Below are 56388 nucleotides of genomic sequence, written 5' to 3' on the forward strand. Positions count from 1 at the left end.
CCTTCTCCACGAACTGCGCGAAGTCCCGCAGCCCGTGCTCGGTCCGAAGGACCAGGAAGACGGTGCTGTTGGCGCCCAGGGCGGTCTGGCCGCGCTTGACGTGGACGTAGCGCATCAGCACCACGGGCGGTCCGCCGGTGCCGTCGCGGTACGTGAGGGCGATGCCGGACCACGTGGCGCCGCGGCGCAGGAAGTCCGCGGACACCTCCCCGGTGTCCGCGTCCGAGCTGCGACGCCAGGCGCCGCGGACGTAGCTGAGGACGGATCGGTCCCCGCGGGCCGAGCCCGCGTCCTGGGCCGCCGCATTGAACCGGACCTTGCCGCCCGGGACCAGGACCGCGGAGACCGCGTCGATCAGCGATGACTTCCCGGACCCGGACTGGCCGGTGATCAGGAACCCGTCCCGGGCCACGTCCACCGCGTGTCGTCCCTGGAACGTGCCCCAGTTCACCACCTCGATCCGGGCGAGCCGCCACTGGCCCCGGCGGACCTGCGCGGGTGCCGAGCCCTCGTCCCCCGGTTCCGGCTGGTCCGCCGGTGCGGCGGCCTCCACGGAGGGCACCGAGAACAGGGCCTCGTCCGTCGTCGTCATGCCGGCTCCTCCGTTTCGTCCGCCTCGTCCAGCGCGTCGGCGCCGTCTGCCTCCGGCACCGCCAGGGCCTCGGCCGAGAGTCCCTGGGCGTGGGCGGCAGCGATCCGGTCGTACTCGGCCTGCACGGCCCGGACCTCCTCCGGCCCGAAGATCAGCCGCAGGATGGGGGAGATCTCGCGGCGCCCGGGCTCCCCGGCGCGCTGCAGCACGCCGTGCTGTGTGAGCTTCGTCCAGGATGCGCTGACCCGCTTGGTGAAACCGGCCCGATCCGTGTCCGTGGGGTCCCGGTAGACCTCCATGTGCTCCAGGACGTCGTCCTCGCCGACCATCACGCGCTCTCCCTGGGCGCTGGTGACCAGCCGGCGCAGGTGCAGCAGCATCGCGGTGTCCATGAAGGTCATCGGTTTGGTGCGGGTCAACCGGGGAACGTCCAGCTCCTCGACGCGCACGGTGCGGACGAACGCGAGCTCGTGGTCCGCGTCCAGGACCAGCTCGAGGAACAGGTCGGCCAGACGCGACCGGAACAGCTCCGGGGCCTCCGTCAGTACGGACCACAGCTGCCCGTGGCGCTGCCGGGACAAGTACGGGCCCTTGACCAGTTGCACGAACGTCCGGCGCGCGTCGGCCGAGAGGGTGCCGGTGTCGCCGTCCCACAGCTGGTCGGGGGCGCTCGGGCGGGCGGGCTCGGGACCGCCCGGAGCGCCGTCAGGGCGTGCAGCGGCGTCGGCGGTCATACGATCTCCCGGGTGAAGAGGTGGCGGGGGACGGTGGCCCGGCGGCCGGTCCCGTTCTCGCCGGTCCAGGCGACCGGCTCGGGGGCCCCCTCGAGGGGTGCGGCGTGGTCCTGGGCGAGGACCAGCAGGCCCACCACGCTGGCCAGACCCTGGGTGGCCGAGTGGTGCTCCAGGACCTCCGCGATCGTGGCGTGGCCCCGCTCGGCCAGCACCTCGTTGACCGCTGCGGTCAGTTCCTGGAAGTCGATCTCCGTGGCCCGGGCCATGGCCCGCAGCGCGGCCGGGTCGATGTCCGGCAGGGCGGCGTCGTCGTCGACCACGGGAGGAGTCAAGGAGTCCGCCGGATTGTGCAGGGACCAGGACGAGACCTGCACGAGTTCCGCGCTGGTGAGCGCCAGCCCCACGTCCAGCTTCCGGTACGGCGGTACGGTCCCCACCAGGTCCCGGGCCGTGCGCGAGGCCCGCTGCAGGGCGGCGTTGAGCTGCCGGGCCTGCTGGAACTGCTCCGACTGCACGAAGCGCCGCAGCCCGCGGGAGAGGGAGGCCATGACGTCACTGACGTCGTGACCGCGCTCCTGGAGCACCGTCATCAGTCGGCTCAGGGCGCGCTGCCGGTCGCGGGGAAGCTCCCGGAAGACGGGGCGGGAGAGGATCTGGGCGATGTTCTCGTCGAACTCCTCGGAGCGCTCCAGGTCCAGGACCAGGTCGAAGAACGCGGAGAACGTACGTCCGGCGTCCGAGGCCTCCAACCGGTCCACGCCTGCGAAGAGGTCGTCGAGGACGTCACCGCGGGAGCCGGACTGCTCCAGCAGCTCGTTCATCAGCTCGCGGTGCAGGTGCTCGAGCTCCCAGCGGACGCGGGTGAAGTCGTGGGGCAGCTCCCGGGCCAGGGCCAGCAGCTCGTGCAGGCGCTCGAGGGCGCGGTCCGGGTCCAGCGTGTCGTCCTGGCCCGCGTCGAGGCGGGTGATCTGCGCGTCGAGCCGGTCCCGCTCGGCGCGCAGGGCCGCCAGGCGCTGGGCGGCGTCCGGGTTGGTCTCCTGGGCCAGGGCCCGCACCTGCTGGGCGATCGTGGTCAGCCGGGACTCCGTGGTGGTGGTGCGGGGGTCCTGGCGGTCCTGCAGGAAGCGGATGGCGTCCAGGGCGCCGGGGGTCAGCTCGAAGGTCTCCTCGCGCGACTCGGCGGTGGGGCGGCGGTTGAGGTAGCCGTCGCGGGTCCACTCGGAGCAGTAGGCCTGAGGCTCCCGCGGGATCTCGAAACCGGCGGCCCGGAGGTCCTGGAAGTCCGCCTCCATCAGCTGATAGAGCGCGTGGGCGGGGCGGACGCGCTCGTTCCCGGTGAGGTGCTCCCCGAGGACCGCGACGGCGACGGGCGCCAGGTCCGCGCGCAGCAGCCGCCAGGCCACGTCCTGGGCCCGCGCGCGGTCGAGCTGCGTGGCGGTGCGGCGGGTGCTCATGGTGGTCCTGGGTGATCGGGGGCACGGTCGCGGAGAGCCGGACGACGGATCCGGTTCCAGGGTAGATCAGAGGCTCGGCCGAGCAGGAGCACCGGATCGGCCCACGCTCCTGTGCTCACGGTGCGACGCCCCCGGACCCCGGAGGAATTCCCCCGAGGAGGCACGAGAGCCCAACCCGGTCACCGGTGCCGGCTCCGAACTCCACCGGGACCCGGAGTTCGTGGCGCTCGACGAGATCGTGGACCGACGCAACGAGATCTTCGGCCAGGACCCCCCCGCGACGTCCGCGAGAACGTCGTGACCTCTCGGCTGAACTCCCTGCAGCAGGTCGGCCGGCCCGTGGCCCGGGCGCAGAACAGCTCCCAGGCCCAGTTCAGGGTCACCTCCGACCCGAAGAACTCCGTGCTCTCGACCGCCGTCCGCGATCAGCCCGACCAGGGCCGGATGGTCGACCTCCTCTGCAGCCACGAACGCGTCCAGCTGGAGGTCGTGAAGCTGCTGGGCCCGGTCCTGTTCCGGAGCGTGCAGAACCCGTCGTGACATTGCGCCGTTCCCGGGAGCGTCCGTGGCGTCGTCGCGCTGCCGGCCTGCAGCAGGGAGGCGGCGGACGCGTCCGATCCCGCCGTGTCGCACCGGCGCGGCTGACGGCGGCTGATTGACTGGGCACCACACCCGTCTCCGCGCCTCCGAGGACCTCATGACCCCGCGCCGCGCCGCGCTGTACATCGACTTCGACAACTTCTTCGGGGGTCTGCTCAGCAGCGACCCGAAGGCGGCCCTGGAGCTGGTCGAGCGCCCGTCGGTCTGGCTCCACCGCCTGACAGCCGGGGCCGACGACGACGACGGGCGGCGCTGGCTCGTGCTGCGCTGCTACATGAATCCGGCCGGCTACATCGCCCATCCGCTGGACCCGGAGGAGCGGCTGTACTTCTCCAAGTTCCGCCCCTTCTTCACGCAGGCCGGCGTGGAGGTCGTGGACTGTCCCTGCCTCACCCGACAGCACAAGAACGGCGCGGACATCCGGATCGTCGTGGACGTGATGTCCGCACTGCAGAGCCCCACGCACTACGACGAGTTCGTCCTCGCATCCGCCGACGCGGACTTCACCCCGCTGCTGCAGGTGCTCCGGGCGCACGACCGCCGCGCCACCGTCATCGCCACGAGCCTCACCGCGAAGGCCTACGAGGCACTCGCGGACCGGTACCTCGACGAGCAGGACCTCTTCGACCTCGTGCACCCGGCACCGGGCATCGAGGTGGCCGCCCCGGCACCGGCCGCCGCGGTGACCCGGACGGTCGCCCCCGGAGGCCGCGCCCCGACGGACGAGGAGGTGTGGAATCAGTTCTGCGCCGTCGTGCGCAGCGACTTCGAGACCTCGGACGGACCGGTGAACCTGGCGCGGCTCGCGAGCAGGATCCACGTCGACCTGGGCGAGGTCGTGACCCGGACCCGGTGGTTCGGCCACGACTCGTTCCGCCGAGCCGTGGAACGAGTCGGCCTGCCGGACGTCGAGTTCTCGCAGCTGCACTTCTGGGACGCCGTGCGGCACGAGGCGCCTGCTGCCCCCGCCACACCGCTCATCCTCCCACCGTCCCTGCCGCCGGCCGTGACCCGCTTCTGCGACCTGACCAAGATGCCGCGACTGACCCGGGAGCAGTGGCGGGCGGTGGTCCGGGCGCTGGTCGAGTACGCCCGGCGCGAGGAGTTCTCCCTGTCCGAGGCCTCGAGGTGGTCGCGGGACCGGGCCGTGGAGCTGGGGGAGCCGGTCTCCCGTCAGGCAGTGCTCTACGCGATCCGCGCCGCCCGGGACGGCGGGGCCGATCTGAGCGACGGGACGGCCCCGGACGCCTCCGACGTCGCCGGTGCCGTGCGCACCAGCGTGCTGCGGCAGGCGGCCGTCGCGGGCTTCGACGCCTCGGCGGACGAGCAGCGGCAACTGGCCGAGTGGCTGTGCGACGAGGACAGCTCCGCCGAGCCGAGCGCCTGACCGCTCAGGTCCCGCTCAAGTGCTCACCCTCTCCTCGTCCTCGTCCTCGTCCGTCGACTCCCCACGGTCCTCGCAGTTCCCCAGAAAGGGGCGTGGGGAACTGCGACGACCGTGGGGGCTCGGTCCCGATGGGTGCGCGGGCGTGGGGGTTCGGCGCGGACTAGGCTGTTCCCGGAAGAACCGTTGCCGACGAGAGGACCCGGACGATGGACAACCTGGACAACCTGCCCAGCGCCTCGGTGGAGGAGATCCCCGAGGGCGCGCGCGTCCTGGACGTGCGCGAGGACGAAGAGTGGGAGGCGGGGCACATCGAGGGCGCCCAGCACATCCCGCTCCGGCAGCTCCCGGAGCGCTACGGCGAGGTGCCGGTGGACGAGGACGTGTACGTGATCTGCCGCTCCGGCGGCCGGTCCCTCAAGGCGACGGCGTACCTCCAGCAGTACGGCTTCGACCCCGTCAACGTCCTGGGCGGCATGGGGGCGTGGATGGACGCCGAGAAGCCCATGGTGTCCGAGACGGGCGAGCCCCCGAACGTCCGTTGAGGTACGCCTATCTGGGCCCTCCGGGCACCTTCACCGAGGCCGCGCTGCTGAGCGTGGAGGGCGCCCGGGAGGCGGAGCGCCGTCCCGTGTCCTCCGTGCCCGTGGCGCTCGCGGCCGTCCGTGCCGGCGAGGTCGACGCCGCCATGGTGCCCATCGAGAACTCCGTGGAGGGCGGGGTGACCGCGACGCTCGACGCCGTGGCCACCGGCAGCGAGCTGCGCATCGTCCGCGAGGCGCTGGTGCCCATCAGTTTCGTCCTCGTGGCCCCGCCGGGCACGACGCTCGCCGACGTCCGCACGGTCTCCACGCACTCCCACGCATGGGCCCAGGTGCGGGGCTGGATGGACGACCGGCTGCCGGGCGTGGACTACGTCCCGGCGTCCTCCACGGCGGCCGCGGCGCTCGCGCTGCTCCCCGGCGGGGCTGGGCACGAGGAGCCGGCGTCCCGCACCGGCTTCGACGCGGCGGTCTGCTCGCCCGTGGTCGTCGAACAGCACCCCGAGCTCGCGGTGCTCGCGGAGGACATCGGGGACAACAGGGCCGCCGTCACCCGGTTCGTGCTCGTGGCCCGGCCCGAGGCGCCCCTGCCGCCACGCACGGGCGCCGACCGGACCACGCTCGTCGTTCCGCTGTGGGAGGACCGGGCGGGGGCCCTCATGGAGATCCTCGAGCAGTTCGCGACCCGCGGGGTCAACCTCTCGCGGATCGAGTCCCGGCCCACGGGCAACTTCCTCGGGGAGTACTTCTTCAGCGTGGACGTGGACGGGCACATCCTCGACGCCCGGGTGGCCGACGCCCTCGAGGGGCTGCGCCGCGTCTGTCCCAGCACACGCTTCCTCGGCTCCTATCCGCGGGCGGACCACAAGGTGGCGACCGTCGCCCGACACCACTCCGACGGCGCCTTCCGCGAGGCGGAGGCCTGGGTCGCGGCACTGCAGGGCCGCGACCGCCGGGACCCGGAGTTCCTGCCCGCACCGGGCGCACCGGGTCCCGCGTAACGCGAGGACGCGCACCGCACCCCGCTTGTTAACAATCGCGAATACATGCAACATGGGAGTGCGGGCGCGTCCGTGCCCGCGATCTTCAGCCGGTGTCGATCGACCCCCCGGGTCGGGACCGAGCCCGACCGGAGGTGCCACCATGCCTGCTCCCGCCGTCCGCCGCCTCGCCCTCGCCGTTGCACCGGCCCTCCTGGCCTGCGCGCTCGCCGCTCCACCGGCTGCGGCCGCCGCGCCGCCCGAGCCCGCCCAGGCGGTCCGCGTCGAGATCGGCCCGAGCCCCGTCGTCGGCGACCCGCGGACCGCCGACGCGCTCGACCTCGTGCCGGCCTCCCGCGTCGTCCCGGAGCCGGGCGCCCCGCTCACGGACCGTGGACAGGGCCCTCTCGCCGCCGTGGGACTGGCCGTGCTCGCCCTCGTGGGCGCGTTCGTGGCGGGCCTGAGCCGCCGGCCCGACCCCGCCGACTGAGCCGCGGCGCCCGGGGCGCCCGTGCGGGTCAGTCCCCCTGGGAGGGCGGCACCCGCACGGAGAGCGCGCCCGGGAGGATCTCGGACTCGAACCCGTTGATCAGCCCGGTGCCGTCCCCGTCCATCTGGGACTCGATGGGCTCGTGGAACTCCACGCGCACCTTCTTCGCGGCGAAGAACTCGATCACGGGCAGGTCGCGCCGCTGCCGGAACACGACCTTGGCGGCCATCATCGCCCACTCCAGCGTGCTGCGCGGGGACATCACCACGAGGTCCAGCACACCGTCGTTGATCTTCGCCTGCGGCACCAGGATCATGCCCGCGGTCAGGATCCCGCAGTTGGCGGCCATCACGGAGCGGACGCGGCGGCTCTGCCACTCGCCGTCGTCGATCCGGAAGCGGGCCCACCGCGGGGGTGCGAACAGGTGCCGGACCCCGGCCTCCCCGTAGGCCGCCCAGCCGACGAGCCTCTTCAGCTCGTCCCGGGTGTCCGTCATGATCTGGGCGTCGAAGCCGGCCCCGCCCATGACGCAGAACGCGTGGTCCTGCACCGTCCCGTCCTCGAGCTCCACGCGGAACGTGGCCATGTCGATGGCGCGCTCCGCGCCGAAGAGCGCGATGTCCACGTTGCGGTGCGGATCGCCCAGGTCGGCGCCCAGGTTGCGGGCCAGGAGGTTGCCGGTGCCCAGCGGGATGAGACCCAGCGGGGTGTCGTGGCCCATCAGCGCCTCCGCCACGGCCCGGACGGTGCCGTCGCCGCCGGCGGCGACGATCAGGTCGACGTCCTGATCGAGCGCCTGCCGGGTCATGGCGGCGCCCGGGTCGTCCTCCGCGGTCTCGATGAACAAGGGGTCCGGGAACCCTCCCTTGCGGCACCCGATGATGATCGCGTCGCGGGCGACGTCCGCGTCGGCCTTGATGGGGTTGATGACGACGGCGACCCGTTTGGGGGCCACTGGAGTGGCGGTCACGGAAGGACTCCTCGGTTCTGCGGCGCCGGGGACCGGTGGCACCGTGGGGTGGGGCGGTGGCCCGCGGCACGACGCCGCGGGCCCGGGGCGCCGGGCGGATCGCGATGGGCCTCCACCCTAACCCGGTCGCCTCCTGCGGACTTGGGTACCCTGTCAGGGTGATCGACATCAACCAGCTCCGTGAGAACCCCGACGTCTTCCGCACCTCCCAGCGTGCCCGCGGGGCGGACGACTCCCTGATCGACCGGATCCTGGAGGCGGACGTCGAGCGCCGTCAGCTGATCACCGAGTACGAATCCCTGCGGGCCGAGCAGAACGCCTTCGGCAAGCAGGTGGCCCGGGCCCAGGGCGAGCAGAAGCAGGCGCTGCTCGCGGAGGTCAGGGAACTCGCCGCGCGGGTCAAGGAGGCGCAGGCGGCGTCGGAGGCCGCCCGGGCCCGCCAGGACGAGTTCGTCGCGGTCGTGGACAACCTCGTCCTCGACGGCGTCCCCGCGGGTGGCGAGGACGACTACGTCCTGCTCAGGACCGTCGGGGAGCCCCGCGACTTCGCCGCCGAGGGCGTCGAGCCGAAGGACCACCTCGAGATCGGCGAGCTCGTGGACGGCATCGACATGGAGCGGGGGTCCAAGGTCTCCGGCGCGCGGTTCTACTTCCTCAAGCGGGACGTCGCCCGGCTCGAGACCGCCCTGCTGCTCATGGGCCAGGACCAGGCCGTGGACAACGGGTTCGTCCCCATGACCACCCCGAACCTCGTGCGCCCCGAGATCATGAGCGGCACGGGCTTCGACGTCGCGCACTCCGACGAGATCTACCACGTGGGCAAGGACGAGCTCTACCTCGTGGGCACCTCGGAGGTGCCCCTCGCCGGGTACCACGCCGACGAGATCCTCGACCTCTCCGACGGGCCCCTGCGATACGCCGGCTGGTCCTCCTGCTACCGCCGCGAGGCCGGGTCCGGGGGCAAGGACACCCGGGGCATCATTCGCGTGCACCAGTTCAACAAGCTCGAGATGTTCGTCTACTGCTCCCCGGAGGACGCGGAGGCGGAGCACGCGCGGATGCTCGCGTGGGAGGAGGAGATGCTCGCCAAGTGCGAGCTCGCCTACCGGGTGATCGACACCGCCGCCGGGGACCTCGGCACCTCCGCGGCCCGCAAGTACGACTGCGAGGCGTGGGTGCCCACCCAAGGCAGGTACCGGGAGCTGACCTCGACGTCGAACTGCACCACCTACCAGGCGCGGCGCCTCAACATCCGGGAGCGGCTGCCCGGGACCACGGACGCCGCCGGCAAGGTCCGCAAGGGCGGCACCCGCACGGTGGCCACCCTCAACGGGACGCTGGCGACCACCCGCTGGCTGGCCGCCATCCTCGAGACCCACCAGCAGGCCGACGGGTCGGTGCGCGTCCCCGAGGCGCTGCGGCCCTATCTGCGCGGCCAGGAGGTCATCCCCGTCCGTCGCTGAGCCGCCCGACGGCGTTCGACTCCTGTTCATCTCACATCGAAATCTCGGCCATCCTGTCGGTGTGATGTGGCACCATGTCCCGCATGACAAAAGAAAAGACCGCTGGCACCGAGGACCAGCACGAACTCGTCGGCATCAACTCCACCGTCCCGCTGAAGGTCGAGCACTCGGAGGACCTCAGCGACACGGCCGGTGGCACCACCGCGCCCGCGCGCTCCGCCGCGGACGTCCGGATCCCCCTCAAGGTCCAGCCTCCCCGCTCGAACGGGTGGAAGAAGGAGGCGGGCGTCCAGTACCTGGTGGCCCTCGACGTCGACGGAACGCTCGTCGACCACGACGGCCACATGTCTCGGCCGGTGCGCGAGACCGCCGCGGCCGTGCTCGAGGCCGGCCACCACGTGGTCATCTCCACCGGCCGCTCCAAGGGGGCGACCCTGCCCGTGGTCGAGCTCATCGGCCAGGAGCGCGGCTACGCCGTGTGCTCCAACGGAGGCATGACGCTCGAGCTGGACCCGGCGCTGCCGGAGTACCACCGGGTGCTCGAGTGCGTCTCCTTCGACCCGGGCCAGGCCCTCGAGGCCCTCGAGCAGCGCCTGCCCACCGCGAAGTTCGCCCTCGAGACCGAGGACGGGTCCTTCTACTCCACCGAGCGCTTCCAGGACGCGTCCTTCGGCATCGAGGCGATCGGCGTGGACCTGCACCAGTTGGCGCGGATGCAGGCCGTGCGCATGGTGGTCTACAGCACCGAGCACACCCCGGAGGAGTTCGCCCTGGCGATCGACGAGGCCGGGCTGCACGGCGTCACCTACTCAGTTGGCTGGAGCGCCTGGCTGGACATCGCCGCCAACGGCGTCTCGAAGGCCAGCGCCCTGGAGCAGATCCGCCGCCGGCTCGGCGTGGACCCGGCCCACACGGTCGCCGTCGGCGACGGCCGCAACGACATCGAGATGCTCGACTGGGCCGCCCGCGGCGTGGCCATGGGCCAGTCCCCGGACGAGGTCGTGGCCGCGTGCCACGAGGTGACGCACACGGTCTACGAGGACGGCGTCGCCCGGATCCTGCGCTCGCTGCTCTGAGGTCCGCGGGTCACAGCCCGTACTCCTCGAGCAGCCGCAGCCACACCTCGCTGACGGTGGGGAAGACGGGCACCGCGTGCCACAGCCGCTCCAGCGGCACCTCGCCGACCACGGCGACGGTCGCCGCGTGCAGCAGCTCCGTCACGTCCGGGCCGGCGAAGGTCGCGCCGACCAGGGTCCGGCGCCCTCGGTCCACGACCAGCTGCGCCCAGCCGCGGTAGCCGTCGCGGTGCAGGAGCGCCCCGGCCACGTCGATGGCGTGCTCCACGACGTCCACCTCCAGGCCGTCCTCGCGGACCTGCTCGGCGGAGCGGCCCACGGAGGCCACCGCGGGGTCGGTGAAGACGACCTGCGGCACGGCGCACTCGTCGGCCGTGGACACGAACGGGGACCACGGGGGCGCGGACGCCTTCAGCCGGCCGGCCGCACGGGCCACGACCGCGTCCGCGACGGCGCGCGCCTGGTACTTCCCCTGGTGGGTCAGCAACGGCCCGCCCGCCGCGTCCCCGGCGGCGTAGAGCCAGGCGCCGTCCGCGCCCGCCACCAGGCCCGAGCCGTCGACCCGCAGCGCGGCCGGGTCCAGGCCGAGATCCTCGAGTCCCAGGTCCGCCAGGGCGGGCTGCCGCCCCGTGCTCACCAGCAGCCGCTCCGCGGAGACGGTCCCGCCGCCCTCGAGAACGAGCTCGATGCCGCTGCCGCCGGACCGGATCCGCTCCGTGCCCCGTCCCTCGACGAGCGTGACGCCCTCGGCGTCCAGGGCCTCGCTGACGAGCCCGGCGGCGGTGGACGGGAAGGCGCTGAGCAGCCGGCTGCGGGCGACCACCGTGACCCGGGAGCCCAGGCGGGCGAAGGCCTGCGCGAGCTCCGTGCCGGCCACGCCCCCACCGAGCACCACCAGGGAGCCGGGGACCTCCTGTGCGGCGGTGGCGTCCCGCGTGCCCCAGAACGGCACGTCGTCGAGACCCGGGACCGGGGGGACGACCGGCCGCGAGCCCGTGGCCAGCACCACGGCGTGCCGGGCCTCCAGCACCCGGACGCCGGCGTCCTCGGCGGTCACCCGGACGCGCCGGGGCCCGGCCAGTGCGGCCCGGCCCCGGACCAGGTCCACGCCGACCCCGGCCAGCCACTCGACCTGGCCGGTGTCGTCCCAGTGCGCCGCGAACCCATCCCGGCGGCGCAGGACCGCCGCCGCGTCCAGCGGGCCGGTGACGGCCTCCGCCGCCCCGGCCACGGCGCGGGCGGCCTCGACGGCCGAGCCGGGGCGCAACAGCGCCTTCGACGGCGTGCACGCCCAGTAGGAACACTCCCCGCCCACGAGCTCCGCCTCGACGAGCACGGCGCTCAGCCCGCCCCGCACCACGCGGTGGGCCGCGTTCTCGCCGACGGGACCACCGCCGATCACCACGACGTCGTATGCGTCCCCGGGCTCCGCCATGCCTCGAGTCTGCCAACCGGCACGCCGCCGGACAACAGCTCCGGCAGCGTTCCGGCGGATGTGATCTGCGTCACGTCCATGCAAGTGGGGGTGATAGCATGACCGGCAGACCGGGTGACGACGTCATCGACGACGACCGAAAGGCGTGCCGTGATCGAGTACGTGTCCGACCGGTGGGAGCAGATCCTCTTCGCCAGCTGGCAGCACTTCTCCCTGGTGGTCCAGTGCCTGGTCCTGGCGACGGTCCTCGCTGTGGCGCTCGCGGCCCTGTGCTACCGCTCGAATCGGCTCACGACCGTGGCCAACAACGTCTCGGCCGTGGGGCTGACCATTCCGTCCTTCGCGCTCATCGGCCTGCTGATCGCCCCGCTGGGCTTCGGGGTGACCCCCGCGGTCGTGGTCGTCACCTTCTTCGCCGTCCTCCCCGTGCTGCGCAACGCGCTCGTCGGGCTCGCAGGGGTCCCGCAGGCCACCGTCGAGGCCGCACGCGGGCTCGGCATGAGCCGGGCGGCGACCTTTCTGCGCGTGGAGCTGCCGATGGCCTGGCCGGTCATCCAGGCCGGCATGCGGGTCTCGGCGCAGATGGTGATGGGCGTGGCCGCCATCGCCGCCTATGTGCTGGGCCCCGGCCTGGGCGGCTTCATCTTCTCCGGTCTGTCGCGGCTCGGGGGCGCCAACTCCTTCGCGTCGGTCGTCACCGGCGTGGTCGCCGTCATCGTCGTCGCACTCATCCTGGACGGGCTGCTCGTGCTGCTCGGCCGACTCACCACATCGCGAGGTATCCGTGTCTGACTCCGTGACCACCCCCCGCACCGACTCCTCCGTCACCGGGGCCCGGATCCTGCTGGAGAACGTCTCCAAGCACTACCCCGGGCAGGCCAGGGCCGCGGTCGACGGCCTGACGCTCGAGATCCCCGCCGGCAGCATTGTCATGCTCGTGGGCCCCTCCGGCTGCGGCAAGACCACCACGCTGAAGATGATCAACCGGCTCATCGAACCCACCGACGGGCGGATCGTCATCGACGGTCAGGATGTGACCTCGATGAACGGCGACGAGCTGCGCCGCGGCATCGGCTACGTCATCCAGGCGGGCGGCCTGTTCCCGCACATGAGCGTGGCCACCAACATCGGCATGGTGCCGAAGATGCTCGGCTGGGACAAGCAGCGCATCGCCGCGCGCGTGGACGAGCTGCTCGAGCTCGTCTCCCTCGACCCCGCCGTCTACCGCGACCGGTACCCCCGGGAGCTCTCCGGCGGACAGCAGCAGCGCGTCGGCGTGGCCCGGGCCCTGGCCGCTGACCCGCCCGTGCTGCTCATGGACGAGCCGTTCGGCGCGGTCGACCCCATCACGAGGCAGCGGCTCCAGGACGAGCTCATCAACATCCAGCACGAGCTGCAGAAGACCATCGTGTGCGTCACCCACGACTTCGACGAGGCGGTCAAGCTCGGCGACTGGATCGCGGTCTTCGACGAGGGCGCCCGGATCGTCCAGTACGACGCCCCGGAGCGCATCCTGGCCGAGCCGGCGGACGAGTTCGTGGAGGACTTCATCGGCTCGGGCGCGGGCCTCAAGCAGCTCACCCTCACCCGGGTCCGGGAGGTCGATCTCGTCCCCGCGGTGACCACCCGACCCGGCGAGGACGTCCGGGCGGTGCTCGGGCGGATCGACGAAGCGGGCACCCGGGACGTCGTCGTCGTCGACGATCGTGGCCGGCCGCTGTCCTGGCCCTCCCGCCGGCAGCTCGAGCGCTTCGGGACCGTCCCCGGGGAGCGCAACGACCGCCTGCCCCTGGTCGGCACGGGCGCCACGCTCAACGACGCGCTGGACACGATGCTCGTCTCCAGCACGGGGGCCGCGCTCGTGGTGGGAGCGCGTGACCGGTTCGAGGGCGTCATCTACGTCGAGACCGTCATGGCCGCGATCACCGAGGCCCGCCGGGCCGTGGCCGCGGAGGACGCGCCCCTCGGCCACAACACGGGCGAGATGCCCGCGGTGAGCGCGAGCTCGGGGGGCGGGGACCGATGAGCGCCCAGACCGAGCGCCCCGCCGCCGCGGAGCCGGACCCCGGTGACACCGGTGACGCCCCCCGGTCCCGCCCGTCCTCGGTCGACACGGACCAGCGCACCTGGAAGGGCCTGCTCCTGCAGCCCCTGGCGATCCTCGTGGCGCTGGGCCTGCTCGTGCTGTGGCTGTCCACGGCGGAACTGACGGAGACGGAGGCCGTGACCCTGAGCCCCGCGTCGCTGTGGAGCTACACCGTGGACCACCTGCAGCTGACGGTCGTGGCCACGGTGGTGGTCCTGCTGATCGCCATCCCGGCCGGCATTCTCCTGACCCGCAGGCCGCTGCGCTTCCTCACCGGCCCGGTGATCGCGCTGGCGAACATCGGCCAGGCCGCCCCTGCGGTCGGCCTCATCGTCCTGTTCGCCTTCTGGTTCGGCTTCGGCTTCCGGGCGGCCGTGGTCGCCCTGATCGTCTACGCGATCCTGCCCGTGCTGAAGAACACCATGGTCGGCCTCGACGGCGTGGACCGCAGCCTCGTCGAGGCCGGGCGCGGCATGGGGATGAGCGCTGCCTCGGTGCTGTTCCGCGTGGAGCTGCCTCTGGCCGTGCCGGTCATGCTGGCCGGCGTGCGCACCGCCCTGATCCTGGTGGTCGGCACGGCGACCCTGGCCACGTTCGTCAACGGCGGCGGGCTGGGGCTGCTGATCACCACCGGGGTCAACCTCAACCTCGTGCGGGTGCTGATCGCCGGCTCGATCCTCGTGGCGCTGCTCGCGCTCGCCATCGACTGGATCGGCCGTGTGGTGGAGCACGTCGCGCGCCCGAAGGGACTGCGATGAGAACCTCCCGCGCCGCCGGCGGTGCCCTGCTGCTCTCCAGCGCCGGCCTGCTCCTGACGGGCTGCGGGCTCGAGCCCTCCACGGCCTACGTGCCCGACGCCGAGCCCGGCTCCATCGAGCCGGTCGCGGGCGCCGAGGGCACGGAGGTGCGGGTGACGTCGAAGAACTTCACCGAGCAGCTCATCCTCGGCAAGGTCGCGGTGCTGGCCGTGCAGGCGGCAGGCTTCGAGACGGAGGACATCACCAACGTCCCCGGCTCCCAGCCCGTGCGGGAGCTCATGCTCACCGGGGACGCCGACCTCACGTTCGAGTACACGGGCACGGCGTGGCTGACGTACATGGGCGAGGAGACCGGAATCCCGGACCAGCAGGAGCAGTGGCAGGCCGTGCACGACGCCGACCTGGACAACGGCCTGACGTGGGGCGCCCCGGCGGCCCTCAACAACACCTACGCCATGGCCGTGCGCTCCGAGTACGCCCGGGCCAACGATCTGGAGACGGTCTCGGACATCGCGAACCTGCCGGTCGCGGAGCGGACGTTCTGTGTGGAGTCGGAGTTCAACTCCCGCAGCGACGGACTCACCCCTCTGCTCGCCCACTACGACCTGGACCGCGGCAGCGAGGTGCCCGAGGGCAACATCGGCATCTACGACACCGGCGCGATCTACTCGGCCACGGACGACGGCGAGTGCAACATCGGCGAGGTCTTCTCCACGGACGGCCGCATCCCGGCCCTCGATCTCACCGTCCTCGAGGACGACCGGCAGTTCTTCCCCGCCTACAACGCCGCCCCCGTGTTCAGCACCGAGCTGCTGGACGAGTTCCCCGCGCTCGAGCAGGTCCTGGAGCCGATCGCCGCGGCGCTCACCGACGACGTCATGCAGGAGCTCAACCGGCAGGTGGACGTCGAGGGGCGGGACCCGGCCGACGTCGCCTACGAGTGGATGCTCTCCGAGGGATTCATCGTCGAGCCCTGAGACCCGACGCGAGCCGGCCCGTCCGGGGCCGGCACGCACAGGCCCAGCAGCCGGGCCGCCGCGGGGCGGGCGTCCTGCTCCTCCTGCCACAGGGACCGCGCCACCGCCTTGGAGACCGCCTGCGGGGAGATGCCGAGCTCGGCGGCCACGACCTTCTGCTGGCCGCGGGCGCCGGGCACGAGCAGCTCGACCACACGCCACTCGGCGTCACTGCGCTCCGCCACGATCCGGCCCAGCAGGTGCAGCACGGCCTGCGCCTGCGCCGCAGCCGGCGCGTCGTCGGCGGCGACGTGCACCGGCACCCGCCCGGTGGCGGCCTCGGCGGCGCGGCGCGCGTGCGCCGTCCCGGGGCCGTCGGCGCGCAGGCCCGTCCGGCCCTCCGGGTCGGTCGCCGTCTCGAGCCGGACCGGTCCCACCCCGATCCCCACGCTCCAGGTCCCGCCGCGCAGCCCGGCGAGCGCGGCCGCGACCGCGGCGCCGGGATCGGCGGTGATGCCCTGGACCGCGTGCGCCCGGGCGCGCTGGAACGGCACCACGGTCTCGAGGTCCGCGAGGCGGCGCAGGAGGCCCGGCACGAGATCGCCCGCCTCGCGGTGGCGCTGGTCCAGGGTCACGACGTACACGGTCCCAGTATCGGGCACGGGGGCCGCGGGGGCGCGGGGGCGCGGCCGGGGCTCACTCCCAGAACCGCGGTTCGATGTCCACGCCCTGCACGATGAGCTCGTCCTCCAAGGGCTCCCGGCACACCACCGGCAGGCGCAGGCAGCCGATGCGGTCGTCGAGGCCGAAGTAGGCGGTGAGCCGGTCGAAGCCCTGCCGGAACGGTGCCAGCTCCTTGGCGGTGGCGGCGACCTCGGCCAGGTCGGCGTCGGAGCCGAGCACCCAGAAGGAGTCCGGGTCGGTCAGCTGGAGCAGTCCCACGGGCGCCCCGGCGTCGTTGTTCTCGGTCCCGGCCCAGCCGGGGGCGCGCAGCCACCCCCCCGGTGCCGCCGCGCCCAGGGCCGGCGCCAGGGGGTCGTACTCCCACGCCCTGGCACGTTGGAGCCACGCGGGCGGCTCCGGGAGGTAGAGCGGGCCGTCGAGGTCCACGGGCCACCGGGCGGCGGCGAACGCCCCGGCGTCCACGCGGTCCCAGAACTGTTCCGCCGTGAGGTCGGTGCCCACGCTGTTGAGCGCAGCCCCGGGATCGTCCTGCCGCATGCCGTGCCAGTAGGTGGGGCGGGTCGGGACGTCGGCGCGCCGCAGCAGGGCGTCCAGCTCCTCCAGGTGGGCCGGCTCGCCGAGCACCACCGTCCTGCTCTCGAAGTGCAGGACGTAGGGCACGCGCTCGGTGCTCACGGCAGCTCCGCGGGCCGTCCGCGGCGGCACAGCCGCGTGAAGCGGCCGAGCACCTGCAGCGCCTCCGGGGTGGCGGGCAGGTAGTCCGTCAGGGCGGGGGAGCGCACCACCACGGCGCACCACTGCCCGCGGGAGACCGCCACGTTGAGCCGGTTGGGGGAGAGCAGGAACTCCATGCCGCGCGGACCGTCGGCGGCGGAGGCGGCCATGGACACGATCACCACGGGGGCCTCCTGGCCCTGGAACCGGTCGACGGTGCCCACGCGGACCCCGCCGCCGTCCTCGTCCCGCAGGCCCGCGGCGACGAGCTCCCGGCCGATCAGCTCGACCTGGGCGTTGTACGCCGCCACCACGAGCACGTCCTCGGGCGTCAGCGCCGCCGGGAGGACTCCCGGGCCGGAGCGCCACGGCGTCCCGACGAACTCGTGGACCAGCTCCACGACGTGCCGGGCCTCCTCGGGCGAGGCCGTGCGGTTGCCGGTGTGCTCGACACAGCTGGTGCGCAGGCCGGGCGCCACGCCGGTGAGCTCGCGGCGGCTCGCGGCAGGGGCCGACCCGAGCCGCCCGGCGTAGGACAGCTCGGAGACCGGTTCGCACAGGGCCGGGTGCATCCGCCAGGTGCGGTCCAGGAAGTAGCCGTGCTCGGCGGGCAGCGTGGGCGAGCCGTGGGAGAGCCAGCCCAGCGCCGACTCGTCCACGGGCAGGGGGTGGGTGCCCTGCGAGACCTGCGGCAGCTGCTGCGGGTCGCCCAGCAGCAGCACGCGCCGCGCGGCGCGGGACACGGCCAGGGTGTTGGCCAGCGAGTACTGCCCGGCCTCGTCGACGACGAGCAGGTCCAGGGCCTCGTCCTCGAGGTGCTTGGCGTTGGAGAAGTCCCACGCGGTGCCGCCCACCACAGCGCCGCCGTCCGCCAGGAACGCGGCGAAGTCCTTCCCCGGGACCTCGCGCCACGGCGCCTCCCGGTCCGCGAGGCGGCCGGAGGGCGGCTTCTTGCCGACGCGCTCGGGGGCGACCCCGCCCTTCTCGAGCACCCCGGTGAGGAGGTTCTCGACGACGGCGTGGGACTGCGCCACCACGCCGATCCGCCAGCCGGCCGCCACGAGCCGGCCGATCACGTGGGAGCCGAGGAACGTCTTGCCGCTGCCAGGGGGTCCCTGGACGGCCAGGAAGCTGCGGTCGACGGAGCGCAGGGCCTGCACCACGGCGTCGATCGTGCCGTCGGGGCCGTCGTGCGGGCGGGGCAGGGGTCCGCCGTCCGCCGGCCGGGGCGCGCGGCGCAGGAGCAGCTCGAGGCCCGGGTGCTCCGGCAGTTCGGGCAGGGCCTCGGCCGTGCGCGCGGCGAGGGCCTGCAGGGACTCCTCCAGGGAGCGCGTGGCGATCGGCTGGGCCGGGCCCAGGGCGATCGGCAGCTCCGCCCAGGGCTCGGGGGCCGGGGCGGCCCGCGGCGTCCTCAGCCGTTCGCGCACGGTCAGCACCGCCGTGCCGTCCTCGTGCTCCTCGAGGTCCTCGAGCACGGCGTTCCAGTCCCCGGCGCGGCCGCTGCCGCGCGGCGCGGCGTCCTCGGCCAGGTGCGCGGGCACGGGGGCGCCGTACATCAGGTACAGCCCCGTGGTGCCCGGCTTCGGCGTGGAGCCCTCGCCGAACCGGCCCGCGAGGCGCAGGAGCCGGGTGGGTGCGGCGCTGCTGCGCTTGGCCGGGTCCTTCGCCCAGTCCTCGAGCACCTCCGCGCGCCGGACCACGAACACGTCGCGGGCGTCCTCCCAATCCTCCACGGGGCCCTCGAGGCGGTCGAAGTGGGACCACCAGTACTGCTTGCGCTCGCGCCGGTGGTAGCCGGTGGCCGAGGCGACCATCGCGACGGCCGTGCGCTGCTCCTCCGTCAGGGCGTCCCGCGCCGCCGGGTCGTCCAGGTGCGCGTGCAGGCGCTGCTCGGCACCGCTCATCCCGGCGTCCGGCGGCCCCTCGGGCAGCTCGAGCCGCTCCCGGGCGGGGCGCGGCGGGTGGTCCTCCGGGTCCGGGGAGATCCCGGCGAGGCCCAGCAGCCAGTCCCGCAGCCGCAGGGTCGAGAGGCAGTCGTACGCGTTGTAGTCGGCGATCCCGGCCAGCAGCCGCTCCGCGGCGTCCACCTGCCCGGCCGCCCGGGCCGTGCACCAGTCGGCGTAGGCGACCACCGACGCACCGGCGTCCACGACGTCCCCGGTGCGCAGGTGCTCGCCCATGTAGAGCGGCTCCAGCTTCTTGATCGAGTACGAGCTCTCCGACAGCCGCAGGCTTCCCCGCACGGTGTCGTAGAGATCCACCAGGACGTTCTCGCGCAGCAGCTCGTCCACGGCGTCCTCGCCCACGGCGTGCACGAGCGAGAGCCGGCGCAGGGCCGCCTTCTCGTAGTTGGCGTAGTGGTACACGTGCATCCCGGGGAAGCGCCGGCGCCGCTCGGCCACGTAGTCCAGGAACGCCCGCAGCGCGTCCCGCTCCTGGGCCCGGGAGTGCGCCCAGAACGGCCGGAAGACGGGGGCGGCGACGGGCCCGGGGGGCTGCTCGACGACGCCGAACAGGTACTCGAGCCCCCAGGACGTCAGGTCCCCGGGGTCCTGCCACAGCGGATCGCCCTCGAAGTCGAAGAACACGTCCCCGGCGTCGGGGGCCGGCAGCCGCCGCAGAGGGTCCGTGGCCGTGACGCGGTAGGCGACCCGGCGGGTCCCGCCGTCCTTCTGGTACTCGACCGCGCCGTCCTCCCCGCCCCGGCCGGTCTGCATGGCCGCCTGGTCCCGCAGCCGCCGCACCGCGGCGGGGAGCCCACCGCCCTCCAGCGCCGCGAGCTCGTCGACGGTGCGCACCCCGTGCCGGTCGCGCAGCGTGCGGCGCATCCGCACGGACAGTCCCGCCGTCAGCAGCAGGTCCCGGTGCTCGGCGACCGCCCGGGCGCAGTGCTCGCACCGGCCGCAGCGGGCGACGTCGTCGTCCTGCCAGTCCACGGGTCCGGTCCGCGACCGGTGCGCGGCGGCGGCCGCGACGAACCGCTCCCGGCGCTCGCGGTAGACCGCCAGGTACTCGGACACGGGGAAGACCGCCTCCCGCTGGTCGCCGAGGACCAGGGTCACCTCGGGGGCCACGTCCACCCCGGCCCGCTCGAGCTGGTCGGCGTAGGCCGCGAGCTGCAGCAGGGCGGTGACCTTGGCGTGCCGGGCCAGCTTGGTGTCGTGCACCGCGTACGCGCCGTCCGGGCGGCGGACGAGGAAGTCGGCGCGGCCGTGGAAGCCGCCGTCGAAGAAGGAGGCCTGGAAGACCACGTCCGCCCCCGCGCGCAGGGCGCCCAGGGACTCGGCGTGCTTGGCCGTCAGCTCGTCCCGGTCCATGCGCCGGGCCGGCTCGACCTCGTGCACGCCCCGGCCGGTCGCCGGGTCCCAGGGGCCGAACGCGTCCCGGTGCGCGGCCAGGACCCGGTGCTCGTGGGCGTCGCCCAGCTCGGCCGTGCGGTCGAGCATCGCGTCCCGCTCCGGGGCCCGGCGGGGCGTCCGGCCCAGCTTCTCGTCCAGGACGCACAGGCTCGCGTAGGGGCACTCGGCCGCGCGCACGAGGTCGCTCGCGGAGAAGACGAGATCCGCCTCGGGGCCCAGCAGGAACATGCGCATCCTTCCGACGGCACCGGGTCCGTCCCGGGTCCGCGTCCATCGAACCACAGGGACCGGACGTCACAAGGCGGGCGGGACCAGGTGCGCAGGACGGTGATCGGCCGGCAGGTCCTCGGACCTGCCGGCCGACTCCCGGCGGACCGGTGAACGGTCCGCCGGGATGGACCGGGAGAGATCGGTGGGATGCGGCGCGGGTGGGGGGACCCCCGCCGCCACCGGGCACCTCGCGGGTGCGCTCCGGCGACCTCGATCCCGGTCGGCGGCCCGGATGCCGATGGGGGGATGCATCCCGGGGCCGTCGGGCCGGTTCAGCCGGCCCGGTCCCAATATAACGAAATTCATGGAATCTCAGTAGGGTGCACGTCACGCCGCGCCGTGCGGCCGGTTCGTCCGGCGGCCCGGCAGCCGCAGGGGCCGGGGACCGTCCGGTCCCCGGCCCCTGCGGGCGCGCCCGTCCGTCAGTCGGTGGACGGGGCCTTCTCCTCCGCCTCGGCGGCCGAGTCGTAGTGGGACTGCTCGAAGCGCTCGCGGGCCTCCTCGACGAGGCGCTCGGCGGTCTCCCGGCCCTCCCAGCCCTCGCCCTTGACCCACTTGTTGGGCTCGAGGTCCTTGTAGCGCTCGAAGAAGTGCTGGATCTCCTTGAGCTTGAACTCGTCGATGTCGTCGAGGCCCTGGATGTGGTCGTAGCGCTTGTCCGTGGACACGCACAGGATCTTCGCGTCCCCGCCGGCCTCGTCGTTCATGTTGAACACGGCGATGGGGCGCGACTCCACGAGCACGCCCGGGACGATCTCGAAGTCCAGGAGCACGAGGGCGTCCAGGGGATCGCCGTCCTCGCCCAGGCTGTCCTCGAAGTAGCCGTAGTGCGCGGGGTACTGCATCGACGTGAACAGGACGCGGTCCAGGCGGAGCCGGCCGGTCTCGTGGTCGATCTCGTACTTGACGCGGGATCCCCGGGGGATCTCGATGGTGACGTCCAACTCCATGGTGCTTCTCCTCGTGCTGGGTGGGCCCGGAGGGGCCGGAAAGGGCTGACAGCGGCCGAGCGCGGCCGCACCACCCGGGCGGGGTGGGGCAGATCCGACACCCACGATAGCGGCGGCCCCGCGGGCGGCGGTAACCGTCCGGCCCGCCGCGGCACCACCACGGCGCCGCTCCGGAGCGCGTGCAGGAGCCGCCGCCGGGCCGCGGCACGGACCACAATGGGGGCATGAGCAGTCCCCGACGCCACGGTTCCCCCTCCGGGCAGCGGCGGCCGCGGGCCCGCCCCGGCCGCGGCCTCCGCGCCCTGACGGCGCTGCTGGCCGCCGGCTGCGTGGCTGTGGCGGGCTGGCTGCACCCCCACTGGGCGCCCGCGCTGGGCCTGGGCGGCGACGACCTCCCGGCAGCCCGCGTCCTCCCGGCGGAGGCGCCCGCCCCCGCCGGTGCCGTGCCCCCCGATCCGGCCGCCCCGGTGCCCGGCGCCGAGGAGGTGGCCGCGGCAGTGGGGCCCGCGCTCGCCGGCGTTGCGGCCGGACGGCGCTCCGTCCTGGTGGCCGACGCCCTCACCGGAGTGCCGCTGCTCGAACGGGACCCGGACGCGCCCCTGGTCCCCGCCTCCAACCAGAAGCTCGTCACGGCGCTGTCCCTGCTCACCCACGCCGACCCCCGTCAGCGGCTGCGCACCACGGTGGTGCAGGGTCAGGAACCGGGCACGGTGGTGCTGGTGGCTGGCGGGGACACCCTGCTGAGCCCGGGCGGCTCGGACTCGGACGCCGTGCTGGGCCGGGCCGGCATCCGGACCCTGGCGGAGGCGACGGCCGAGGCGCTCGCCGGGCGCGGGGCGGCCGGGCCCACCGATGTGCGGTGGGACGCGAGCCTGTTCTCCGGTCCGGCCCTCAACGAGGACTGGGCCGCGGGGGACGTCGCGGCGGGACAGATCGGGCCCATCACGCCCATGGCGTTCTGGTCCCACCGCGTGCCCGCGGGGGAGGCGGCGTCGGCCGAGCGGCCCGTGGACGCGGCGCAGGACGTCGCCGAGGTCTTCGCGTCCGAGCTCGCGGCACGGCTCGCCGCCGACGGGGTGCCCGCGCCCGTCCCGGCGGTCGAGCCCGGCCGGGCGCCCGAGGGGGCGGCCGAGCTCGCCGCCGTCGAGTCCGCAACCCTCGCCGAGCAGGCCGAGCTCATGCTGCAGGACTCCGACAACCACCTCGCCGAGGTGCTCGCGCGGCTCGCGGCCCGGGCCGCGGACCGGCCCGCGAGCTTCGCCGGCGGCCGTGCCGCCGCGGCCGGGGCGCTCGCGGCGCAGGGCGTCGGCACGTCCGGCGTCGAGCTCTCCGACGCGTCCGGGATGTCCCTGCGCAACCGGATCTCCGCCCGCGCGCTCGAGCGGGTCGTGCGGGCCATGGTCACCGATCCCACGGGGGCGCTGACCCCGGGCGCCCGGGCGCTTCCGGTGGCCGGCGGCAGCGGGACCCTCGCCGACCGGTTCGACGACGACGCCGAGCTCCCCGGGCGGGGACTGGCCCGGGCGAAGACGGGCACGCTGAACTCCGTGGTCTCCCTCAGCGGACACGTCACCACGGACGGAGGGCGGCTCCTGACGTTCTCCGTGGTGCTCAACGAGGTCTCCGACCCGGCCGCCGCCCGGGACGCCGTGGACCGCGCGGTGTCAGCCCTGGCCCGACTGTGACGGTCCGCGCCGGGCGCTCCCAGGCGCGTGTGGTTGCATGAGGCCATGAGCACAGCACAACGACCGCCGGAGACGGAGGCGTCCGGGATCGTCCGGTGGGACCTCGCGGCCTCCGCCGCCGCCCGGCTCACCCCGCCGGGGCCGAAGATGTCCGCCCGGGCCATGCAGGCGGCCGTGGCCTCCATGCGCCGCCACGCCGAGGCGTCCGTGGACCACGTCCACCGGATCACCGGCCTCGAGGCCGCGCGGGACCTGCGGGACTCCACCGTGCTGGTCGTGGACCGCGCGGGGTGGTCGAAGGCCAACGCCCAGGCCTTCCAGGTGCTCATGGAACCGGCCGTGGAGGCCCTGCGCCGGCGCCGCCCGGAGCAGTTCGGCGCGGCCGCCACCGCGCTCGGCGGCACGGCCACCGCCATGGAGATGGCCGCGGTGCTCGGCTTCCTGTCCGCGAAGGTCCTGGGCCAGTACGACCCGTACGCCGGGCTGGTCTCCGCCGTGGCCGCGCAGCGGCACCCTGGCGGGCGGCTGATGCTCGTCGCGCCCAACATCCTCACGGTCGAGCGGGAGCTCAACGTCGAGCCGGAGGACTTCCGGCTGTGGGTCTGCCTGCACGAGCAGACCCACCGCGTCCAGTTCGCCGCGGCCCCGTGGCTGCGCGAGCACATGGTCGAGCAGATCAACGAGCTCGCCGACTCCCTCATGGGTCACGCCGAGACCCTCGGGGCACGGCTCACGGAAGCGGTCCGCTCCCTGCCCGGGCGCGGCTCGGGGGCGGCGGAGCCGAAGGCCTCCCTCGGCGTGGTGGGTCTACTCCTGGGGCGGCGGGAGCGGGAGGTGCTCTCCCACCTCACGGCCGTGATGAGCCTGCTCGAGGGGCACGCCAACTTCGTGATGGACGGGGTGGACGCCTCCGTGGTGCCCTCCGTGAAGACGATCCGGCGGCGCTTCGAGCGGCGCTCCGAGCTGCAGGGCAGCCTCGACCGCTTCGTCCGGCGCCTGCTCGGCATGGACGCGAAGATGCGCCAGTACAGCGACGGCCAGCGGTTCGTCTCCACTGTGGTGGGGGCCGTGGGGCTGGACCGGTTCAACCGGATCTGGGAAGCCTCGGAGCACCTGCCCACGGAGGCCGAGATCCACGCCCCCGAGCGCTGGATCGAGCGCGTCCTGGGCCCGGAGACACCGCCCCGCCGGGCGGTTCCGGCCCCGGAGCCGCCAGGAATGTGCTAGGCACCACGCACCCCCGTTTGACATGCAGATTCATGGACATCATGGCCGGAGCACCCGGTCGCACCGTCCTCGTTCACAGCGCGACACGCGGTAGGCCGGATCACCTTTGTGTGACAAAATCTTTACGTGAGCACAGAAAATATCGAACAGCAGGTCAAGCTGTACGGCCAGCCCCTATCGGAGCGCTTCGGCACGGTCGTCCAGGCCTACGGCATCACGCAGCGGCGGTTGGCCGAGGTCCTCGGCCTCTCCGCCCCCATGCTGTCGCAGCTCAACAGTGGCCGTCGGATCAAGATCGGCAACCCGGCGGTCTACGAACGCCTGGTGATGCTGGAGCAGCGCATCGGCACCCCGGACATCGAGGAGACCTTGTCCGCGGTCGAGGCCTCGCAGCCCGTGCTGTCCACCACGCAGATCCAGGCGGGCATCCACAGCGAGACCAACGCCGTGGCTGCCCTCGCGCACGTGGTCCCGCGGCAGGAGCTCGAGGCAGCCCTGGACCTTCTCGGCGAGACGGCCCCGACCCTCGCCAAGGTCGTGCGCCTCGCCGTGCGGGAGTCGCAGAACCAGCAGGCCGCGAGCGACCGCGAGGACGCCCGCCGGTGACCCAGTTCGCCCGCCGCGGCCGACTGTCCCCGGACGTCGCCGCGGGGCGGCGCCGCGTGCTCGACTCCGTCCGGCAGCACGTCCCCCGGGCCTCCTCGGAGCCCCCGCTCGTGCTGGTCGCCTGCAGCGGCGGGACCGACTCCCTCGCGCTGGCCGCCGTCGCCGCCCACTTCGCCCGACGCGGCACGCTCCGCGTGGGTGCCGTGGTGGTCGACCACGGCCTGCAGGAGGACTCCGCGGCCGTCGCGGCCCGCGCCGCCCGCACGCTCGAGCAGACCGGGCTGGCGCCCGTCGTCGTCACCGCCGTGGCCGTGCGCCGCGACACGGGCGGACCCGAGATGGCGGCCCGCACCGCCCGCTACGCGGGCATCGCGGAGGTCGTGGGGCGCACGGGCGCCGACGCCGTCCTGCTCGGGCACACCCTGGACGACCAGGCCGAGTCCGTCCTGCTGGGCCTCGCCCGCGGCTCCGGTACGCGCTCGCTGGCCGGGATGCCGCCCGTGCGCGAGCTCGACGGCGTCACCTATCTCCGCCCGTTCCTCGACCTCTCCCGCGCGCAGACCCTGCAGATCTGCGCCGCCGAGCAGCTCGAGCCCTGGCACGACCCCACGAACCGGGACACCACCCTGATGCGCTCCCGGGTCCGCCACCGCGTGCTCCCGCTGCTCGAGGACGAGCTCGGACCCGGTCTGGCCCCGGCCCTGGCGCGGTCCGCGGCGATCCTCGGCCCGGACGCGGACTATCTCGAGGGCGCCGCGGGGGAGCTGCTCGAGCGCGCCCGCGCCGCCGCCCCGGAGCTGCCCGGCTCGCTGGTCCTCGACCTCGCCACGGTGCGGGCGGCGCACCCCGCGCTGCGCCGCCGGGCCCTGTCGGCGGCCGTGGTCGCCGCCGGCGGGCAGACCCCGGCCTACGAGCGGCTCGGCGCGCTGGACGAGTTCGCCGGGGGGCACGGCGCCGCGGGGCCCGTGCAGATGGCGGGTAAGGTGTCCGTGTGGCGCCGCCGCCCGCCGGCGGGCACCCGTGGGCCGGGGCACCTGGAGCTCGTCCGCCCGCGGCCCGCGTGCGCCACCCGACCCGCATCCGCATCACCCGAGGAGCGCCGTGAAGGCTGAGGACGTCCAGGGGGATCTCACCGAGGTCCTGTACACCAAGGAAGAGATCGACACGAGGATCGCCGAGCTGGCGGCGGCCGTGGACGCCGACTACCGGGGCCGGGACGTCCTGCTCGTGGGCGTGCTCAAGGGCGCGGTGATGGTCATGGCCGACCTGTGCCGGGCGCTCCAGGGCCAGTACCCCATGGACTGGATGGCCGTGTCCTCCTACGGCTCCGGGACCAAGTCCTCGGGCGTGGTCCGCATCCTGAAGGACCTCGACACGGACCTCACGGGGCGGGACGTGCTCATCGTCGAAGACATCATCGACTCGGGCCTGACCCTGTCCTGGCTGCGCGCCAACCTCGAGTCCCGCGGCACGGCCTCGGTGGAGATCTGCGCCCTGCTGCGCAAGCCGGAGGCGGCCAAGACTGCCATCGAGGTCAAGTACGTGGGCTGGGACATCCCGAACGAGTTCGTGGTGGGCTACGGGCTCGACTACGCCGAGAAGTACCGCAACCTCGACTGCATCGCCACCCTGGCGCCCCACGTCTACGAGTGAGCCGACGCGCCGCCCGGGCGCTGCCCGGGCGGCTGTCCGCTGACAGGGAACTCCCGGCCCGTCCGGGGCCGGACCCGGATCCCGGGCTGTACATTGTAGGTCTGCGTCCCCTGGACCCCCGGCCCTGGGCGGGCCCGGGCTCGAGGGGGCCCGGACAACCATCCACGGGAGGATCAGCGGCTTGGCCACGGCGAAAAAACCCAACAACTTCTTCAGAGGACCCTGGTTCTGGGTCCTGCTGGCCGCTCTGATCCTCTTCCCGCTGGTGGGCACGCTCACCACGGGCTCCTCCGGGCGCGTGGACACCAACGTCGGGCTGCAGCTGCTCCGGGACGGCCAGGTCTCCGAGGCCAAGATCTACGACGGCCAGCAGAAGGTCGAGCTCCAGCTGGAGGAGGACCTCTCCCTCGACGGCCGGGACCTCGGGCGCAGCGTGGAGTTCTACTACGTCACGCCGCGCGGGGAAGAGGTCGTCGACGCGATGAACGCGGCGGACCTCGAGGGGTTCACGGACCAGCCCGTCGAGTCGAACTGGTTCACGAACCTGCTCGGGTTCATGCTGCCGTTCCTGATCATCCTGGCCATCTTCTGGTTCGTGTTCTCCCGCATGCAGGGCGGCGGGTCCCAGGTCATGCGCTTCGGCCGCTCGCGGGCCAAGATGTTCGACAAGGACAACCCCACGGTGACCTTCGCCGACGTCGCCGGCGCGGACGAGGCCGTGCAGGAGCTCGACGAGATCAAGCAGTTCCTGGTGGAGCGCGAGCGCTTCACCGCCCTCGGCGCGAAGGTGCCCAAGGGAGTGCTGCTCTACGGCCCGCCCGGCACCGGCAAGACCCTGCTCGCGCGGGCGGTGGCCGGCGAGGCCGGCGTGCCCTTCTTCTCGATCTCCGGCTCCGACTTCGTGGAGATGTTCGTGGGCGTGGGCGCCTCCCGTGTGCGCGACCTGTTCCAGCAGGCGAAGGACAACGCCCCCGCGATCATCTTCGTGGACGAGATCGACGCCGTGGGCCGCCAGCGCGGCGCCGGCATGGGCGGCGGCAACGACGAGCGCGAGCAGACCCTCAACCAGCTGCTGGTCGAGATGGACGGCTTCGACGCCACCACCAACGTCATCCTGATCGCCGCCACCAACCGCCCGGACGTCCTGGACCCGGCGCTGCTGCGCCCGGGCCGCTTCGACCGGCAGATCGGCGTGGAGGCCCCCGACATGAAGGGCCGCCTGCAGATCCTCCGGGTGCACTCCCAGGGCAAGCCGCTCGCGGACAACGTGGACCTCGCCGCCGTGGCCAAGCGCACCCCCGGCTTCACGGGCGCGGAGCTCGCCAACGTGATGAACGAGGCGGCGCTGCTGACCGCCCGCTCCCACGCCCAGCTCATCGACGACCGCGCCGTGGACGAGGCGATCGACCGGGTCATCGCCGGCCCGCAGAAGCGCAGCCGGATCATGAAGGAACTCGAGCGCAAGGTCACCGCGTACCACGAGGGCGGGCACGCGCTCGTGGCCGCCGCCCTGCGCAACACGGACCCGGTCACGAAGATCACCATCCTGCCCCGCGGCCGGGCCCTGGGCTACACCATGGTCATGCCCATGGACGACAAGTACTCCACCACCCGCAACGAGCTGCTCGACCAGATGGCCTACGCCATGGGCGGGCGCGCGGCGGAGGAGATCGTGTTCCGCGACCCGTCCACCGGCGCGTCCAACGACATCCAGAAGGCCACCGACACGGCTCGAAAGATGGTCACCCAGTACGGCATGAGCGCCCGCGTGGGCTCGATCAAGCTGGGCGGGGACAGCTCCGAGCCGTTCCTCGGCCGGGACGCCGCCGGCTCGGGCCGGGAGTACTCCGAGCGCACCGCCGCGATCGTGGACGAGGAGGTGCGGGCCCTGCTCGAGCAGGCCCACGACGAGGCGCACGCGATCCTCATGGACAACCGACCCGTCCTCGACCGGCTCGCCCTCGAGCTGCTCGAGAAGGAGACGCTCAACGAGGCGCAGATCGCGGACATCTTCCACGACATCCGCCAGCGGGACCTGCGGCCCGTGTGGCTGTCCAAGGACACCCGGCCGCTCTCCGAGGACCCGCCCGTGGTCACGCAGGCCGAGCGCGAGGAGGCGCGGCGGGTCCACGCCCAGGACCCCGCGACACTGGCCCCGCAGGACCAGGCGGCCGCCGCGAAGCCGGAGCACCCCCTCGAGGTCCCGGAGCGCGGGCACTCGGTGCCGCCGGCGGAGGCGGCGGGCTCCTCGAGCACCGCCGGGACCACCCCGGGACCCGGCTCGGACTGAGCCGGGCCTAGGATGGAGCGACAGCCGGTCGCGTCCGCCGAGTCCCGTTCCGACCGGCAGACCCGGCCGAGCCGGCAGATCCCGAAGGAGGGCGCGTTGCCCCACGAGGCCCGCACCACGCACACGAACGCGCACGACCCGAGCGCGGAGGCGTTCGCCCCGCCGTACCCCGACCCCGCCCCCGCGCTGGAGGCCGGCGCCGGAGCGGTGGACCAGCCACGGGTCGCGGCGGCCGTGCGGGAGATGCTGCTGGCCATCGGCGAGGACCCCGACCGGGACGGCCTGCAGGGCACGCCGGGGCGGGTCGCCCGGGCGTACGCGGAGATGTTCGCGGGTCTGCACCAGGACCCCGCTGAGGTGCTCGGGACGACCTTCGACATCGGGCACTCCGAGATGGTCCTCGTCAAGGACATCCCCTTCTACTCGACCTGCGAGCACCACCTCGTGCCGTTCCACGGCCACGCCCACGTGGGCTACATCCCCGGCCACGACGGGATGGTCACCGGGCTGAGCAAGCTCGCCCGCCTCGTGGACCTCTTCGCCCGCCGCCCGCAGGTCCAGGAGCGGCTGACCACCCAGGTGGTGGAGGCGATCGTGGAGCACCTCGCCCCGGCCGGAGTGATCGTGGTGGTCGAGTGCGAGCACCTGTGCATGTCCATGCGGGGGGTGCGCAAGCCCGGGGCGAAGACCGTGACCTCGGCCGTGCGCGGTCAGCTGCGCGAGCCCGCCACCCGCGCCGAGGCGATGAGCCTCATCCTGGGGCGCTGAGCACGTGACTGCTCCCCGCCGCACCGACCCCGCGCACCAGCCCTCCGGATGGGGCTCCTTCGAGGACCTGCCCACCGGGCGCACGCTGGTCATGGGCATCCTCAACGTCACCCCCGACTCCTTCAGCGACGGCGGCGAGCACGCCGGGCACGAGGCCGCGATCGCGCACGGGCTGCGCATGCTGGCCGAGGGCGCCGACATCGTGGACGTCGGGGGCGAGTCCACCCGGCCCGGCTCCGAGCGGATCGCCCCCGCCGAGGAGCGGCGCCGGATCCTGCCCGTGGTCGAGGCGCTCGCCGCCACGGGGGCGGTGCTCAGCGTCGACACGCTCCACGCCGCGACCGCCGAGGCCGTCCTGGACGCCGGGGCGCACATCGTCAACGACGTCTCGGGGCTGGGCGCGACCCAGGAGATGATCGACCTGGTCGCCGAGCGGCAGGCGCCCTACGTCCTCATGCACGCCCGGGGCCTGCCCGACGTGCAGGACTCCCAGGCCGTCTACGACGACGTCGCCGGGGAGGTGCTCGGCGAGCTCGATGCGCTGAGGGAGCGCTGCCTGACCGCCGGCCTGGCCCCCGAGAAGCTGGTCCTGGACCCCGGGCTGGGCTTCGACAAGCGCGGGGCGCAGAACTGGGAGCTGCTCCGGGCGCTGCCGCGCTTCACGGCCACCGGCCACAAGGTGCTCGTGGCGGCGTCCCGCAAGCGCTTCCTCGGCGCCCTGCTCGAGCAGGACGGCGTCCCGCGCCCGGCGGCCGGGCGGGACGCGGCGACGGCCGCGGTCAGCGCGCTGTCCGCCCACGCGGGCGCGTGGTGCGTGCGCGTCCACGCCGTGCGCCCGAGCGTCGACGCCGTGGCCGCCGCGCACGCCTGGCGCGGCGTGGAGCCGGCCCTGCTGCGTCCCGGCGCGGAGGCCGGCGTGCTGCCGGCGGCGTCCCCCGGAGCGGCCCGGTGAACCGGGTGCCGCGCGAGGACGCGGACGCCGCCCGCATGCGCGCCGGGGACCGGGCCGGCCGCCACCACGTCCCGGTGCCCACCGCGCAGCCCTCCGACCGCCGGGACCGGATCAACCTGCTGGGCATCGGCGCGGTGGGATACCACGGAGTCTTCGACCAGGAGAAGCGCAGCGGGCAGCCCTTCTTCGTGGACCTGGTCATGTACCTGGACCTGGCCGCGGCGGGGGCCACCGACGACGTCGCCCTGACCGCCCACTACGGCGAGGTCGCCGAGGAGGTGCGGGACATCGTCATCGGCCCCAGCGTCAACCTCCTCGAGACCCTCGCCGACCAGGTCGCCCGGCGGCTGCTCGAGCGCTTCCCCCTCGAGGCGGTGGAGGTCACCGTGCACAAGCCCAAGGCGCCCATCGAGGTGACGTTCTCGGACGTGTCCGTCACGATCTACCGGGAGCGCTGACATGGGCACCCGGGCCGTCCTCGCCCTCGGCGCCAACCTCGGCGACCGGGAGGCCACCCTGCGCCGCGCCGCCCGCGACCTGGCCGCCCACCCGCGGATCACGCTGACCCGGGCGTCGCCCATCGTGCGCTCCAAGCCGGTCGGCGGACCGGCCGGTCAGGGGGACTACCTCAACGCCGTCGTCGAGGTGGAGACCGACCTGAGCCCCTTCGGGCTGCTCCGCGCGTGCCAGGAGGTCGAGGAGCGCCACCACCGGACCCGGACCCAGCGCTGGGGCCCGCGCACCCTCGACGTCGACATCATCGTCTACGGGGCCCTGCGCCTGGACGAGCCGGACCTCACCGTGCCCCACCTGCGCGCCGGCACCCGTGCGTTCGTGCTCGTGCCCTGGGCCCTGATGGATCCGGGCGCGACGCTCGAGGGGCGCAGCGTCGCCGAGCTGGCCCGCCGCGCGGCGGACCTCGGCGGCCTGGGGCCGGACACGACCCCGCTGCTGACCGAGGACCCCGCCCCCGGCGGGGACGGGGACTGAGGGGGAGCCGCCGTGCACGTGCTCACCGTCCCGGCGCTGCTGATGTGCGCCGCCGCCGCCGGCGCCGTCGGCTGGACCGCCAACCGGCTGTCCACGGGGGCGGGCGGGCCGCTGCTGATCCTGCCGTGGGCCTCGCTCGCCGCCCTCGCCGCCGTGGCCGCCGCCCTGCTGGTGCTGGGCCTGCGGGTCAAGCGCCACCAGGACGGGGCGCACCCGGAGCGCTTCGACCCGCTCGTCGCGGCCCGCACCGCGGCCGGCGCCCAGGCTGTGGCCTGGGCGGGGGCGATGCTGACCGGCTGGCACGCCGCCGTCGCCGTCGAGCAGCTCTCCCTCGTGTCCGTGCGCTCCGACCAGGGCCCGCTGTGGGCGAGCCTGGTGCACGCCGGGGCCGGGCTCGTGCTCGTCGTGGTGGGCTGGATCGTGGAGGGCTTCTGCAAACTGCCGCCGGACGATCCCGACGCGGAGGAGGGCGCCGAGTACCGTAGGGGACGGCACCAGGAGCTCCCCGAGGAAGGTGGTTATGCCCGAGAGATCCGCCCACGAACCCGTCGGCGGCCCCGTGGCCGGGACGCCCGGTGACCGGGTGCCCCTGAGCAACCCCGCGATCGACCCCGAGGGTCTGGCCTGGACCCGGGTCTCCCCCCGGCACCTCACCGTGGTGGTGCTCTCCACCCTCCTCAGCACCCTGTTCTGGTTCGCGGCCCTGGGCTGGCCGGCGGTGCTCGCGGCCACGGGCGTCTGGCCCGGCGCCCCCCTCGGCCTGCTGCTGCTGCTGCCGCCCGCGGCCGTCCTGGCGGCCGGCCTGCTGTCCGTGCTCCTCGCCCCGCGGCGGGTCCGGGCGATCGGCTACGCCGAGCGCGGCGAGGACCTGCTGGTGCGGCGCGGCCTGCTCTACCAGCGGGTCACCGTCATCCCCTACGGGCGGATGCAGTACGTGGACGTGTCGGTCTCCCCGCTGCAGCGCAGCTTCGGCCTGGCCACCGTGAAGCTGCACACCGCCGCCGTGGGCAGCCACGCCGAGATCCCCGGGGTGGCGCACGCCGAGGCGTCCCGGCTGCGCGAGCGGCTCACCGCGCGCGGCGAGGCCCTCCTGGCGGGCCTGTGAGCGCTGGGCCCGCCCCCGCGGCGGCTCCGCAGTGGCACCGTGTCCACCCGCTGACCCCGGTGGTCAAGGGGTGGCTCGCGATGCTCGTGATCGCCGGCGCCATCGTCAACATCCTCCTCGACGACTTTCTCAACGCCTATCTCGGCCGCGGGGAGGCCGTGCCGCCCCAGGACTTCGACCCCGCCCGGATGGGCGCCGCCTTCTGGTGGGTGCTGGCCGGGCTCGTGGCGGTCGTGCTCCTCGTGTTCGCCGCGGCCGTGCTGGTCTCGTGGTGGTTCACCCGCTACCAGGTGACCCCGGAGCACGTGCGGATCCGCTCCGGGGTGCTCTTCCGGCAGGAGCGCCAGGCCCGGCTGGACCGGGTGCAGGCCATCGACATCCACCGCCCCTTCCTGCCCCGGCTGCTGGGGCTGGCCGAACTGAAGTTCGAGGTGGCCGACGCCGGGCAGTCCGCGGTGTCCCTGTCCTACCTCACCCACCCCCAGGCCCGCGTGCTGCGCGGGGAGCTGCTGGGCCGGCTCGGCCTGGCCGCCGCGGGCCCCTCCGCCCCGGCGTCCGGCGGGGCGGAGGGCGCGCCCGTGCGGCGGCCGGCGCCCTGGGCGGTGACCGGGGACCAGGAGCGGCCGGTGCTCGGGGTGCCGGTGCCGCGGCTGATCGGCTCCGTGCTCGCCTCGGGCTCCGCCGTCGCCCTCGCCGTGCTGCTGGCCGCCGCGCCGGTCGCCCTGCTGGTGGACCCCCGGACCGGGCCGGCGATGCTCGCGGCCTGGCTGCCCGGGCTGATCAGCTTCGGGGCCGTCTCCTACCGCAGGGTCGAGCAGGGCTACCACTTCCGGCTGCTGCGCGTCCCCGAGGGCATGCGCGTGCGCTACGGCCTGTTCAGCGTCCGCTCCCAGACCGTCCCGGCGGGTCGGATCCAGGCGGTGGGCGTGGACCAGCCGCTGCTCTGGCGGCCCTTCGGCTGGTACCGGGTGCGGGTCAACGTGGCCGGATACGGTCCCGCGGCGGGGGAGAGCGACGCCATGCGCTCCACCCTGCTGCCCGTCGGCACCCTGCCCCAGGTGCACCGGGTCCTGCACCTCGCGCTGCCCGGCGCCCGCGACGGGGACCTCGCGGCGTTGCTGCGGGAGGGCCTGCACGGCCTGGGCGCGCAGGGCCGGTTCACCACCTCCCCGCGCCGGGCCCGATGGCTCGACCCCCTCGTGCACCGCCGGACGGGCTTCGCCGCGACCGGCGACGTCCTCGCGGTCCGGTCCGGGCGGCTGAGCCGGCGCACCGCCGTGCTGCCCCACGAGAAGACCCAGTCCGTGGCCGTGAGCCAGGGCCCCCTCGAGCGGGCCTTGCGGCTCGCCGGCGTCCACCTGCACACCACTCCGGGCCCCGTGACCGTGGCGGTCCCGCACCTCGACGCCGGGGACGCCCGGGCGCTCGCCGCGGCCCAGGCGGTGCACGCGGCCGGGGCCCGTAGACTGGCCGACGGCCCGAGCCACCCCAGGACCCCCCGGCAGGAGAGCCCATGACCCACCCGTCCGACCGCCCGGGACGCCTCGGTGTCGGGGTCGTCAGCGCCGGGAAGGTGGGCGCCGTCCTGGGCGCCGCCCTGCGCGCCGCCGGCCACGCCGTCGTCGGCGTCAATGCCGTCTCCGAGGCCAGCCGGGACCGGGCCGAGGCCCTCCTGCCCGGCGTGCCCGTCCTCGAGGTCCCGTCCGTGCTCGAGCGCGCCGAGCTCGTGCTGCTCGCCGTGCCCGACGACGAGCTGCCCGGGCTCGTGCAGGGCCTCGCCGACGCCGGGCTGTGGCAGGCCGGCCAGCTCGTGGTGCACACCGCGGGCCGCTGGGGCACCGGCGTTTTGGACCCGGCCCGCCGGCTCGGGTCGATCCCGCTCGCGGTCCACCCGGCCATGACCTTCACGGGCATGAGCCTCGACCTCGCCCGGTTGAGCGACTGTTCGTTCGGGATCACGGCCCCGGCCCCGGTGCTGCCCATCGCCCAGGCCCTGGTGGTCGAGATGGGCGCCGAGCCCGTGGTGGTCGCGGAGGCGGACCGCCCGCTCTACCACGCGGCCCTCGCCCACGGCGCCAACCACCTGATGACCGTCGCCGGGCAGTCCATGCAGGTGCTCCGCGACATCGGGGTGGAGCGCCCCGACCGGATGATCGGACCTCTGCTGCGCGCAACCCTCGACAACGCCCTGGCCGCGGGGGAGTCGGCGCTCACCGGGCCCGTGGCGCGCGGCGACGCGGGGACCGTGGCCGCCCACCGGGACGCCCTGGACGAGTACGCCCACGGCCACGGCGGTGACGACGTCCTCCTGGCCTATCTGGACCTCGCCCGCGTCACCGCCCGCCGGGCCCTGGACCGCGGCCTGCTCGACCGCCCGCGCTACGACGCCGTGCTCGCCGCCCTCGAGCTCACCCACGGAACGGCCGGGACCGACGGCGAGGACACCCTGTGAGCGCCCCCTCCACCGTCCCCCGCGTCTGCCGGGACATCGGGGAGTTCCGGGCCGCCCTCGCCGACCGGCTCGGCGCGGCGCGGGAACGGGCGTCCCCGGGGCAGGCGTCGCTGGGCCTCGTGCCCACCATGGGCGCCCTGCACGAGGGCCACGGCCACCTGGTGCGCCTCGCCCGGCAGGAGAACACCGTGGTTGCGGTCTCGGTCTTCGTCAACCCCCTGCAGTTCGGCCCCGACGAGGACCTCGAGCGTTATCCGCGCGACCTCGAGGCCGACGTCGAGCTGCTCGCCCGGTTCGGGACCGACCTCGTGTTCGCCCCGTCGTCGGCGGAGATGTATCCCGACGGGGAGCCCCTCGTGCGCGTCACCTCCGGCCGGCTCGGCGCCGTGCTCGACGGCGCGAGCCGCCCCGGCCACTTCGACGGGGTCCTGACGGTCGTCAACAAGCTCCTCAACATCACCGCCCCGCCCATGCCGGCCGTGTTCCGGGCGTACTTCGGGGAGAAGGACGCCCAGCAGCTGCTCCTCGTGCGCCGGATGGTCGCCGACTTCGACCTGCCGGTCACCGTCCGGCCCGTGCCCATCGTGCGCGACGTCGACGGGCTGGCCCTGTCCTCCCGGAACCGCTACCTCGACGCCGCGCAGCGGCGGTCCGCGCTCGTGCTCCCGCGCACCCTGCGGGCGCTCGCCGCCGGGCAGCTGGAGCTCGGGGCCGCCCGGCGGCGGATCGACGCCGAGGACGGGGTCCGGCTCGACTACCTCGTCGTCGTCGACCCCCGCACCCTGGCGCCCGTCGAGCCGGCGCCCGGTGCCCTGGCCCTCGTGGCCGCCCACGTGGGCGCCACCCGGCTGATCGACAACCTCGTGCTCTGAGCGCCCGGCCGGGATTTGACCCTCACCGTTATCCTGGACAACTGTGACCAACGCGCAGAACACCTCCCCGACCGCCCAGCACGAGGCCGAGCAGGCCGAGCTCTCGGACCAGATGCAGTTCCGGCTCGCCAAGCGCGCCCGGCTCCTCGAGTCCGGCCGGGAGGCCTATCCCGTGGGCGTGGAGCGCACGCACACCCTCGCCGAGGTCCGGGAGGCCCACGGCCACCTCGAGCCCGGAGAGGAGACCGGGCAGTTCGTCGGTGTGGCGGGGCGCGTGGTCTTCGTGCGCAACACCGGCAAGCTGTGCTTCGCCACCCTCCAGGAGGGGGACGGCACCCGCCTGCAGGTCATGCTCTCCCGCGCCGAGGTGGGGGAGGAGTCCCTGGGGGAGTGGAAGTCCCTCGTGGACCTCGGCGACTTCGTGGCCGTGCACGGCGAGGTGATCGCCTCCCGCCGCGGCGAGCTCTCGGTGATGGCCGACGCCTGGTCCATGGCGTCGAAGGCGATCCGGCCCCTGCCCACGCTGCACAACGAGCTCAACGAGGAGACCCGGGTGCGCCGGCGCTACCTCGACCTCATCGTCCGGCCCGAGGCCCGCGACGTCGTCGTGAAGCGGGCACGGATCATCCAGACGGTGCGCAACGTCCTGGTCGCCCGCGGCTACGTGGAGATCGAGACGCCGATCCTGCAGCTCGTGCACGGCGGCGCCACGGCCCGGCCGTTCGAGACCCACCTCAACGCGTTCGACCAGGACATGACCCTGCGCATCGCCACGGAGCTCTACCTCAAGCGCGCGGTGGTCGGCGGGATCGACCGGGTCTTCGAGATCGGCCGGGTCTTCCGCAACGAGGGCGTCGACTCCTCGCACAGCCCCGAGTTCACCACCCTGGAGGCCTACGAGGCGTACGCCGACCAGTTCACGATGGCCGAGCGGATCAAGGAGATCATCCTCGCGTGCGCCGACGCCCTGGGCGTCGACACCATCGAGACGGAGAAGGGCACGATCGACCTGCGCGGGGAGTGGCGCTGGCTGTCCGTCTACCCCGCCCTGTCCGAGGCCGTGGGGCAGCGGATCACGCCGGGCACGCCTGTGGAGACCCTGCACCGGATCGCCGAGGAGCACGAGGTCCCCGTCGGCCCGCTGTGGGACGCGGAGAAGTACGTGCTCGAGCTGTTCGGCGAGATCGTGGAGCCCACCCTGGTCCAGCCGACCTTCGTGTGCGACTACCCGCCCTCGGCGCAGCCGCTCGCCCGCCAGCACCGCTCCGAGCACGGCCTGATCGAGGCATGGGACCTGATCATCGGCGGGATGGAGCGCGGCACGGCGTTCTCCGAGCTGATCGACCCTGTGGTCCAGCGCGAGCGGCTCACCGAGCAGTCCCACCGGGCCGCGGCCGGCGACGACGAGGCCATGCGGCTGGACGAGGACTTCCTGCGCGCCCTCGAGCACGGCGCCCCGCCCATGGGCGGCCTGGGCCTGGGCCTGGACCGGCTCATCATGCTCTTCACCGACCTGGGGATCCGGGAGACCATCCTGTTTCCCCTCATGAAGCCGGAGCAGGACTGAGGCCGGGCCGCGGCCGTGCCGCGGCGCCTGCCGTCCTCAGCCTCCGCCCAGATCTGCCCGGGAGAATCGCACCCATGGAATACATCGCTGTCCTGCTGCCCTCGATCAGCATCGGCATCATCTTCTGGTTCGTCCTCCGCTGGATCTTCCGCGGCGACCGCACGGAGCGCGCCGTCGAGTCCCGTTCGCAGGAGGACGCCGAGCGCTGGTACGAGGAGCTCAAGCGGCGCGACGGCGAGGACCTGCCGTTCGGCCGGCCGCCGCGCCGCGGCCGCGGGACGGAGCGCTGAGTTCCCGCCTTCTGCTGCCCGGCCTTTCCGATGAATTCGAATTGGCGTCCGGTTTGTCCGCCTTTTCGTGCTGTTGAATTCCGCTTAGGGAATTGTAGGATAAACTCGACGACGCCGGGAGCCCGGGTTCCCGGAGTTCGCCGGAATTCATGATCCGGATCATCCGGTATGACACGGGGGAATCAGCAGCACCCCGGGCCGCGCCGCTCTCGGCGCGGCCCGGGAAAGACGAGCGCCGAAAGGCGGAGGAGAGTTCCAGTTATGGCACAGACCGTGCAGATCATTCTCGAGGACGACCTCGACGGCGGGCCCGCGGAGGAGACCGTGCGCTTCGGCCTCGACGGCGCCCAGTACGAGATCGACCTCTCCGAGGGCAACGCCGCGAAGCTGCGCGAGGCCGTCCGGCCGTTCATCGCCAAGGCGCGGCGCGCCCAGAGCAAGCAGACGCCCAAGCAGGCCCGTCCCACCGGGAAGTCCAACCCGGACACCGCCGCCATCCGGCAGTGGGCCCGGGAGAACGGCCACCCGGTCTCCGACCGCGGCCGTATTCACCAGGACGTGCAGAAGGCGTACTACGACGCCCACAAATAGGAGCGCGCGCTCAGCGCTCCGCACAATAGAGGAGGGACCGGTGCGCCGGTCCCTCCTTTCCTTTTCCGCCCACCGGGAGGGTCCCTATTGACCGCGGACGGCCCCGTGGCCGAATTCCTCCGACATTCTTTTGATGACCTGCGCCTTTGCCGGTGCGGACGCGAACGGCGGCAATTGTCCCGGACCGTTCCGGGGGCCGTCCGCGTCCCGGCCTCCCCGTCTTCTCGCCGGTGGCGAACAGCCGCCCGATCGCCCCCGCAGGTGCGTAGCATCGGGTGCAGACATCGACTGAGGAGTATCCATGTTCGAACGCTTCACCGACCGCGCCCGCCGGGTCGTGGTGCTGGCCCAGGAAGAGGCCAGGATGCTCAACCACAACTACATCGGCACCGAGCACCTGCTGCTCGGCCTGATCCACGAGGGCGAGGGAGTGGCCGCGAAGGCGCTCGACTCGATGGGCATCACCCTCACCGGCGCCCGTGAGCAGGTCCAGGACATCATCGGACCGGGCCAGCAGGCCCCGTCCGGGCACATCCCCTTCACGCCGCGGGCCAAGAAGGTCCTCGAGCTCTCGCTGCGCGAGGCCCTGCAGCTCGGCCACAACTACATCGGCACCGAGCACATCCTGCTGGGCATCATCCGCGCGGGCGAGGGTGTGGCCGCACAGGTGCTGACCAAGCTCGGCGCGGAGCCCCAGAAGGTGCGCTCCACCGTGCTGGAGCTGATCTCGGGCTACCAGGGCGGGGGCACCCCCGAGAAGGAGGGCGCCGGCGTGCGCTCGGCCGGGCAGTCCGAGGGCACGCCGGCGGGCTCGGCCGTGCTGGACCAGTTCGGCCGCAACCTCACCGCGGCCGCCCGCGAGGGCAAGCTGGACCCGGTCATCGGGCGGTTCCGCGAGATGGAGCGGGTCATGCAGATCCTCTCCCGGCGCACCAAGAACAACCCCGTGCTGATCGGCGAGCCCGGCGTGGGCAAGACCGCGGTGGTCGAGGGCCTCGCCCAGGCCATCGTGCGGGGCGACGTCCCGGAGACGCTCAAGGACAAGCACCTCTACACCCTGGACCTCGGGTCCCTCGTGGCGGGCTCCCGCTACCGCGGCGACTTCGAGGAGCGGCTCAAGAAGGTGCTCAAGGAGATCCGCACCCGCGGGGACATCATCCTGTTCATCGACGAGATCCACACCCTCGTGGGCGCTGGTGCGGCCGAGGGCGCGATCGACGCCGCCTCGATCCTGAAGCCCATGCTCGCCCGGGGCGAGCTGCAGACGATCGGCGCCACGACCCTCGACGAGTACCGCAAGCACATCGAGAAGGACGCGGCCCTCGAGCGCCGCTTCCAGCCGATCCAGGTGGACGAGCCCTCCGAGGCGCACGCCGTGGAGATCCTCAAGGGCCTGCGCGACAAGTACGAGGCGCACCACCGGGTCTCGATCTCCGACGACGCCCTCGAGGCGGCGGTCCACCTCGGCGCCCGGTACATCTCCGACCGGTTCCTGCCGGACAAGGCGATCGACCTGATCGACGAGGCCGGCGCGCGCCTGCGCATCAAGCGGATGACCGCTCCGCCGGAGATCAAGGAGCTCGACGACCGCATCGTCGAGGTCAAGCGGCTCAAGGAAGCCGCGATCGACGGCCAGGACTACGAGAAGGCCGCCTCGCTGCGCGACACGGAGCAGAAGCTCATCGCCGAGCGGGACGACAAGGACCGTGCCTGGCGCGAGGGCGGCGACGAGCTCGCCGAGGTGACCCCCGAGGTCATCTCCGACGTCCTCTCCGCCTCCACGGGCGTGCCCGTCTACAAGCTCACCGAGGAGGAGACGGGCCGTCTCCTGCACATGGAGGACGAGCTGCACAAGCGCATCATCGGCCAGGACGACGCCATCAAGGCGCTCTCCCGGTCGATGCGCCGCACCCGCGCGGGCCTGAAGGACCCCAAGCGGCCGGGCGGGTCGTTCATCTTCGCCGGACCCACCGGCGTGGGCAAGACCGAGCTCGCGAAGGCGCTGGCGGAGTTCCTGTTCGGGGACGAGGACGCCCTCATCACCCTGGACATGTCCGAGTACCAGGAGAAGCACACCGTCTCCCGGCTCTTCGGCGCCCCTCCGGGCTACGTGGGCTACGAGGAGGGCGGCCAGCTCACCGAGAAGGTGCGCCGCAAGCCGTTCTCGGTGGTGCTCTTCGACGAGGTCGAGAAGGCGCACCAGGACCTGTTCAACTCGCTGCTGCAGATCCTCGAGGACGGTCGCCTGACCGACTCGCAGGGCCGCGTGGTGGACTTCAAGAACACCGTGATCATCATGACCACGAACCTGGGCACCAAGGACATCTCCCGTGCCGTCCCCGTCGGGTTCCAGACCGGCGTGGACCCGGCGTCCAACTACGAGCGCATGCAGGCGAAGGTCCAGGACGAGCTCAAGGAGCACTTCCGGCCCGAGTTCCTCAACCGCGTGGACGAGATCATCGTCTTCCCGCAGCTCACCGAGACCGAGATCGTGCAGATCGTGGACCTGTTCGTGGCCCGGCTGCAGGAGCGGCTGCGCGACCAGGGGATGTCGATCGAGCTCTCCGACTCCGCGAAGCGGTGGGTCAGCCGCAAGGGCTACGACCCGTCCATGGGGGCCCGCCCGCTGCGTCGCACCATGCAGCGGGAGATCGAGGACCAGCTCTCCGAGAAGATCCTGTTCGGGGAGATCAGCGCCGGGGAGAAGATTTTCGTGGCCACCGACGGGGAGGGCGACGCCGAGAAGCTGGTCTTCTCGTCCACCCCGATGTCCGACCTCACGGGCGACGGGATGGTGGACCCGATGGGCGGCCTGGAGGACGTCGACGTCTCCCGCGGCGACGGTGAGCACCGCTCCGAGGGCTGAGTCCGGCCGGTGCCCGCCGAGGGGCCCGCCGCGCACCCGCGCTGCGGGCCCCTCGGCGTCCGCCCAAGTGGGGACGGTCGTGGAGGGCAGTTCCACGCGGGCGGCAGAGTTCGCAAGCGTACACTTGGGGGCGTGACCGACCTTCGCCTGCGACCCGCCCGCACCTCCGACGTCCCCGCCATCAAGGACCTCGTGGCCCCGCTGGCGCGCGCCGGGGTGCTGATCAACAAGGACACGGTCGCCTACTACGAGGGCATCCAGGAGTTCCTGGTGGTGGAGGCGGTCGGCGACGAGCAGGCCGGCCTCATCGGCTGCGGCGCCCTGCACGTGATGTGGGAGGACCTGGGCGAGGTCCGCACCCTGGCCGCCTCCGACGAGTGGCGAGGCCGCGGGGTGGGGCGCACGCTGCTGGCCGGGCTGATCGAGCGGGCCCGTGCCGTGGGCGTCTCGCGCGTGTTCTGCCTGACCTTCGAGGTCGACTTCTTCAGCCGGCACGGCTTCGAGGTCATGCCCAACCAGAACCAGGTGCACCCCGACGTGTTCGCCGAGCTGCTGCGCTCGCACGACGAGGGCGTGGCGGAGTACCTCGACCTGGCCCGGGTGAAGCCCAACACTCTCGGCAACACCCGGATGCTGCTCGAGCTCAGCCCGGAAGACTGACCCCGGCCGGTCCTGCGACGGCCAGTCCGTCCCGCACCAGTCCGTCCAGGGCGCGCACGCGCTGCTCCTCCGGGGCGGCCAGCCCGTGCAGCGCGTCCAGGGCCCGCAGGGACTCCGGCGGCAGGCCCGCCCCCGTGGTGACGTCCACGGGCCCCGTGAGGTGGCGCGCGGGCACCGGCGCGGACCCGGACCGCAGCACCGCCATGATGGCCCCGCGGACCTGGCGGTCCGTGCCGTGCCAGCGCTGGCCCCGGGGCGCCTCGACGGGCTCGGGCCGACCCGCGGCGACCCACGCGCACGCGTCCCGCACCGGGCACTGCTCGCACCGGGGGGAGCGGGCTGTGCAGACGAGGGCGCCGAGCTCCATCACCGCCTGGTTCCAGCGCACGGCCAGCGCGTCGTCGGCGGGCATCAGCTCCTCCGCGAGCCGCAGTTCCGCGGCCGTCAGGGACCGTGCCGGCAGGGCCCGTCCGGAGACGACCCGGGCGTGCACGCGGCGGATGTTCGTGTCCACCACGGTCTGCCGGTCCCCGAAGGCGAAGACCGCGATCGCGGCGGCCGTGTAGGCGCCCACGCCGGGCAGGGCCAGCAGCAGCTCGTGCGCGGCCGGCACCCGGCCCCCGTGGTGCTCGGTGATCTCGACGGCGGCCGCGTGCAGCCTCAGCGCCCGGCGCGGATAGCCGAGCCGGCCCCACGCGCGCACGGCCTCCCCGGTGCTCTCGGCCGCGAGGTCCGCGGGCCGCGGCCAGCGCTGCATCCACGCCCGCCACACCGGCAGCACGCGCACCACGGGCGTCTGCTGGAGCATGAACTCGCTGACCATGACCCCCCACGGGGAGCAGGACGGGTCCCGCCACGGCAGGTCCCGGGCGGCGTCGTCAAACCAGTCGGTCACGGCCCGGTGCAGGCCCGGCAGACCGGGGTCCGCGGCGGCGGTCGGGGCAGTGTGCAGGGAGCTCATCGGACTCCACTGTAGCCTGGGAGCATGGCGCAGAAGGGTTCCGGGAGCACCCCCCACGGACGGTCGGGAAACGGTCACGACGACGACGGACGAGCTCCCCGCGACCCCGGATCCCGGCGCGAGAGTCCCGAGGTGTACCGGCGCCGCCGGCTCGTGGCGGCCCTCGCGGCGGGCGTGCTGCTCGTCCTCGTGGCCGTGGGGCTGGTCTCGGCCGTCGCGGGCATGCTGGGGCCCGCGGAGACGGACGGCGTCCCGACCCCGGACGCGGCCACGGCGTCGGCCGCCGCTGCCTCGGTGGAGCCCTTCGCGGACTTCACGCCGCGGCCGGACGAGAGCGCGTCGGCGTCCGGGCCGGCGACCGAGGCCGCCACGGAGGGACCGGTCGAGAAGTGCGGCCCCGACCTCGCCGTGCGGGCGTCCACGGACCGGGAGAGCTACCCCGGGGACGCGGAGCCGGTCCTCGTCCTGACCCTGGAGAACACCGGGGAGCACCCCTGCCGCGTCAACGCGGGCACGTCCCGGATGGTCTACGAGGTGACCTCGGGGGCGGACACGGTCTTCGACAGCAGGCACTGCCAGGCCGGTTCCGAGGACGTGGAGGTGACGCTCGAGCCCGGACAGGAGGAGAGCGCCCGGCTGGTGTGGAACCGCCTGCGCACCGCCGAGGGCTGCGCGGAGGCGGGGGGCGAGGCCCAGGCCGGCTACTACCGCCTGGTGACCTCCCTCGGGGAGCGCACCGCGGAACCCGTGCCGTTCGTGCTGGAGTGAGCGGGCCGTGCGCGGCTCACATGAAGCGTTCGAGCAGGCTGGTCTCGGCCATCCGGGAGAGGGACTCGCGCACCGTACGGGCCCGCTGCTCGCCGATGCCCTCCACGGCCTTGAGGTCCTCGAGGTTGGCGGCCATCAGGGACTGCAGGCCGTCGAACTGGCGCACGAGCCGGTTGGCCACCGCCCGCGGCATCGACTTGATGCCCTCCAGCAGCCGATAGCCGTGCGGGTGCAGGTCCGTCTCGAGGCTGCCCTGCGGCTCGACGAGGCCCACCGACACCGCGATCCGCTGCAGGTCGATGAGTTCCGCGGGGGTCAGCTCGGCCAGACGCCCCAGCCCCTCCTCGATGCCCACCGCGGGGGTGTCGTCGGGCAGGTAGTCGCGCAGCACCACGTCCGGTCCCGGACCGGTGCCCGCCGTGAGCTCCTCGAGCTGCAGGGCGATGAGCCGCCCGTCCACGCCGAGCTCGAGCACGTACCAGCCGATCTCGGACGAGATCCGCCGGACCATCTCCATGCGCTGGAGGGTCAGGGCCACGTCCCGAACCGTCACGGACGCTTCGATCTCGAGCGAGGAGAGGTTGCCGAGCACCTGCTCCATCCGGTGGCTGTAGTGCTCGAGGGTCTGCAGGGCCTGGTTCGCGCGGGCCATGATCGACTGGGAGCCCTCGATGGCGTAGCGAGTCTCGCCCACGTAGATCGTGATGACGCTCATGGACTGGCTCACGGAGATCACCGGCACCCCGGTCTCCTTGGCGGTGCGCTCCGCGGAGCGGTGCCGGGTGCCGGACTCCGTGGTGCCGATCGAGGGGTCGGGCACGAGCTGGACCCCGGCCTTGAGGATGCGGGTGGCGTCCCGGTCGCAGATGATGGCACCGTCCATCTTGGCCAGCTCCCGCAGCTTGGGCGCGGAGCAGTCGGTGTCGATGTCGAAGCCGCCGGAGCAGATGGCCTCGACCGACCGGTCGAAGCCGAGCACCAGCAGTCCGCCCGTGCGCCCGCGCAGGATCCGCTCGAGACCGGTACGCAGCTCGGTGCCGGGCGCGATGCGGGCCAGCGTCTTGCGCAGTGCGTTCTCAGGGGTCTTCGCCACGGTCACATCATACGGCCGCGGCGGTCTGCCGGTTCCGGGCGGGCGCGGCGGCGGACCGGGAGAAGAGCAGCTCCATGGCGTCGCTGATGGTGGTCACCTCCCGGACGGTGAAACCCGCCGGGACCGGGCCCGGACCGGTGGAGCTCGCGGGCACGACCGCGTGCGTGAAGCCCAGCCGGGCGACCTCCTGGATGCGGCGCCCGATGCCCGGGACGGGCCGCACCTCGCCGGCCAGGCCCACCTCTCCGAAGCACACCAGGCGCTGGGGCAGGGGCCGGTCCTGCGCGGCCGAGGCCAGTGCCATGGCCACGGCGAGGTCGGTGGACGGCTCGGTAAGCTTCACGCCGCCGACCGTGGAGACGTAGCAGTCCAGCCCGGCCAGGTTCACGCCGGCGCGCCGCTGCAGGACGGCGAGTAGCATGGCGACCCTCGAGGAGTCCAGGCCGGCCGTGGCCCGCCGGGGCTGGGCGGTGGAGGAGCGGTCCAGCAGCGCCTGCACCTCGGCGAGCAGGGGCCGGCGGCCCTCGAGGGTCACCGTGAGGCACGTGCCGGAGACCGGCAGGGCCGTGCGGGAGACGAACAGGCCCGAGGGGTCCTCCACGCTCGTGATCCCGCTCTCGGTGAGGTCGAAGCAGCCGACCTCGTCCGTGGGGCCGTAGCGGTTCTTCACCGCCCGCAGCAGCCGGATCCGGGAGTGCTTCTCGCCCTCGAACTGGCACACGACGTCCACCAGGTGCTCGAGCAGCCGCGGCCCGGCAATGGAGCCGTCCTTGGTCACGTGGCCCACGAGCAGCGTGGTCATGTTCCGCTTCTTGGCCGCGGCGATCAGGGACGCGGCGACCTCGCGGACCTGCGTCACCCCGCCCGCGGAGCCTTCGACCTCGGCGCTGGCCAGCGTCTGCACGGAGTCGACCACGAGCAGGCGGGGGGAGATCTTCTCGATGTGGCCCAGCGCCGTGGCCAGGTCCGTCTCGGCGGTGAGGTACAGGGTGGGCGCCACGGCGTCGATCCGGTCCGCGCGCAGCTTCACCTGCGCCGCGGACTCCTCGCCCGTGACGTAGAGGACGTCGCGGGTGCCCTCGCCCGTGCCCTCCGCGAAGCGCGCGGCGACGTCGAGCAGCAGCGTCGACTTCCCGACCCCGGGCTCGCCCGCCATCAGCACGACCGCACCGGGGACCAGCCCGCCGCCGAGGACCCGGTCCAGCTCGGGAACCCCGGTGGGCGCTGAGGTCGCCACGGTGGCGTCCACCTGGGCGATGGGGCGGGCGGGCTCGGCGATCGACCGGGCGGCCGTGGTGCGGGCCTTGTGCTCGCCGATCTCCTCGACCGTGCCCCAGGCCTGGCACTCCCCGCACCGGCCCACCCACTTGGCCGTGCTCCAGCCGCACTCGGTGCAGCGGTAGGCGGGGGAGTTGCGGCGGGTTCGGGTGGTCATGGCGTCCAGGCTAGCCGCCGCGTCGGACGGCCCAAGCGCCGCGGCCGGCTCAGCGCAGGTCCAGGAACGCCCGCAGCTCGGCGAAGGCCTCGGGCACCACGGAGTAGTGCGCCCACTTGCCCCGCTGCTCGCGGGTGAGCAGCCCGGCGTCGACGAGCTTCTTCATGTGGTGGCTGACCGTGGGCTGGCTGATGCCGAGGTCGTCGGTGAGGCTGCACACGCACACGGTGTCGCAGCCCTGGGCGGCCACGTGGGAGAGCAGGCGCAGCCGGGTGGGATCGGCCAGGGCCTTGAGCAGGCCCGCCACGCGCTGGGCGTCGTCGGGGCCCATGGGCCCGCCCGAGAGCGAGCAGCACTCCGTGACCGGTGCGCCGGGGGCGCACCGGTCGGCGATCGGCGCGGTGACCGTGCTGTCGAGGTCCGGGACGAGGGTCATCCCCCCATTCTACATTGACGGCTGTCGATGCGACACGTACTGTGCCGGATAGACGCCCGTCGATGCGAAGAGGTTCTCCCGCCCATGAGCAACACCACCACCGCCCCCACCGCCCACCAGGGCGTGATGAAGGACCTGTCCTTCCTCGACCGCTGGCTGCCCGCCTGGATCGTCGCCGCCATGGTCGCCGGACTGCTCCTGGGCCGCTTCGTCCCCGGACTGGACACCGCCCTGGAGGCCGTGCGGATCGGGGAGGTCTCCCTGCCCATCGCGATCGGGCTGCTGGTGATGATGTACCCGGTGCTCGCCAAGGTCCGCTACGACGAGACCCGCCGCGTGGCCGGTGACCGCCGCCTGATGGGCGCCTCCCTGGTGCTCAACTGGGTCGTCGGGCCCGCGCTCATGTTCGGCCTGGCCTGGATCTTCCTGCCCGATCTGCCCGAGTACCGCACGGGGCTGATCATCGTCGGGCTGGCCCGGTGCATCGCGATGGTCCTGATCTGGAACGATCTGGCCTGCGGTGACCGCGAGGCGGCCGCGGTGCTGGTGGCGATCAACTCGGTCTTCCAGGTCGTCGCGTTCGGTGCCCTGGGCTGGTTCTACCTCCAGGTCCTCCCGTCCTGGCTGGGCCTGCCCACCACCTCGGCCGAGTTCTCCGTGTGGTCCATCGTCGTCTCCGTGCTGGTGTTCCTGGGCATCCCGCTGGTGGCCGGGTTCCTCACCCGCACCCTGGGCGAGAAGGCCAAGGGCCGCGACTGGTACGAGGGCACGTTCCTGCCGAGGCTGGGGCCCTGGGCGCTGTACGGGCTGCTGTTCACCATCGTGCTGCTCTTCGCCCTGCAGGGGGACGCGATCACCTCGAACCCCTGGGACGTCGTGCGCATCGCGTGGCCGCTGCTGGTCTACTTCTTCCTCATGTTCGGCATCGGACTGCTCGCCTCCCGCGCCCTGGGCCTGAACTACGCGAAGTCCACCACCGTGGCGTTCACCGCCGCCGGCAACAACTTCGAGCTCGCCATCGCCGTGGCCATCGGCACCTTCGGGGTCACCTCCGGCCAGGCCCTGGCCGGGGTGGTCGGCCCGCTCATCGAGGTCCCGGTGCTGGTGGCGCTGGTCTACGTGTCCCTGTGGGCCGGGCGCAAGCTCTTTCCCGGCGACCGCACCGTCCCCACCCGCTGATCCGGCACCGTCCCCACCCCCGCACCCGGCCGCGTCCCGGTCCGCCCTTCCCGATGCAGGAGCCTCGATGACCCGCACCACGCCCTCCGTCCTGTTCGTGTGCACCAAGAACGGCGGCAAGTCCCAGATGGCAGCCGCCCTCATGGACCTCCACGCCCGCGGCGCCGTGGAGGTACACTCCGCCGGCACCAAGCCCGGCGAGGCGATCAACGCCCTGTCGGCCGAGGTCGTCGCCGAGGTCGGCGCCGACATGTCCTCCGGGACACCGAAGCCCACCGACCCCCAGCTGCTGCGCACCGTGAATCGCGTCGTGGTCCTGGGCGACGAGGCACAGGTCGAGCCCGTCGAGGGCATGGCCGGCACCATCGAGACCTGGCACACCGACGAGCCCTCCGTGCGGGGGATCGAGGGCGCCGAGCGGATGCGCCTGGTCCGCGACGACATCGACGCCCGGGTCCGGCGGCTGCTGCGCGAGCTGACCGCGGAGCGCACGGACCGGCCCAGCGTCCTGTTCGTGTGCGTCCACAACGCCGGGCGTTCGCAGATGGCCGCCGCCTACCTGACCCACCTCTCCGGAGGGCGCATCGAGGTGCGCTCGGCAGGCTCCGCCCCGGCGCACTCCGTCAACCCGGCCGCCGTGGAGGCCATGGCCGAGGAGGGCATCGACATGAGCGCCGAGACCCCCAAGGTCCTCACCGACGAGGCCGTGCAGGACTCCGACGTGGTGATCACCATGGGGTGCGGCGACGCGTGCCCGTTCTACCCGGGCAAGCGCTACGAGGACTGGGCGCTGGCGGACCCGGCCGGCAAGGGCGTGGCGTCCGTGCGCCCGATCCGCGACGAGATCAAGACCCGGACCCAGCAGCTGATCGCGGAGCTGCTGCCCGGCGGCGCCACCGGATGAGGTGCCGGACGAGGGGAGCCGGCCGTGCTCAGGCGCGGTCCCAGCCCTCCAGCCGGGGCAGCTGGTCGCGAGCCTCGTCGTGCGTCAGCCCGGCAGCCTCCAGCAGGTCCACGACCATCGGGCGCATGTCCAGCACCAGGGTCTCACCCTCCATGGTGCGCACCCCCATCTGCCCGGGGTGCAGGCGTCCGGCCACGTTGGCCAGCTCGTTGCGTGCCTGGCGCAGGTAGCTCTCCCGGGACCCGGGGGAGGCGACCGCGAGCGCGTTGCCCAGGGTGACGACGGCGTCCGCGAGGTCCTCGAGGGCGTCGCCCATGGCGGCCACGGCGTCGTCCGACAGCGTCACGTGGTTCAGCACGGAGGCCAGGCGGCGCGCGAGGACCCTGGCGTTGCGCACGGCGAGGTCCAGGTAGCGGATGGAGTGCGCGATCCCCTCGATCTCCGCGCGGCGGCCGCGGTAGAGCGGGGATGCCGTGGCGATCTCGAGGGCGGACTTCAGCCCGGACGTCACCGAGTCCACCAGTGGCTGGGTCTGCCGGGCACGCACGAGAGCGTGCCAGGCGGCAGTGGCGTCGTAGTCCTCCATGGCCCGGCTCGCCTCCCGGAGCACCCCGGAGAACTCGTCGACGAGCGCCCGCAGCCCCTGGCGCGGCTGGCTGCGCGGGTCCGTCGGTACGAAGTAGGCCATGGCCAGGGCGCACACCCCGCCCACGACCGCGTCCGTGGAACGGGCGAAGACCCCGTCCTGGGACGGCGGCAGCAGGACCACGAGCACGGACTGCAGCCCCATCTGGGTGGTGAACAGCGTGCCGTTGTCCAGGAAGCGGGCGAGCAGGATCGAGGTCATGAGGACCACGCCGGCCTGCCACACGCCCGTGCCCAGCACGTGGATCAGCGTGTCCCCCACCGTGATGCCCAGGGTGCAGCCGATCGATACCTCGAGGACCCGCCGGTAGCGCAGCCCGTCCTTGGCGAAGCCCAGGGACAACAGGGCGGCGGTGGCCGCGAAGATGGGCCCGGAGTGGCCCAGCAGCTGCTCGGCGATCAGGTAGGCCCCGACGCTGGCGACCGTCATCTGGAAGCTCTGGAGCAGGCCCCCCCGGACCCGGGCGAGACCGACCCGGGTGCGGCTGCGCACCGCGCGGGCCGTGGCTCGCGCACGGTTGCCTGGCTGCATGGGGCCATCCTAGGCGAGCGGCACAGGGCCGTCGGCCCGCCGACCCGGCCCCGTCGAGCCCCGCGGGAAACCGGCCGGTCGCCGTGTGAGATGCGCGACTCCGCCGCAGTTTCGGGCCCGTGTTCATCCTCCGTTCACCTTCACGGGTCAATCTGGCTACCTGCGCTCCCTAGCGTCTCTGGGTGAGAGGTCCGCGGTCGCACCGCAGATCCACCTCGTGCACCGGCCCGGAACTCTTCCGGCGCCACATCGAACGACGGCCCCTCGACGGGGCACCACCGTGATCTGAAGGGGCTATCAAGTGAAGGTTTCCCACCTCGGCCGTTCCGCGGCCGTTCTGGCCATCGGCTCGCTCGCGCTCACCGCGTGCGGTTCGGACAACGCCACGGGCGGAGGGTCCGGTTCCGCCGAGACCTCCGCTGCCGGCGCCGGAGTCTCCGGCACGCTGACCGGCATCGGCGCGTCGTCGCAGCAGGCCGCGATGACGGCCTGGCAGAACGGCTTCCAGGAGGCCAACCCCGAGGCCCAGATCCAGTACTCACCGGACGGTTCCGGGGCCGGCCGCGAGGCCTTCACAGCCGGCGGCGCGGACTTCGCCGGCACCGACGCCTACCTCGACGACGAGGAGTACGCGGCGTCCCAGGAGGTCTGCGGGGCCGACGGCGGCTTCCACATCCCGGCCTACATCTCCCCGATCGCCGTGGCCTTCAACCTGCCCGGCGTCGACACCGTGAACATGGACGGCCCCACCATGGCCCAGGTCTTCACCGGTGAGATCACCGAGTGGAACGACCCGGCCATCGCCGAGCTCAACCCGGACGCCGAGCTGCCCGACACCCGGATCACCGTGGTGCACCGCAACGACGAGTCCGGCACCACCGAGAACTTCCAGGAGTACCTGGCCGCGGCCGCCCCCGAGGTGTGGACCGAGGAGGTCTCCGGCAACTGGCCCTCCCAGTGGGCCGCGGAGAACAACAAGGGCACCGCCGGAGTGGTCCAGTCCACCGGCGCGACCGAGGGCGCCATCACGTACGCCGACGCCTCGGCCGTGGGCGACCTCGGCACCGTGGCGGTGCGGGTGGGCGAGGAGTACGTCGAGTACTCGCCCGAGGCGGCCGCCACGGCCGTCGAGAACTCGACCCCGATCGGAGGTCGCGCCGAGTACGACATGGCGATGGACCTCGAGCGTGACACCTCCGAGTCCGGGTCCTACCCGATCGTGCTGGTGTCCTACCACCTGTACTGCTCCCAGTACGAGTCCCAGGAGACCGCCGACCTCGCCAAGGCCTTCGGCGAGTACGTGATCAGCGAGGACGGGCAGCAGACCGCCGCCGACGCCGCCGGCTCCGCCCCGATGTCCGAGAACCTGCGCACCTCCGCGCAGGAGGCCCTCGACCAGATCACGGTCGCCGGCTGATCTCGTCCTGTTGATCCCGTTCGGTGCGGGTCCGGGCCCCGCGCCCGAGCCCGCGCCGAACGGGACCTTTCTGTGTGGGGCGCCTCCGACGTGAGGCGCATCACCGGATCCCGGCGCCGGGACTGATCCCGTCCGGCGCAGCTCGTTCCAGGCCACCGAAGGGGCGCACGACATGTCCACCACCCTCACCAGCAAGGAGCCCACCGCGCTCGTCGAGGACGACGCGACCGGCGGCCGGGCCGGCGACTCGATCTTCGCGGGGTTCAGCCTCGGCGCGGGCATCCTGATCCTCGCGTCCCTGGCAGCCGTCGCACTGTTCCTCTTCCTGGAGGCTCTGCCGACCTTCCAGGCGTCCGCCGAGGACATCACGGGCGGGGCCGGCTTCTGGTCCTACATCTGGCCCCTGATCATCGGCACGGTGATCGCGGCCATCATCGCGCTGGTGATCGCGACCCCGATCGGCGTGCTGGTGGCTCTGTACATCTCCCACTACGCCCCCGCGCGGATCGCGAAGCCGGTCGGCTACATCATCGACCTGCTGGCCGCGATCCCGTCCGTCATCTACGGCGCGTGGGGCACCACGGTGCTCGCGTCCGCGCTCGTGCCCTTCTTCGCCTGGCTCACCGCGAACCTGGGCTTCATCCCGATGTTCTCCGGTCCCGCCTCGCAGACCGGCAAGACCATGCTCACGGTCGGCATCGTGCTGGCCATCATGATCCTGCCGATCATCACGGCGATGTCCCGGGAGATCTTCATCCAGACGCCCAAGCTCCATGAGGAGGCGGCCCTGGCTCTCGGTGCCACCCGCTGGGAGATGATCCGGATGACCGTGCTGCCGTTCGCACGTCCCGGCATTATCTCCTCGGTGATGCTGGCCCTGGGCCGGGCCCTCGGCGAGACCATGGCCGTGGCCCTCGTGCTCTCGGGCGGTCCGCTGACGGCCTCGCTCGTGCAGTCGGGGAACCAGACCATCGCGGCCGAGATCGCGCTCAACTTCCCGGAGGCCTACGGCCTGCGGCTGTCCGAGCTCATCGCTGCGGGTCTGATCCTGTTCCTCATCACCCTGATCGTGAACATGATCGCCCGCGCCATCATCGCCCGCTACAAGGAATTCTCGGGAGCCAACTGATGTCGACCGCATCCCTCCGTCAGCCGACCTCGACGCCGAGCCCTGCGGGTCGCCGGCCCACCCTGACGCGCAACCAGAAGCCGAAGTGGCTCGTTCCGGTGATCGCGGTCGCCGCCGTCGTGGTGGGAGCGGCACTGGCCGCGCTGGTGGGCTTCTCCACCGTCGTGTGGGCCGTCTTCGCCGCCGCGATCTTCCTCGTGGCCGCCCCGGTCGCCGTGGCCGCCGTCGAGGGTGGGCGGAAGGGGGCCGACTCCCTGATGACCTACCTGGTCCACGCGGCGTTCATCCTCGCGGTGATCCCGCTGATCTCCGTGATCTGGACGGTCCTCGCCAACGGTGTCCCGGGGCTGAACTCTAATTTGCTGCTCACGTCGATGAACGGGGTCACGGGCGCCACCGACAACGCCGCCGCTGCTGGGGAGGGCCCCGTTCTCGGCGGCGCCTACCACGCGATCGTGGGCACGGTGTCCATCACCTTCTGGGCCACGCTCATGTCGGTCCCCATCGGCCTGCTCACGGCCATCTATCTCGTGGAGTACTCGAAGGGGGGCTGGCTCGGGAAGTCGATCACGTTCTTCGTGGACGTCATGACGGGCATCCCCTCGATCGTGGCGGGCCTGTTCGCCGCGGCCCTCTTCGGTCTCCTGCTGGGCCCGTCCACCCGCTTCGGCTTCGTCGCCGCGGTCGCGCTGACCGTGCTGATGATCCCCACGGTCGTCAAGAACACCGAGGAGATGCTGAAGATCGTCCCGAACGAGCTGCGCGAGGCGGCCTACGCCCTGGGCGTGCGCAAGTGGCGGACCATCCTCAAGGTGGTGATCCCCACCGCGATCTCCGGCATCGCCTCCGGTGTGACCCTGGCGATCGCCCGCGTCATCGGGGAGACCGCCCCGCTGCTCGTCACCGCAGGCTTCGCGACCGCGATCAACTGGAGTTCGTTCTCCGGGTGGATGACCACTCTGCCGACGTTCATCTACTACCAGATCCTCACTCCCACCTCGCCCACCAATCCGGACCCCTCGCAGCAGCGCGCGTGGGCGGCAGCGCTGATCCTGATCCTGATCGTGATGCTGCTCAACCTCCTGGCCCGGCTCGTCGCGAGGGCCTTCGCGCCCAAGGCCGCCGGCCGCTGACGCGCCGCACCGCACTTCCGCCGGATCTCCTGCACGCACCTCCGCGAGAAAGAAGCAAGGAACACACATGTCCAAGCGAATCGACGTCGAGAACCTCAATGTGTACTACGGCGACTTCCTGGCCGTCGACGACGTCGCCATGGGGATCGACGCCCGCTCGGTGACAGCGTTCATCGGCCCCTCCGGGTGCGGCAAGTCGACCCTCCTGCGCACGCTCAACCGCATGCACGAGGTGATTCCCGGCGCCCGCGCCGAGGGCAAGGTCCTCCTGGACGGCGAGAACCTCTACGGTCCCGGCGTGGACCCGGTCCTGGTGCGCTCGATGATCGGGATGGTCTTCCAGCGGCCCAACCCGTTCCCCACCATGTCCATCCGCGACAACGTGCTCGCAGGGGTCAAGCTCAACAGCAAGCGGATCTCCCGCTCCGAAGCCGACGACCTCGTGGAGGGCTCGCTCCAGGGGGCGAACCTCTGGAACGAGGTCAAGGACCGCCTGGACAAGCCGGGCTCCGGCCTGTCCGGCGGCCAGCAGCAGCGCCTGTGCATCGCCCGGGCGATCGCGGTGAAGCCCGAGGTCATCCTCATGGACGAGCCCTGCTCCGCCCTCGACCCGATCTCCACGCTGGCGATCGAGGACCTGATCAGCGAGCTCAAGGAGGAGTACACGGTGGTCATCGTGACCCACAACATGCAGCAGGCCTCCCGCGTGTCGGACAGGACCGCCTTCTTCAACATCGCGGGCACGGGCAAGCCGGGCAAGCTCATCGAGTACGGCCCCACCACCGAGATCTTCAGCAATCCCACGGAGAAGCAGACGGAGGACTACGTCTCCGGCCGCTTCGGCTGAGTCCTCCCGCACCCGACGACGGCGGGCGCCGGCCACCTCCCCGCGGAGGCCGCCGGCGCCCGTTGTCGTCGGGCTCCCCGCCCGGGTGGGGAGCCGACCCAGTCCTACAGGAGCGGCGAGAGGGCGAGCAGGAGCGTGCCGGAGACCGTTCCGCACGCCGGGACGGTGAGGAACCAGACGAGGAGGACGCGCCGCACCACCCGGACGTTGACCGTGTGGAAGCGCTGCTGGCGACCCGCGCCCAGGATCGCGGCGGCCGTGGTCTGGGACGTGGACATCGGCACGGGGATCAGCGTCCCGCCCAGGAACAGCAACGAGCCCGCCACGCCTTGGGCCAGCGCCCCCCGGAACGGGTCGATCGTGATCATCCGGGAGGACAGGGTGTAGGCGATCCGCCACGCCCCGAACAGGGTGCCCACGGCCAGTCCCGCGGCGACGACCAGGAACAACCACGGTGCGCCCCTGCCGGCCAGCGGCTCCTGGAAGCCCGCGCACACCAGCAGCGTTGCGAAGACCCAGACGGCCCGGCGACCGTGGTGGACCCCGTGCCCGAAGGAGACGGCTGCCGCACCGATGGCCAGGACGAGCCGGGAGCGGAACGTGGTGGCGTCCGGCTCGGAGTGCCGCAGCAGGTGGAGCAGAGGGACCACGAGCGCCCAGGCCACGGCGTAGGCGAGCAGCGGTGCCAGCACCAGGGGGACGAGGACCTGGTAGAAGGCCGTGGCCGTGAGCGGGTTCGACACCACGAGTCCCACGGCGCGGGCACCCAGCAGGGCACCCAGCAGCCCTCCCGCCAGCGCCGTGGTCGAGGAGCTGGGCATGCCCCACCACCAGGTGAGCAGGTTCCAGCCGATGGTGGTCAGCAGGGCGCAGACGATCGTCGCGGAGCCCACCACGTCGTGCGGCACGGGAACGCCCTGGATGATCCAGTCCGCGAGCAGGTACCCGGCGGCCCACACGCCCGCGACGTTGACGAGGGCGGTGAACACCAGCCCCACCCGGGGGGTCAGGGCGCGGAAGCGCACGGGCAGGGCGAGGGCGTTGGGGGCGTCGTGGAAACCGTTGACGACGGTGTGGGCCACGGCCAGGACGATCCCGAGGACGGTCAGGGCCGTCAGCACGGGGTCAGGACTCCGCCACGACGATGCGGCCCACCTCGGTGGAGACCCGCCCCAGTGCCCGGGCGGCCTCCGCGAAGCGCCGGACGGCGCGCTCGCGGCGCATCGCAGGAATGGCCTTGTGGTGCTCGAGCAGGTGGGCCATGTGCAGCTGGTAGATGCGCTCGGACTGCTTGCCCAGCCGCAGCATCTCGTACCAGTAGTCGTCCAGGCCCTGGAGGCTGCCGAGATCGCGCATCGCCCGGGTGGTCAGCTCGGACATCCGCTCGATCACCCCGAGCTGGTCCGTGGCGTACGCAGGCGGCCGGGCGAGCGCGTAGGCGACGTGCGCCTCCGCGACCGCCAGCAGCTCCTCCGCGGCCTTGTTGAGCCAGTGCCCCAAAATGTAGACGTCCTGCCGGGGAATGGGGATTACGAACGTGGAGCGCACGGTGGTCATCACGGAGAAGTACAGGTCGGTGGACCGGGCCTCGCACTCGCGGATCGCGTCGAGCGTTGCCGCGTCGGTCTCGGGGGAGCCCAGCAGCTCGGACAGGAGCCGCACGCTCTCCGTCACCTGTCCCGACATGTCCGCCAGCAGGTCCAGGACCAGCTCGTCCTCCGGGAAGATGCGAAGCGCCATGTGCTGACCGTCCTGGGCGTCGGGACCTGCGCCGCGGAGCACGGCGGGTCTCACTGTACATGGGGCCGTCGAACGGCCCGCGGGCGGCCAGTGGTCCC

The 56388-nt window shown here is 73.1% G+C and carries 54 protein-coding genes and 1 pseudogene (1 of these 55 only partly in view); 39 read left to right on the forward strand and 16 right to left on the reverse strand.

The annotated features are described in order from the left end of the window. The 3 genes in view from ACFYE1_RS05380 to ACFYE1_RS05390 are tightly spaced (each overlapping or abutting the next) and all read right to left on the reverse strand, a layout consistent with a single transcriptional unit that may run on beyond the window. Positions 1–592: the 5' portion of an ATP-binding protein gene (locus tag ACFYE1_RS05380; protein ID WP_387740759.1), read on the reverse strand. 2867 nt of this gene lie to the left of the window's left edge; the window shows 592 of its 3459 coding nt (coding positions 1–592); the start codon lies at positions 590–592; its stop codon lies off the left edge, out of view. Then, positions 589–1326: a DUF4194 domain-containing protein gene (locus ACFYE1_RS05385; RefSeq protein WP_387740760.1), complete on the reverse strand. Its 738-nt coding sequence runs from the start codon at positions 1324–1326 to the stop codon at positions 589–591. Before ACFYE1_RS05385 ends, ACFYE1_RS05380 begins: the two co-directional genes overlap by 4 nt. Beyond that, on the reverse strand, positions 1323–2780 hold the full coding sequence (locus ACFYE1_RS05390; protein WP_387740762.1) for a DUF3375 domain-containing protein: 1458 nt from the start codon (positions 2778–2780) through the stop codon (positions 1323–1325). The genes ACFYE1_RS05385 and ACFYE1_RS05390 overlap by 4 nt, the downstream gene beginning before the upstream one ends. A 297-nt stretch (positions 2781–3077) precedes the next feature. Here ACFYE1_RS05390 and ACFYE1_RS05395 point away from each other — a divergent pair, with 297 nt between their 5' ends. From ACFYE1_RS05395 to ACFYE1_RS05415, 5 genes are all read left to right on the forward strand, one after another. Further along, the gene (locus ACFYE1_RS05395) at positions 3078–3320 is read left to right on the forward strand and encodes a hypothetical protein (RefSeq protein ID WP_387740764.1); all 243 of its coding nucleotides are present in this window, start codon (positions 3078–3080) and stop codon (positions 3318–3320) included. A 157-nt stretch (positions 3321–3477) separates the two neighbouring features. Continuing rightward, positions 3478–4767: an NYN domain-containing protein gene (locus tag ACFYE1_RS05400; RefSeq protein WP_387740766.1), complete on the forward strand. Its 1290-nt coding sequence runs from the start codon at positions 3478–3480 to the stop codon at positions 4765–4767. A 206-nt stretch (positions 4768–4973) separates the two neighbouring features. Next, positions 4974–5309 (forward strand): rhodanese-like domain-containing protein, encoded by a 336-nt coding sequence (locus tag ACFYE1_RS05405; protein WP_387740768.1) that lies wholly within the window; start codon positions 4974–4976, stop codon positions 5307–5309. Further along, complete coding sequence (gene pheA / locus ACFYE1_RS05410) at positions 5306–6307, forward strand: prephenate dehydratase (protein ID WP_387740770.1); 1002 nt, start codon at positions 5306–5308, stop codon at positions 6305–6307. Before ACFYE1_RS05405 ends, pheA begins: the two co-directional genes overlap by 4 nt. Positions 6308–6449: 142 nt before the next feature. After that, positions 6450–6776, forward strand: coding sequence for a hypothetical protein (locus ACFYE1_RS05415; protein ID WP_387740772.1), 327 nt, complete (start codon positions 6450–6452; stop codon positions 6774–6776). Positions 6777–6804: 28 nt separating this feature from the next. Here the strand turns inward: ACFYE1_RS05415 and ACFYE1_RS05420 are convergent, their stop codons facing one another. Further along, complete coding sequence (locus tag ACFYE1_RS05420) at positions 6805–7746, reverse strand: diacylglycerol/lipid kinase family protein (RefSeq protein WP_387740774.1); 942 nt, start codon at positions 7744–7746, stop codon at positions 6805–6807. 158 nt (positions 7747–7904) lie between these two features. Here ACFYE1_RS05420 and serS point away from each other — a divergent pair, with 158 nt between their 5' ends. Both serS and ACFYE1_RS05430 read left to right on the forward strand, forming a co-directional pair. Beyond that, entirely contained in the window at positions 7905–9209 is a 1305-nt protein-coding gene (gene serS / locus ACFYE1_RS05425; RefSeq protein ID WP_387740776.1) for a serine--tRNA ligase, read from the forward strand. Between the two features lie 74 nt (positions 9210–9283). Next, entirely contained in the window at positions 9284–10285 is a 1002-nt protein-coding gene (locus ACFYE1_RS05430; RefSeq protein WP_387740778.1) for an HAD family hydrolase, read from the forward strand. A 10-nt stretch (positions 10286–10295) separates the two neighbouring features. Here the strand turns inward: ACFYE1_RS05430 and ACFYE1_RS05435 are convergent, their stop codons facing one another. Further along, on the reverse strand, positions 10296–11720 hold the full coding sequence (locus ACFYE1_RS05435) for a dihydrolipoyl dehydrogenase family protein (protein WP_387740780.1): 1425 nt from the start codon (positions 11718–11720) through the stop codon (positions 10296–10298). Positions 11721–11870: 150 nt separating this feature from the next. Between ACFYE1_RS05435 and ACFYE1_RS05440 the strand changes: the two genes are divergently transcribed. The 4 genes from ACFYE1_RS05440 to ACFYE1_RS05455 are packed head-to-tail and all read left to right on the forward strand — an operon-like array spanning position 11871 to position 15541. After that, positions 11871–12512 (forward strand): ABC transporter permease, encoded by a 642-nt coding sequence (locus tag ACFYE1_RS05440; protein WP_387740782.1) that lies wholly within the window; start codon positions 11871–11873, stop codon positions 12510–12512. Then, a complete protein-coding gene (locus tag ACFYE1_RS05445; RefSeq protein WP_387740784.1) occupies positions 12505–13746 on the forward strand; it encodes an ABC transporter ATP-binding protein in 1242 nt (413 codons plus the stop codon). Before ACFYE1_RS05440 ends, ACFYE1_RS05445 begins: the two co-directional genes overlap by 8 nt. Then, a complete protein-coding gene (locus ACFYE1_RS05450) occupies positions 13743–14564 on the forward strand; it encodes an ABC transporter permease (protein WP_387740786.1) in 822 nt (273 codons plus the stop codon). The genes ACFYE1_RS05445 and ACFYE1_RS05450 overlap by 4 nt, the downstream gene beginning before the upstream one ends. Further along, positions 14561–15541: a glycine betaine ABC transporter substrate-binding protein gene (locus tag ACFYE1_RS05455; RefSeq protein ID WP_387740788.1), complete on the forward strand. Its 981-nt coding sequence runs from the start codon at positions 14561–14563 to the stop codon at positions 15539–15541. The genes ACFYE1_RS05450 and ACFYE1_RS05455 overlap by 4 nt, the downstream gene beginning before the upstream one ends. Here ACFYE1_RS05455 and ACFYE1_RS05460 read toward each other — a convergent pair. From ACFYE1_RS05460 to ACFYE1_RS05475, 4 genes are all read right to left on the reverse strand, one after another. Further along, positions 15499–16164, reverse strand: coding sequence for a hypothetical protein (locus tag ACFYE1_RS05460; RefSeq protein ID WP_387740790.1), 666 nt, complete (start codon positions 16162–16164; stop codon positions 15499–15501). The genes ACFYE1_RS05455 and ACFYE1_RS05460 overlap by 43 nt on opposite strands. A gap of 52 nt (positions 16165–16216) precedes the next feature. Beyond that, positions 16217–16879, reverse strand: coding sequence for a hypothetical protein (locus ACFYE1_RS05465; RefSeq protein WP_387740792.1), 663 nt, complete (start codon positions 16877–16879; stop codon positions 16217–16219). Then, complete coding sequence (locus ACFYE1_RS05470; protein WP_387740794.1) at positions 16876–20505, reverse strand: TM0106 family RecB-like putative nuclease; 3630 nt, start codon at positions 20503–20505, stop codon at positions 16876–16878. The genes ACFYE1_RS05465 and ACFYE1_RS05470 overlap by 4 nt, the downstream gene beginning before the upstream one ends. Positions 20506–20969: 464 nt before the next feature. Beyond that, positions 20970–21497 carry an inorganic diphosphatase gene (locus tag ACFYE1_RS05475; RefSeq protein WP_387740796.1) on the reverse strand — a complete coding sequence of 176 codons (528 nt, stop codon included), beginning with the start codon at positions 21495–21497 and terminating at the stop codon, positions 20970–20972. 224 nt (positions 21498–21721) lie between these two features. Here ACFYE1_RS05475 and dacB point away from each other — a divergent pair, with 224 nt between their 5' ends. From dacB to ACFYE1_RS05575, 20 genes are all read left to right on the forward strand, one after another. After that, entirely contained in the window at positions 21722–23182 is a 1461-nt protein-coding gene (gene dacB, locus ACFYE1_RS05480) for a D-alanyl-D-alanine carboxypeptidase/D-alanyl-D-alanine endopeptidase (RefSeq protein ID WP_387740798.1), read from the forward strand. A gap of 45 nt (positions 23183–23227) precedes the next feature. Beyond that, positions 23228–24409 carry a zinc-dependent metalloprotease gene (locus tag ACFYE1_RS05485; RefSeq protein ID WP_387740800.1) on the forward strand — a complete coding sequence of 394 codons (1182 nt, stop codon included), beginning with the start codon at positions 23228–23230 and terminating at the stop codon, positions 24407–24409. Between the two features lie 126 nt (positions 24410–24535). After that, positions 24536–25015: a DNA-binding protein gene (locus ACFYE1_RS05490; RefSeq protein ID WP_387740802.1), complete on the forward strand. Its 480-nt coding sequence runs from the start codon at positions 24536–24538 to the stop codon at positions 25013–25015. Continuing rightward, entirely contained in the window at positions 25012–26127 is a 1116-nt protein-coding gene (gene tilS, locus ACFYE1_RS05495) for a tRNA lysidine(34) synthetase TilS (RefSeq protein WP_387740804.1), read from the forward strand. The genes ACFYE1_RS05490 and tilS overlap by 4 nt, the downstream gene beginning before the upstream one ends. Next, a complete protein-coding gene (gene hpt, locus ACFYE1_RS05500; protein WP_387740806.1) occupies positions 26117–26668 on the forward strand; it encodes a hypoxanthine phosphoribosyltransferase in 552 nt (183 codons plus the stop codon). The genes tilS and hpt overlap by 11 nt, the downstream gene beginning before the upstream one ends. A 181-nt stretch (positions 26669–26849) precedes the next feature. Next, the gene (ftsH, locus tag ACFYE1_RS05505; protein ID WP_387740808.1) at positions 26850–28958 is read left to right on the forward strand and encodes an ATP-dependent zinc metalloprotease FtsH; all 2109 of its coding nucleotides are present in this window, start codon (positions 26850–26852) and stop codon (positions 28956–28958) included. A gap of 12 nt (positions 28959–28970) precedes the next feature. Further along, positions 28971–29726 (forward strand): GTP cyclohydrolase I FolE, encoded by a 756-nt coding sequence (gene folE / locus ACFYE1_RS05510; RefSeq protein ID WP_387740810.1) that lies wholly within the window; start codon positions 28971–28973, stop codon positions 29724–29726. A 4-nt stretch (positions 29727–29730) separates the two neighbouring features. Beyond that, positions 29731–30678, forward strand: coding sequence for a dihydropteroate synthase (gene folP, locus ACFYE1_RS05515; protein ID WP_387740812.1), 948 nt, complete (start codon positions 29731–29733; stop codon positions 30676–30678). Continuing rightward, a complete protein-coding gene (gene folB / locus ACFYE1_RS05520) occupies positions 30675–31136 on the forward strand; it encodes a dihydroneopterin aldolase (protein WP_387740814.1) in 462 nt (153 codons plus the stop codon). Before folP ends, folB begins: the two co-directional genes overlap by 4 nt. Position 31137: 1 nt before the next feature. Continuing rightward, entirely contained in the window at positions 31138–31668 is a 531-nt protein-coding gene (gene folK / locus ACFYE1_RS05525) for a 2-amino-4-hydroxy-6-hydroxymethyldihydropteridine diphosphokinase (RefSeq protein WP_387740816.1), read from the forward strand. Positions 31669–31680: 12 nt separating this feature from the next. After that, positions 31681–32247 carry a DUF3180 domain-containing protein gene (locus ACFYE1_RS05530; protein WP_387740818.1) on the forward strand — a complete coding sequence of 189 codons (567 nt, stop codon included), beginning with the start codon at positions 31681–31683 and terminating at the stop codon, positions 32245–32247. A gap of 10 nt (positions 32248–32257) precedes the next feature. Then, entirely contained in the window at positions 32258–32773 is a 516-nt protein-coding gene (locus ACFYE1_RS05535) for a PH domain-containing protein (RefSeq protein ID WP_387740978.1), read from the forward strand. Beyond that, positions 32770–34290, forward strand: coding sequence for a PH domain-containing protein (locus tag ACFYE1_RS05540; protein WP_387740820.1), 1521 nt, complete (start codon positions 32770–32772; stop codon positions 34288–34290). Before ACFYE1_RS05535 ends, ACFYE1_RS05540 begins: the two co-directional genes overlap by 4 nt. Continuing rightward, on the forward strand, positions 34287–35225 hold the full coding sequence (locus tag ACFYE1_RS05545; RefSeq protein ID WP_387740822.1) for a Rossmann-like and DUF2520 domain-containing protein: 939 nt from the start codon (positions 34287–34289) through the stop codon (positions 35223–35225). Before ACFYE1_RS05540 ends, ACFYE1_RS05545 begins: the two co-directional genes overlap by 4 nt. Further along, positions 35222–36097 (forward strand): pantoate--beta-alanine ligase, encoded by an 876-nt coding sequence (gene panC / locus ACFYE1_RS05550; RefSeq protein ID WP_387740824.1) that lies wholly within the window; start codon positions 35222–35224, stop codon positions 36095–36097. Before ACFYE1_RS05545 ends, panC begins: the two co-directional genes overlap by 4 nt. A gap of 43 nt (positions 36098–36140) precedes the next feature. Then, positions 36141–37664, forward strand: coding sequence for a lysine--tRNA ligase (lysS, locus tag ACFYE1_RS05555; protein ID WP_387740826.1), 1524 nt, complete (start codon positions 36141–36143; stop codon positions 37662–37664). Between the two features lie 74 nt (positions 37665–37738). Continuing rightward, complete coding sequence (locus ACFYE1_RS05560) at positions 37739–37954, forward strand: hypothetical protein (RefSeq protein ID WP_387740828.1); 216 nt, start codon at positions 37739–37741, stop codon at positions 37952–37954. A gap of 261 nt (positions 37955–38215) precedes the next feature. After that, positions 38216–38545: a histone-like nucleoid-structuring protein Lsr2 gene (locus ACFYE1_RS05565; protein ID WP_387740830.1), complete on the forward strand. Its 330-nt coding sequence runs from the start codon at positions 38216–38218 to the stop codon at positions 38543–38545. Positions 38546–38846: 301 nt separating this feature from the next. Further along, positions 38847–41411 (forward strand): ATP-dependent Clp protease ATP-binding subunit, encoded by a 2565-nt coding sequence (locus ACFYE1_RS05570; protein WP_387740832.1) that lies wholly within the window; start codon positions 38847–38849, stop codon positions 41409–41411. A 132-nt stretch (positions 41412–41543) separates the two neighbouring features. After that, on the forward strand, positions 41544–42071 hold the full coding sequence (locus ACFYE1_RS05575) for an amino-acid N-acetyltransferase (RefSeq protein WP_387740833.1): 528 nt from the start codon (positions 41544–41546) through the stop codon (positions 42069–42071). On the opposite strand, the gene ACFYE1_RS05580 is transcribed toward ACFYE1_RS05575, so the two are convergent. Further along, the gene (locus ACFYE1_RS05580; RefSeq protein WP_387740835.1) at positions 42055–43032 is read right to left on the reverse strand and encodes an A/G-specific adenine glycosylase; all 978 of its coding nucleotides are present in this window, start codon (positions 43030–43032) and stop codon (positions 42055–42057) included. The two genes, ACFYE1_RS05575 and ACFYE1_RS05580, sit on opposite strands and share 17 nt — an antisense overlap. Positions 43033–43164: 132 nt before the next feature. Here ACFYE1_RS05580 and ACFYE1_RS05585 point away from each other — a divergent pair, with 132 nt between their 5' ends. Continuing rightward, the gene (locus ACFYE1_RS05585; RefSeq protein ID WP_387740837.1) at positions 43165–43800 is read left to right on the forward strand and encodes a hypothetical protein; all 636 of its coding nucleotides are present in this window, start codon (positions 43165–43167) and stop codon (positions 43798–43800) included. Positions 43801–43816: 16 nt separating this feature from the next. On the opposite strand, the gene disA is transcribed toward ACFYE1_RS05585, so the two are convergent. The 3 genes from disA to ACFYE1_RS05600 are packed head-to-tail and all read right to left on the reverse strand — an operon-like array spanning position 43817 to position 46764. Beyond that, complete coding sequence (gene disA / locus ACFYE1_RS05590; protein WP_387740839.1) at positions 43817–44893, reverse strand: DNA integrity scanning diadenylate cyclase DisA; 1077 nt, start codon at positions 44891–44893, stop codon at positions 43817–43819. A 7-nt stretch (positions 44894–44900) separates the two neighbouring features. Further along, positions 44901–46328, reverse strand: a complete 1428-nt coding sequence (gene radA / locus ACFYE1_RS05595; RefSeq protein WP_387740841.1) for a DNA repair protein RadA — start codon at positions 46326–46328, stop codon at positions 44901–44903. Positions 46329–46377: 49 nt separating this feature from the next. Then, positions 46378–46764 (reverse strand): ArsR/SmtB family transcription factor, encoded by a 387-nt coding sequence (locus ACFYE1_RS05600; protein ID WP_387740843.1) that lies wholly within the window; start codon positions 46762–46764, stop codon positions 46378–46380. Between the two features lie 84 nt (positions 46765–46848). Between ACFYE1_RS05600 and arsB the strand changes: the two genes are divergently transcribed. From arsB to ACFYE1_RS05615, 3 genes and pseudogenes are all read left to right on the forward strand, one after another. Beyond that, entirely contained in the window at positions 46849–47943 is a 1095-nt protein-coding gene (gene arsB, locus ACFYE1_RS05605) for an ACR3 family arsenite efflux transporter (RefSeq protein WP_387740844.1), read from the forward strand. A 67-nt stretch (positions 47944–48010) separates the two neighbouring features. Continuing rightward, positions 48011–48400, forward strand: a pseudogene (locus ACFYE1_RS05610) (arsenate-mycothiol transferase ArsC); the annotation flags it as partial. An 87-nt stretch (positions 48401–48487) separates the two neighbouring features. Further along, on the forward strand, positions 48488–48847 hold the full coding sequence (locus ACFYE1_RS05615) for an arsenate reductase ArsC (protein ID WP_387740979.1): 360 nt from the start codon (positions 48488–48490) through the stop codon (positions 48845–48847). Positions 48848–48875: 28 nt separating this feature from the next. Here ACFYE1_RS05615 and ACFYE1_RS05620 read toward each other — a convergent pair whose 3' ends face one another. Continuing rightward, the gene (locus ACFYE1_RS05620) at positions 48876–50024 is read right to left on the reverse strand and encodes an FUSC family protein (protein WP_387740846.1); all 1149 of its coding nucleotides are present in this window, start codon (positions 50022–50024) and stop codon (positions 48876–48878) included. 301 nt (positions 50025–50325) lie between these two features. On the opposite strand from ACFYE1_RS05620, the gene pstS reads away from it, so the two are divergent. From pstS to pstB, 4 genes are all read left to right on the forward strand, one after another. Next, positions 50326–51441: a phosphate ABC transporter substrate-binding protein PstS gene (pstS, locus tag ACFYE1_RS05625; protein ID WP_387740847.1), complete on the forward strand. Its 1116-nt coding sequence runs from the start codon at positions 50326–50328 to the stop codon at positions 51439–51441. A 172-nt stretch (positions 51442–51613) separates the two neighbouring features. After that, a complete protein-coding gene (gene pstC, locus ACFYE1_RS05630; protein WP_387740849.1) occupies positions 51614–52570 on the forward strand; it encodes a phosphate ABC transporter permease subunit PstC in 957 nt (318 codons plus the stop codon). Next, the gene (gene pstA / locus ACFYE1_RS05635) at positions 52570–53703 is read left to right on the forward strand and encodes a phosphate ABC transporter permease PstA (protein WP_387740851.1); all 1134 of its coding nucleotides are present in this window, start codon (positions 52570–52572) and stop codon (positions 53701–53703) included. Before pstC ends, pstA begins: the two co-directional genes overlap by 1 nt. A 67-nt stretch (positions 53704–53770) precedes the next feature. Beyond that, positions 53771–54550, forward strand: coding sequence for a phosphate ABC transporter ATP-binding protein PstB (gene pstB / locus ACFYE1_RS05640; protein WP_387740853.1), 780 nt, complete (start codon positions 53771–53773; stop codon positions 54548–54550). A 104-nt stretch (positions 54551–54654) separates the two neighbouring features. Here the strand turns inward: pstB and ACFYE1_RS05645 are convergent, their stop codons facing one another. Both ACFYE1_RS05645 and ACFYE1_RS05650 read right to left on the reverse strand, forming a co-directional pair. Beyond that, positions 54655–55671, reverse strand: a complete 1017-nt coding sequence (locus ACFYE1_RS05645; protein WP_387740854.1) for an inorganic phosphate transporter — start codon at positions 55669–55671, stop codon at positions 54655–54657. Between the two features lie 4 nt (positions 55672–55675). After that, entirely contained in the window at positions 55676–56290 is a 615-nt protein-coding gene (locus tag ACFYE1_RS05650; RefSeq protein WP_387740855.1) for a DUF47 domain-containing protein, read from the reverse strand. Between the last annotated feature and the right edge of the window lie 98 nt (positions 56291–56388).

Origin of the sequence: Kocuria nitroreducens (assembly GCF_042879195.1) — a bacterium.
GTDB classification, from domain to species: domain Bacteria; phylum Actinomycetota; class Actinomycetes; order Actinomycetales; family Micrococcaceae; genus Kocuria; species Kocuria nitroreducens.

Bases quoted from the DNA above. Each gene is read 5' to 3' on its own strand.
- ACFYE1_RS05390 (WP_387740762.1), bottom strand. From the start codon at position 2,780: ATGAGCACCCGCCGCACCGCCACGCAGCTCGACCGCGCGCGGGCCCAG.
- folK (WP_387740816.1), top strand. From the start codon at position 31,138: ATGGGCACCCGGGCCGTCCTCGCCCTCGGCGCCAACCTCGGCGACCGG.
- dacB (WP_387740798.1), top strand. From the start codon at position 21,722: ATGAGCAGTCCCCGACGCCACGGTTCCCCCTCCGGGCAGCGGCGGCCG.
- ACFYE1_RS05435 (WP_387740780.1), bottom strand. From the start codon at position 11,720: ATGGCGGAGCCCGGGGACGCATACGACGTCGTGGTGATCGGCGGTGGT.
- ACFYE1_RS05570 (WP_387740832.1), top strand. From the start codon at position 38,847: ATGTTCGAACGCTTCACCGACCGCGCCCGCCGGGTCGTGGTGCTGGCC.
- ACFYE1_RS05470 (WP_387740794.1), bottom strand. From the start codon at position 20,505: ATGTTCCTGCTGGGCCCCGAGGCGGATCTCGTCTTCTCCGCGAGCGAC.
- pstA (WP_387740851.1), top strand. From the start codon at position 52,570: ATGTCGACCGCATCCCTCCGTCAGCCGACCTCGACGCCGAGCCCTGCG.
- pstC (WP_387740849.1), top strand. From the start codon at position 51,614: ATGTCCACCACCCTCACCAGCAAGGAGCCCACCGCGCTCGTCGAGGAC.
- folE (WP_387740810.1), top strand. From the start codon at position 28,971: ATGGAGCGACAGCCGGTCGCGTCCGCCGAGTCCCGTTCCGACCGGCAG.
- ACFYE1_RS05405 (WP_387740768.1), top strand. From the start codon at position 4,974: ATGGACAACCTGGACAACCTGCCCAGCGCCTCGGTGGAGGAGATCCCC.
- ACFYE1_RS05415 (WP_387740772.1), top strand. From the start codon at position 6,450: ATGCCTGCTCCCGCCGTCCGCCGCCTCGCCCTCGCCGTTGCACCGGCC.
- ACFYE1_RS05485 (WP_387740800.1), top strand. From the start codon at position 23,228: ATGAGCACAGCACAACGACCGCCGGAGACGGAGGCGTCCGGGATCGTC.
- ACFYE1_RS05560 (WP_387740828.1), top strand. From the start codon at position 37,739: ATGGAATACATCGCTGTCCTGCTGCCCTCGATCAGCATCGGCATCATC.
- pstB (WP_387740853.1), top strand. From the start codon at position 53,771: ATGTCCAAGCGAATCGACGTCGAGAACCTCAATGTGTACTACGGCGAC.
- ACFYE1_RS05475 (WP_387740796.1), bottom strand. From the start codon at position 21,497: ATGGAGTTGGACGTCACCATCGAGATCCCCCGGGGATCCCGCGTCAAG.
- ACFYE1_RS05385 (WP_387740760.1), bottom strand. From the start codon at position 1,326: ATGACCGCCGACGCCGCTGCACGCCCTGACGGCGCTCCGGGCGGTCCC.
- arsB (WP_387740844.1), top strand. From the start codon at position 46,849: ATGAGCAACACCACCACCGCCCCCACCGCCCACCAGGGCGTGATGAAG.
- ACFYE1_RS05455 (WP_387740788.1), top strand. From the start codon at position 14,561: ATGAGAACCTCCCGCGCCGCCGGCGGTGCCCTGCTGCTCTCCAGCGCC.
- ACFYE1_RS05430 (WP_387740778.1), top strand. From the start codon at position 9,284: ATGTCCCGCATGACAAAAGAAAAGACCGCTGGCACCGAGGACCAGCAC.
- ACFYE1_RS05615 (WP_387740979.1), top strand. From the start codon at position 48,488: ATGGCCGCCGCCTACCTGACCCACCTCTCCGGAGGGCGCATCGAGGTG.
- radA (WP_387740841.1), bottom strand. From the start codon at position 46,328: ATGACCACCCGAACCCGCCGCAACTCCCCCGCCTACCGCTGCACCGAG.
- ACFYE1_RS05580 (WP_387740835.1), bottom strand. From the start codon at position 43,032: ATGAGCTCCCTGCACACTGCCCCGACCGCCGCCGCGGACCCCGGTCTG.
- ACFYE1_RS05565 (WP_387740830.1), top strand. From the start codon at position 38,216: ATGGCACAGACCGTGCAGATCATTCTCGAGGACGACCTCGACGGCGGG.
- ACFYE1_RS05545 (WP_387740822.1), top strand. From the start codon at position 34,287: ATGACCCACCCGTCCGACCGCCCGGGACGCCTCGGTGTCGGGGTCGTC.
- ACFYE1_RS05450 (WP_387740786.1), top strand. From the start codon at position 13,743: ATGAGCGCCCAGACCGAGCGCCCCGCCGCCGCGGAGCCGGACCCCGGT.
- ACFYE1_RS05600 (WP_387740843.1), bottom strand. From the start codon at position 46,764: ATGACCCTCGTCCCGGACCTCGACAGCACGGTCACCGCGCCGATCGCC.
- ACFYE1_RS05650 (WP_387740855.1), bottom strand. From the start codon at position 56,290: ATGGCGCTTCGCATCTTCCCGGAGGACGAGCTGGTCCTGGACCTGCTG.
- ACFYE1_RS05400 (WP_387740766.1), top strand. From the start codon at position 3,478: ATGACCCCGCGCCGCGCCGCGCTGTACATCGACTTCGACAACTTCTTC.
- ACFYE1_RS05620 (WP_387740846.1), bottom strand. From the start codon at position 50,024: ATGCAGCCAGGCAACCGTGCGCGAGCCACGGCCCGCGCGGTGCGCAGC.